Here is a 40,828-nt window from a genome sequence, read left to right as displayed (position 1 = left end):
AACCCGGAAGCTAAGCCCTCCAGCGCCGATGGTACTGCACTCGGGAGGGTGTGGGAGAGTAGGACACCGCCGGACAACCATTCAATCAGGGCCACCCCTTTCAAGGGGTGGCCCTGATTGGTATATCCACCCCCGGCAAGCTGTCGCTATTGGACATGAGTGCCGGCGGATATGATCTCCGCATGGCCACATTCGACACTGCTGACGGCACCCGGCTGGCGTACCACCGGGTCGGCGCGGGCGATCCGCTGATCTGTCTGCCCGGCGGTCCGATGCTGGCCTCGGCGTACCTCGGTGACCTGGGTGGACTGTCCGCGCACCGGTCGTTGGTCCGCCTCGACCTGCGGGGGACCGGGGAGTCGGTGGCGCCGGCGGACCCGGCGACCTACCGGTGCGACCGGTTGGTCGACGACGTCGAAGCGCTGCGCGTGCACCTGGGCCGGGACCGGATCGACCTGCTCGGGCACTCGGCCGGCGGCAGCCTCGCGGTGCTGTACGCCGCCCGCCACCCGGACCGGGTGGCCCGTCTCGCGCTGGTCAACCCGAGCCCCCGGCCGGTCGGTCTGGAGATCACCGACCTGGACCGCCGTGAAATCGCCGAGCTGCGCCGCGGAGAGCCCTGGTTCCCGGAGGCGTTCGCGGCCTTCGAGCGGATCTGGTCGGGTGAACCGACGGCTGAGGACTGGGCGGCGATCACCCCGTTCATGCACGGACGGTGGGATGCCGCCCGGCAGGCCCAGCTGGCCCGGGAGGAGGGCGGCAGGAACCCGGACGTGGCAGCCGGGTACTACGCCGCCGGCGGCCCCGATCCGGATGCCACCAGGTCCGCCCTGACCCGCCTCGAGGCGCCGGTCCTCCTCCTCACCGGCGAGTACGACGTGGCGCTCCCCCCGAAGCGCGCCGCCGAGTACGCCGGCCTGTTCCCGCAGGGCGAACCGGCTGTGCAACCCGGCGGCGGACACTACCCGTGGCTCGACGACCCCGAGTGGTTCGTGCGGGCCCTGACGGGATTCCTGCGCTGACGGATCAGCGAGGGCGAGCAGACCGACTCACCTGACCAGATCCGGCGGTGCGGCTGCCGCACAGAGCCCATCGTGGCGGCCGGCCTCGCCGAGGAGGATGACCAGGCCGAGCCACGCGCTGGTTCCCACCCACCGCGAGAGGTCCGGGCGCCGGGGTCAGCGGGGCGCGGGGACCTCCACGGCCAGCGGCTCGAGGTCGGCGCGGACCGCCTTCACCTCCCAGTAGAAGCCGTGCTCGGCCGGCGAACCGTCCACCGTGCGCACCCGGAACGCGCCGTCGCGTACCCGGGAGGCGGCCAGTGCCGAGACCGGCTCGTCGTCGTCGAAGACCGGGGTGAGCTGGACGGTCCGGTCGTCCGGCCGGGTCAGCGCCTCGAAGTAGTCGGGCAGCTCCACGGTGGCCGTCCCGCCGCGCAGCCGCCCCTCGCCGCGGTAGTACACGCCGTTCTCGGCACCCTCCAGGGCGGCGTGGATCAGCTGGCGGCGGTCGGTCGCGTCAGGGGCGTCCAGCGGGTGGTCGATGGCGAACTGCTTCGACTTGCCCTTGATGATGCCGCTGCCGGCGTCCAGGCTGATGGTGTACCCGGTGGACTCGTTGCCGCAGTAGATGGCGCCCCGGGCGAACAGGTCGAAGGTGCCGATGCCGCCCCCGCTCCACGACGGCAGGGAGTTCGGGCTGACCGCCACCCCGAGGCGGCCGTTGATTTGCACGTCACCGCCGAAGAAGCCGCGCTTCTCGACCCACACGCAGCCGGTCTCGGGGCCGGTGCCGCCGCCGTAGCCGATGTAGACGCCGTTGGTGTTGAGCAGGTACAGCCGCTCCGAGCCGTTGAGGTGCATCCGGCCGGCGGCGTTGAGCCAGGTGGCTGCGGGCAACGACACGTTCCCGCCGAGGGCGAGGTTGCCCTGCACCGCCAGGTCGCCGTTGCCGTTGGCGTCCTTGACGACGGTGACGCCGCCGGTGGCCCGTACGGCGAAGGCTCCCTCCGCGGTGAGCGACAGCCCACCGCGTCCGCGCAGGCTCGCCGCGCGCAGCTCCTTCACCGCGAGGTCGGCGTAGGGCTTGCTGCCCTCGGGGTAGCCGAGCGCCGGCCCGTCGGCGCTGCGGTCGACCAGCTCGAAGCCCTTGCCGGCGCGGAAGGAGAGCTGCGCGTGCTGCACGCCGGGGCCCCAGAAGCCCAGCGCGGTCACCACCTGGCCGGCGCTGACCGGGGCTCCCTCCATGCTGCCCAGGTGCAGCATGGAGCCGCCGATGCGCAGCCGGTCGGCGCCGCTCTGAGTGAAGGCGATCAGGTCATCGGGGTCGTTGTTGTTGGCGATGCGCAGGATGGTGTTCTCGCCGGCGTACGGCCAGTAGCGGATGTACGCCTCGTCGCCGAGGCCGCCGCCGGGATCGGCGGGGAAGGTGATGCCGGACTGGGAGCCGGCTCCCACCGACGGCACGATCGCCCCCACCGGTACCCGCAGTCCGGCGACCATCCGTCCGGAGGTCTGTGTGCTCACCGTGCCGCCGGCGCGGGTGACCTTGCCGAGCACCACGGCGTGCGTGGTGTCGGTGGGCGCGGTGGCGGTGAACTCGATGCGCCCCTCCTCGGTCCACCGGGTCTCGGCGACCACGCCGCCCTCGTCGCGCGGCTCGGCGAGGTACTCGTGGTAGCGGATCACCACGAACCAGGAGGTGCCGTCGGCGGGCAGCGGCCGGCGGGTGTTCTCCGGCAGCACGACCACCAGGCCGTCGCCGTCGACGGCCACGCCCTGGCTGACCGTCACGTCGCTGCCGGTGGCGGAGAGATCCAGGCCGTTGACCACGCCCATCGGGCGCAGCAGGCGGGCGGTGAGGTTCTGCCGGGCCAGCAGGTAGTCCAGGGCCTGGGTGAGGTCGCCCGCGCGCAGGTACTGGTAGTCGTAGTAGCGGGGCCGCGCCATCGGCAGGGGCAGGTCGTTCTTCCAGGTGATCGTCATCGGGTTCTCCGCGTTCGGTCGACGGGTGGTTCAGCGCGGCTGGACGGTGTCGTAGCGCAGGCCGCTGGAGAGTTCGCCGGTGCCGGCGCGGCGGGTGCTGGCCAGCCACAGGTGCACCGAGCCGTCGGTCCACCGGGCGAGCTGCCAGCGGCGCAGCACCCGGGCACCGGCGCGGGGCACCTCCTCCTCGGGGAAGGCCAGCTCGACCAGGTTGTCGTCGCGCCAGCGCCAGTCGAGCAGTCGGCTGTGGCCGGTCACCGCCACCGGCGGTCCCTCCCGGGAGGGTTGTTGCAGCGGCACCCGGCGTAGCCGGACCACGTCGGGGCGGCCGTCGGTGGGCCCGGGGATCAGCGGCACCCAGTTCTCCGGGACGGTGGTGGCGAAGGCGTACGACAGCGATGGCACGTCCGTGCTGGCCGGGGTGGGGCGGGGTGGCACGGCGGCGCGGGCGACCTGGGCGGTGCGGTCGACGGGGCGGCCGGTCGCCCCGGTGACGGTGCGCTCCACCGCCCAGGCCAGGTTGGCCATCTCGTCGCGGCCGAGGCGGACCTCCTCCACCGGGGCGGAGTCGAGGGTGGTGGCCGCGGTGGCGGGCAGCACCAGCACGTCGGCGGGGCCGGCGGGGCCGGAGGGGCGGAACAGCGCGGTCCGTTCGGGCGCGGCCGGCACCAGCGTCCGTACGCCGAAGGTGTCGGTGACGATCAGCGACCGGATCCGGGTGGCGGTGCCGACGGGCAGCTCCAGGGGCAGCACGAAATGGTCGTTGCCGTAGACCAGGCCGTACTCCAGGACGAACAGGCGGGCCAGGTCGCCGGCGCCGGCCCCGACGCCGGCCAGGTTGACCCGGGCGTCCTCCAGCTCCCAGAACCGGGTGGAGGGCATGCCCGCGTACGACACGGGAGCCGGCAGCAGGACCTTGACCAGGTCCTTTGTCGACTTGTGGGCGTCCAGGGTGGCGCCGGGATCGTGGTCGAAGTGGTACCAGTCCAGCCGGTCCCCGTCGTACTCGTGGGCGGTGAGTACCAGTTCGTCGTCGCCGTCGTGCGCGGCGACGGCCGCGTCGTACTCCATCCGCTCGCGCCGCCAGGCCGGGCCCTCCAGCCCGGGGGTGCTGAACAGCGGGGTGAAGTCGGCCGGCGGCCAGGGCGGCGCGGCCGGTCGGGACGCCCCGGGAGCCAGCACGGCCGGCAGTTGCAGCAGGTAGCCCGGCGGTGGGCCGGCCGGGCGGGGCGGCACCCCCAGCCAGGTCAGCCACTGGGTGACCGCGCCGGTGACCGCGCCGACCAGCGCGGCCGGGACCTGCGCCTCGGTGAGGAACCGGCCCTCGGCCCAGGCCCGCAGCGCCAGGTCGCCGTGCGGCACCCGGCCGGCGACGATCCGCAGGTACCCGACGGTCTCCGGGTCGGTGGCGGAGGCGGCGTCGGGCGGGCTGGCCGGCACCGGGTACGTGGTGCACAGCTGCCCGGCCAGCTCCCCGGCGCCGGCCGCAGCGAGCAGGCGTAGCAGCTGCTGGCCGCTGTCCACGGCGAAGCGCAGGTCGGTGGCGGTGGCCGCCGGTTCGCGTTCCACCACCGCCTCCAGCGGCGTGTGGGCGGGCAGCCGGACGGCGCCGGCGGTGGGGCCCGGCCGGTAGCGGGTGAACGCGGCGGTCCGGGCGTGCACCCGGGCGGCGACCGGCGAGCCGGTGTCCTCCCCGGTGAACTCGCCGAGCTGCCACTGGCGGGCCAACAGCCACAGCGGGTCGGCGGTGCGCGCCTGCACGGCGGGCGCCAGGTCGGCCCGCCGGGTACGCGGCTCCAGCCGGGTCCAGGTGGTCACCGACGGCAGGGTGGCCGGCGCGTCGGTGCTCGCCGGTGACGGTGCGCTGGTCGTCGGCTCGGTGCTGGTCACTGGCCCTCCTGTCCGCCCTGCGGCGTGAGCGTCGCGTCCGGGACGAAGTCCGTGGTGGTGGCGGTCTCGGTCACGTTGGTGGGGAAGTAGAGGGCGGGCAGGAACTGCCCGGCCGCGCCGAGGGAGTCCAGGTCGACCGCGCGGGCCACGGCGAGGTCGAGGGTCTCCTCCAGCACCTGGGCGAGGGTGGCCGGTTGCCAGTTCGCCGCGCCTTCGGGGGCGAGTCCGAGCAGCACCGCCTGCGGAGCGGCGGCGCCCGGGGCGTCGTACTCGAAGGTGAGGCCGGTCTGGACCTGCCCGGCGGGGACGACCTCGGTCCACTCGTCGACCAGCAGCCCGTGCACCGGTCGGGTCACGTCCAGCCCGCCGGGGGCGACCACCACCAGGGACACCGGCTCGGTGTCGGCCCGGGGTGGGGCCTCGCCGACCCACCGGTCGTCGGGGGCGTAGGGAAGCTGGGCCACCCGTACCGTGGCGGGCAGCCGTACCACGCCGCCGGCGCCGGCCGCGTCGGCGGTGGTCAGCACCTCCTGGAGGCGACCCACCGCCGGGCGGACCCGGGCGTACCGGGACAGCCAGCGGCGTACCGGATGGGGTGAGCCGCCCTGGAGGGCGTCGCTGGCGGCCAGCGCGGCGGCCAGCTCCGCCGGGGCGTCGGCGCGGGTGAGCACCGGCATGTCCGGGCCGAGCAGCGCCCGGATCCGGGCGATCTGGGCCTCGCGGCGGCGGTCCGGTGGCGCGTCCGGTCGGTCGAAGTCGGTCGCCGGGTCGCAGCGGCAGCTCGCGGGTGGGCAGGGCGCCCGGTCCCACAGCTCGCCGACGACCGCGCAGTGCGCGACCAGCCGGCGGGCCAGTTCGGCGCGGGCGACGAGCACCGCGTCGGCGACGGCGCGGGCACCCTCCGGCGCCGGCGGTGGGGGCACCGCGCCGATGACGCCGAACCCGGCGGCGGCGTCGAGCAGCTGCCGGGCGGCCGGTTCGTCCCAGCCCGGCGCGTCCGGCTCCGGGACCGCCCGCAGCGCGCTGCTGTGCTGCCGGGCGAGGTGCCACATCTCGTCGGCCTGCGCCTTGGTGACGGGGTCGACCTGCGGCGGGGCGTCCCGTTCGAGGCGCAGGTCGGCGGCGACGACCGGGCGGGCCCGGCCGATCAGGTCGCGCAGCACCGTCACGGCGTGCAGGAACTCGGCGAGGCTCAGCCGCTCCAGCGGCCAGGCGGGGTCGCGGTCGTAGTCCAGCTCCAGCCGCCAGTCCCGGGTCACCCCGGCGGGCAGCGGCGATCCCCAGGCGTCCAGGGCGATGCGCCGGTCCAGCTCGGCGTCGTCGGGGCGGCCGGGGTGCGGTGGCGCGGCGACCAGGTCGATCGCCGGGATCTGCAGCCGGTCAAGGGTGGCCTCCCGCCAGGTGGTGGCGGTGACCCCGTCCGGGGAGTGCCAGCGCAGCCGCCACCGGACCCGCCAGGACGGCGGCAGCAGCACGGAGACCAGCGCGTCGGTGGCCGCGGTCATGATCCGTGGGTGGTGGCCGCGGGCGGCGGGCCAGTCCTGGCGCAGCCGGCCGAACCGGTCGTCGACGTTGACCAGCAGCAGCACCCGGTGGGTGAGGGCGGCGCCGGTGACCGGGGTGCGGGTGACATGCAGCTCCGGCGGGTCGGCGGCCGCGCCGGAGGCGGCGTCGACGGCGGCGGCCGCCCGGTTCATGTCGCCGAGGGAGAGCTGGTGGACGCTCTCGGCGAGCAGCGCGTCGGCGACCGCGTCGGTGGCGTCGGCCAGGTCGGCGAGCACCTGCCGGACGGCGTCCCGGGCGGTCGGTGGCAGCGCCGCGAGCTGCCCGTCGACCGCCCCGGCCTGGTGCAGCCGGTGCAGCTCCAGGCCGTCCACACCGGCGGTCGACTCGACGGTGGCGGTGATCGTGGAGCCGCCGTCGTCGGTCGGGTCGACGCGGTGCGCGCGGGCCGGGGCGAGCCGGCGGAACTGCGGCAGCAGGTGGTCCAGCGGGCCGTCGGGGTGGTCGTGCAGGCCGCGTTCGAAGCGATAGCCGAGCAGCGCGCCGAGGCTCTGGCCGGCGCGGACGCCGTCGAGGAGCTGCGCGGCGAGGCGTACCCGGCGCGACGACAGGTCGACCGCCAGCGGGCTGTCCGCACCGCCGTGCGCGCGCCAGGCGCTGCGCAGCACCGCGGCGGTCACCGCCTGCGCCGGTGACGGGGCGAGTACGTGCCCGGCGCCGTCCGGCGCCGCCACCAGCGTCGGTGGGGCCGCCTCCGGGGGTACGTCGGCGGGTCGGGTGACCATCCGGGGCGGCAGGGCCGGGCGCAGGTCGACCAGCCAGCCGTACCCGCCGACGTGCACCCCGGGCGGCGGGCCGGCAGTGAGCGCGGCGAGTCGGCGGGTGGCCAGCGAGGTGATCCAGGCGTCCAGCCGGTGCGCGGCCAGGCCCAGCGTGCCGGCGACGTGGCGGTCCAGGTCGGTGGGGGACAGGCCGTCGTCGAGGGCGTCGCGCAGGTCGGTCAGCGCGGCCCGGAAGTCGCGCAGCCCGGCGGTGGCCCGGACCTGCCGTGGGTCGGCGACGGTGCCGGCGAGGTAGGCGCCGAGCTGCTGCCCGCCCGCGCCGGGGACGGGCACGGCGAGCCGGCGGCGCAGCACCGCGGTGGTCTCGTGCGGGCGGACGTCGACCAGTTCCGGTTCGGGGATCTCCGCCGCCCGGGGCAGAGCCGCCTCGGCGGCGAACGCGTCCGCGGCGGCGGAGTGCTCGGCGATCAGCGCGGCGCGTAGCAGCCGGTGGAACAGCGGCACCGGCCCGTCGCCGGGGCGCGCCGGCACCTCGTCGCCGCGCAGGCCGACCGTGGCCAGGGCGTCGAGATAGGAGCGGACCCGGTCAGCGCGCGGCTCACCGGGCCCGTCCAGCAGCGGTGTGCCGAGGGCGTACGCCTCCTTGGCGAACACGGCCAGCGACAGCCGCGGGTCGGTCGGACCGCCCAGCCCGAGCGCGGCGAGCAGGTCCCGGGCCGGTTCGACGACCTGTTCGCGCCAGCCGGGGCCGAGGCCGAGCCGGGCGAAACGCCACAGCCAGCTGACGTACTCGTTGCCGAGCATGCTGCGGGCGCGGACCTCCAGCACCCGGGCGTCCGTGGCGAGGATCTCCAGCAGGGTCGCCTCCGGGTCGGCCAGCCCGGGCGTGATCCGGGGGACCGGCGAGGTCAGCCACACCGTGCGCAGCAGGGCGTCGAGCAGCCCCACCGCCCGCGCCTCGGCCGGGTTCGCCGGGTGCCAGTGGCGCAGGCTGGTCACCGGCAGCAGCCCGTACGGCTGGCGGCCGACGCGCAGCGTGGGCAGCGGCCCCTCGGCGTGGACGTGGGCGACGAAGTGCTCGCGTACGGCGGCCTGCTCGGCGGGGGTGGCCACGGGCAGCAGGTGCCGCAGCAGGGCACCGACGCTGGCCGGCCAGAGCGCCCGGCGTACCTGTCGTCCGGTGGGCCGGTCCACGGTGGCGGCGCCGGTGCCCCGGGCGAGCGCGCTCGGCGCGCCGGCGCGGGCCGGGCGCCGGCGGGCGGCGGTGAGCGCGTCGTCGGCCGCGGCGGTCAGCGGCACCCCCAGCGCGGCGGCCACGAGGGCGGCGGCGGACTCGGGTGCAGTGTCGGCCTGGTCGTCGGCGGTGACCGGGCCGGCGGTCGGGGTCGCCGCCGGGGTGACGGTGGCGGTGTTGTTGGTCGGGGTGTCCGGGGGCAGGAACGCCAGCCCGTCGGTGGCGGCGTGCGCCTCCAGCAGGCGGGCCAGGGCGCGGGCGGAGCCGGCCGGGCCGGTGGCGGTGTCCAGCCCGAACACCAGCAGCCGCTCCACCGGTACGGGCCTGCCTGTGGCGTCGGTGGGGACGGTGACGGTCAGGGCCATGCCGGCGGCGAGGGCGGCGTCGAAGTCGACGGTCCAGCGCATCCCCGCGTCGACCGGTGGCGACTCGGCGGGCAGTTCGTCGATCGGGGTGCCGGTGGGGGGCCGGCCGGGCAGCACCGGGGTGGGGCCGACCGGTAGGTCGGGGGTGACCGGGCCGGAGACGCCGCTGAAGAGCCGGCCGTCGCTGGTACGGCCGACGGCGTACCAGAGGCTGGGCAGCAGCCGGGCCCGGGCCGGTTCGCACCACGGGGCGTCGCGGGGCAGCGGGTCCGGGAAGACCCCGGCGACGGGTTCGGTGACCCGGGCGATCCAGGCCGCCCGGGCCGCGCCGAAGCGGCGGGTCAGATCCGTCCAGGCGGCCTCCCCGGGTACCGGGTACGGCCCGTCGGGGCGGCCGTGGCCCCAGTACGCCCGCCCGGCGGTGAGCTCCTCGGCGGTCAGCCCCGGCTCGTGGTCGTCGACGTGGATCTGGTCCGGGTAGACCCGGATTTTCAGGGTGGCGCCGGTGAACCGGGTCTCCAGGCGTACCGGCAGCAGGACGGCGGGCACGGTCGCGGGCAGCGTCCACGGGGTGCCGGTGAGCACGCTGGCCAGCGGCGGTCGGTTCACGGTGCTCATCGGTTCTCCGGTAGCAGGTCGCTGGCGTGGCGGGCGAGCAGGACGGGGCGTTGCAGCAGGGCGGCGGCGTTGCCGGGCCGGTGGTCGGCGAAGACGACCGCGTCCGGGGGTGGGGGTTCGGCGTCGACGCCGAAGCGGGGTGCGGCCGGCTGCTCCCGCAGCAGGAAGAACCAGCCGGCCGGGCCGTCGAGCTTCCGGCTGGCGCCGCGGGCCACCTGCGCCGTGCGGGGAAAGCCGAAGAGCAGCAGGTCGGGGGAGAGCCAGGCGTTGAAGATGGGCAGCAGGTCGGGTCCGGTGGGACTGCGCTCCTCGTCGCCGGTCCAGGTGGCCTCCCGCATGGTGACCACGGTGGAGGGGTAGCGGCGCAGCAGCTCACCCCGAACGACCAGCACCAGGGACTCCTCGCCGGGCGCGCCGACGGCGGTGAGGTGGCTGCCCAGCGGGCCGCTGCGCCAGGCCGGGTCGGTCAGCGGCGGGAGGTCGGTGAGCGGGTCGCCGGCGGACATCGCCCCGCGCACGTCCCAGAACTGCCGGAACCAGGTCTGTCGCGGGTCGGCCGGGAACTCCCGCCAGAGCATCTCCCGGCTCATCTCGTGGTTGAGGCCGACCAGGTACGCCTCGATGAAGCGCGGGTTCGCCGCCAGCGCGGTCATCGTCTCCGGCGCGACCGCCGGCAGGTTCGGCACCACGTGCTCCTGGGAGAGCCCGCGCAGCAGCTCGTAGGCGGGCACGTCGAAGGTGACGCCGGCGAGCAGTCGGCGCAGGGGGTCGCCGGTGTCGGGCAGGGCGTCGACCAGGTCACCGTCGCCGAGGGTGAGCCCGGCGAGCACCTCCCCGGCGACGGCCGTCTCGGGGCGTACGGTCTCGCGGACGGCGGCCGCGGCGGTGGCCAGGTCGACGGGCGCCGGTTGGTGGTCGCGGGCCAGCGACTGCGCCGGGGCGAGCCGGTCCTGGTGGCGGGCGGCGGCGGCCATGAACGCGTCACCCATGGCGGCGCGGTCGGCGACCAGGTCGGCGCGCAGGTCCGCCAGCACGACGGCGCAGCCCCGGGCGGCGCCCGCGTCGGCGGCGCCGGTGAGGGTGAACGCGGGGCTCCACGTGACCGGCACTCCGTCCGGGTCCAGGTCGAACGCGGCGCGGTAGGTGACGGTGGCGCCGGTGCGGCGGGCCACGACCAGGTCGGGTCGGCGGGTGCCGGTCACGTCGGCCACGGTGATGCCCGCCCCGTCGGCGCCGGCGACGGCGGCCTCGTCGACGACCGCGCGCGGGGCGGTCCACCCGCCGACCACCCGGCCGCGCCGGTTGACGGCGCGTCCGGTGAGGTGGCGGGCGCACGGTGCGCCGCCGAGGGTGCCGGCCGCGAAGACCACCAGGTCGGGCGTCTGGTCGCCGGTCATGTCGACCACGTCGACGCCGACGGCGGTGATCCGGTCGAGCTGCTGCGGGGTGGGCAGCGAGTCGGTCCAGCCCCGGGTGACCACGCCGGACTCGTCGAGCCGCCAGCCGACCCGGTAGTACACCCGGTTGTCGGTGCCCCCGGAGCGGCTCACCCCGTATGCGACGAGGAGTTCGGGGCGGCCGTCGCCGTCGAGGTCGGCCAGGGCGACGTCCAGGCCGGCCGCGTCGCCGCTGACCGGGTCGGGCAGCTCGTACGGGCCGGTCCAGCCGCCGGCCGCCGCGCCCCCGGAGTCGGCTTCCCGGCCCACCCAGTACGCGATCCGGCAGGTGCCGGCGACGGTGCCGGGCAGCAGGGCGGCGGTGACCAGGGTCGGTCGGCCGGTCGGGGCGACCGTGCCGATCGTGGTGGCGGCGGCCCGGGCCGCCACCGGGATGGCGGGGGCGTCCACGGCGGGGGTGAGCGCCGGTTCGTGGACCGCCCCGTCGTCGCCGACGTGGTGGGCGGCCTGCATCCGGGCCCGGCTGCCGGTGCCCTGGGTGATGGTGTGGGTGAACAGCAGCGAGCCGAGCAGCCCGACCCGGGGCGCGTGGCGCAGGTGGGCCGGGGCGGCGTCGTCCAGCGGTCCGACGCCGCGCGAATCGAGCGGGGTGCCGTGGTCGATCCAGCCGGGCGACCCGTACGTCCAGCGGTAGGAGGTGAGCCGGCCGCCGCCGGTTACGGCGAAGAGTTCGCCGTCGCGGGAGTCGCCGAGCAGCGGGTGGGGGCGGTGCGCCCCGAGCCCGCCGGCGGGCACGGTGTCGGTGACCGGGCCCCACGCCCACAGGAACCGTTCCTGTCCGTCGTGGTACCACAGGTAGCGGCGCTTCAGCCGTACCTCGCCGGTGGTGGTGCTCGCGGCGAGCACCACGATCGCCAGTTCCTCCTCGTGGCCCACCGGGGCGGCCTCCTGGGCCAGGGACACCACCCGCCAGCCGTCCGGCGCGCCGTGCAGGATGGTGGCCCCGTCGGCGAACTGGGAGACCAGCCGCCCGTCCGGGGTGATCCACGAGTAGCCGGTGCGCCGGTCCCGGTCGGGGTAGACGTGCTGGGCGGCCGGCGACCCCCAGGTCGGCAGGGTGTCGGGGCCGACCTGTCGCCACTGTCCGTTGTGGCCGAACAGCCGGTTCTGGCTGGTGGCGACGAGCACCCCGGCCACGGACGGGCGGGGCGATCCCCACAGCCGCTCCCCGCTGCGCAGCGCGGGAGCGCCCAGTGACGTCCAGGCCCGGCCGGCGGGGTCGTAGCGGTGCAGGTTGCCGTCCCCGCCCAGCATGTGCAGCCGGGTGCCGTCGCTCACCGGCCGGCTGTGCACGCCGAGGGTGGGGGCGCCGCAGTCGGTCCACACCCACCGGTCGCCGTCCCAGCGCCGCTCGAACAGCCGGCTGTCGCGGGTGCGCACGTACACGCGGCCCGGGGGCACGGCGGCGCCGGAGGTCACCACGGCGGTGCCGGGCGGCGCGCCGTGGTCCCGCCACACCCACTGGCCGCTCAGGCGGCGGCGTTCGAACAGCCGCCCGTCGGCGGTGCCGACGAAGAACCGGTCGCCGCCGAGCAGGTCGCCGCCGTTGGTGGTGACCCGGGTGACCGGGTCGTCGGCGAGCGTCGCGGCGGTGGCGCGCAGGGTGGGGGTGGCCGGGCCGGTGTGCCACCACGGGTTCCGGGCGGCCTGCTCGATCACCTGGCGGGTCAGCGCGCCGAGGCCGCTCCCGTCGGCGACCAGGGTGTCCAGCACCGTGCCGCCGGTGGGTACGCGGGCGGCGGGCACCGCGCTGTCCCCGTCGGCGAGCCGGGTCAGCGCGGCGGGCGGGGTGTCCGGGTCCACCCGGCGGGCCAGCGGCCCGCGCGGGCGCAGCAGCCGGCGCATCGGGGCCGAGGCGGCGGCCCGCGCGCCCGGGTTCGCGGCGAGCCGTGCGTCCAGCGGGTCACCGTCCCCGGCGGCCAGGCCGGCCTCCGGCACCCGCACCAGGTCGTGCACCGGCTGGGTGAGCGCGACGAGTTGGTCGTCGGCGACCGCCGCGCCGGGGGTGTCGGGATCGAGCCGCCGGGTGAACAGGGCGGTGGCGGTGTCCCGGGCGGCCTGGCCCCGGCGTAGCCGGTCGTTGGTGTCGCGCAGCGCGGCGGCCCGGGCCCAGGCGGCGGCCGCCAGGTCCTCCTGGTGGCGCTGCACCACCTGGGTGCCGAGCGCGGCGGCGGCCCGCTGCCGGGGGTCGAGGTTGAGCCCCGCCAGCCATTGCGGTTCCGCGCCGGGGGCGGGCAGCCGCTGCTCCTGGCTGTGGATGTCGCCGTACAGCGGCGGGGTGAGCCGGTCGGCGGAGTGGCGCAGCAGCGCGGTGAGGGTGTCCCGCCAGGCGTCGCGGACGTCGGCGGCCCATTCGGTGGGGGTCATCGCGGGGGAGGCGAGGGCGCCCTCGAAGCCGAGCACCGAACGGCCCTCGACGCCCTCCTCGTCGGCGGTGGGCAGGCCGCCGCCGGGGGCGGCGATGTCGACCGGCTGCCGGCCGACACCGGCGGGCAGGACGCGGGGGCGCAGCCGGCGGGCCAGCGACTCGAAGTCGCCGTCGGGGCCGGTGCGGAAGGTCCAGTGGTGGTAGACGGGCAGCAGCAGCGGATCGTCGGCGCCGGGGTGCGGTGAGCCGGGTCCCCAGGCCGGAGCGAGCGGGCCGGTGTCGTCGACCGGTTCGCCGAGGCCGGCGCGGACGCCGGCGGCGAAGGCCGGGACGACGGCGGCCAGGTAGTCGGTGCCGCCGGCGAGCCGGCGGGGGCAGAGCAGCCTGGACAGGGCGCGCTCGGGGGCGACGGCGATCACCGTGGCGACGTCCTCGTCGTCGGCGGTCACCAGCACCTGGGCGTGCGCCCAGGCCCAGGACGCGGCCAGGTCGGGCAGGTGGCGCACGGTGGTGGTGAGGCGGGTCAGTGCCTGCCCGGCCTCGGTGCGCAGCCGGCCGCCCGTGCCGGCCGGCACCACGACCAGCACCAGCCACGGGCGCAGCGCGCCCCGGTCGTCGGGGCGCGCCGGGGTGTACAGCCAGGGCAGCTCGGGGCTGTCGAACTCGACCGCCGCGAGCATCGTCGTCTCGACGTTCTCCGCTCCGGGCGCCGGGAAGCTGCGGATGATCTCCTGCGGATCGACGCCGACGACGTCGCCGGGCCCGTGCAGGAGGGCGGTGGTGGTGCCGGCGATCTCCCGGGTGTCGCCGGTGGCGGTGTCCGTGCCCAGCGCGGTGACGTTCAGGTCCACCTGGGCGCGCGGGCGGGGCAGCGCGCCGCTGAGCGGGTCGGTGTCGGAGATGACCCGGGCCACCCCGTCGCGGACCCACGGCAGGAAACGCAGGCCACCCATGTCAGCGCACCTCCAGCTCGACGGCGGCGATCCGGGGCCGGGGCACCCGGACCCGGGGGCGGCGTGCCCCGCCGCCCCGGTGGTCGTGGTCGGCCCGCCGGGGCGTCGGCACGCCCGCTGCCCGCTCTCGGCCTCCGACCGCCGCGCGGCCTGCGGCCGTCGGGTCGTCGCCGGTGGCGGCGCCCGGCCTCGGGTCGTCGAGGGTCGCCGCGGCGGCGCTCGGCCCGTCGGCGGTCGCGGCGCCGGGTCTCGGACGGGTGGCGGCGAGGTCCAGCGCGGGCCCGGTGAAGCGGGCCGCGCCGGCTCGGCGGCTTTCCGCGAAGGCCGCCGGGGCGGTCGCCGCGAACCTGGCCAGCGGGTCGCCGCCCCCGGTGGCCACGCGCGCGGTGGGTCGCGGCGCGGGCAGCGGCCGGCCGGCCGCGTCGGGGTCGTCGATGACCACCCGGTCGTACGCCGCGTCGCCGCTCAGGTCGGCGAAGGTGGTCAGCGTGGCCGGCGGCAGCGAGGTGCCCTCCGGCAGCGCCACCGTGCGTCCGGCGGCCAGCGGTACGACGCCGGGCGTGGTGAGCTGCTCCTCGGGCGACAGGTCGCGGAACTGCCCGGGGGCGAAGTCGTCGACGATCGTGTCGCCGAGCCGACCGGCGAGGGCGTCCTCGCCGGTGCCGACGCGAACCCCGGTCAGGGTGAACCGGTTGGCCCCGGTGATCCGGGAGGTACCCATGCGTTGCAGGTCCGTGTCCAGCGGCAGCACGTTCTCCCGGACGCCCAGCAGCGCGCCGGGTTGCAGCAGCATCGGCCCGGTCCAGCCGGTCAGGTTCCGCAGCGTGACCGGTTCGCCGGCACCGATCGCCCGGATTTCCCAGGCGTCGGGGGTGGACAGGGCCGCCTGGAGGGTGTCCCCGGCGTTGACGTAGGTGGGTTCGTGGGGGTGGGTGGTGTCGCCGTCGGTCCAGGAGAAGCGGCCGGACACCTCCCAGCACAGGAACTTGATCCTGGCCTCACCCCAGGCCTTCCAGGGGCCCGGCCCGCTGACGCCGATGATCAAATTGATCGCGAGCAGCTCCGTGTCGCGGTACTTCAGCGACACGGTGGCGCCGATCTCGGCGGTGAACCAGAACGGCTTGAACTGGAACATCACGTCCAGCCACGCCCGGCCGTCGATGACGAAGCCACCGCCCTCGAAGTGCAGCTTCAGCTCCGCGCCGAACTGGGCGGTGTTGCTGGTGACGGCCAGGTACGCCTGCAGGTCGATGCCCTTGCCGGACTTCTGCAGCGCGATGGTGAACCGTTTGACGGTGGGGAAGCCGGGCGGGGCGGGGAAGCGGGGGTGGAAACCGCCGATGGACACGGCGAACGTGCCGCCGGAGCCCCATCGGGCGCGCAGCGCCATCTCCCCGGAGACCGGGCGGCCGAACAGCTTCGAGTCGATCAGGGCCGCGTCGACGCTGATCTCCCGGCGGGCCACGTCGACGATGCCGGCGGAGTCGAGGCGGAACTTCCCGGCGGCCTTGAAGTCGATGACCAGCCGGCCGAGCAGCAGGATGCGGACCGGGTCGGGGAACTCCACCAGCACGGCCAGGTCGGCGACGACCTGGCCGCCGAGGAAGTTCAACCGGACCATTGCGCCGAGCACGGTGCCGGTGGTGTCGACCGGGAAGATCCGACTCAGGGTGGCGATGACGGCGGGGGCGTTGCCGACCGGATCCTGGGGGAAGAGCAGCGCGTCGAGGGTGCCGGCGCGGGCGGCGGCGCGCACCTCCTCCGGGTTGGTGCGCCGGTTCCAGCCCACGATCAGGCCGAGGCCGGTGATGGAGATGCCCCAGAACAGCACCAGCCCGGGGAACCACTCGTAGGTGCCGGCGAGCAGCAGGGAGAAGGTGTGCCGGCCGTCGGCCTCGGCGAGCCGGCTGCCGTCCGGGTTGCGGGTGTTGAGGATCGCGGTGGCCTGGAGCCGGAACCCCTTCATCGGCGCGAGGGGCGTCGTGGAGGTCATGCCCAGTTGCAGGGCGCCGGCGTACATGCCGCGGGCCTCGTCGACGAAGAGATAGCCGCCACCGGAGACGATGCCGTTGTCCATCCGTAGCGCGACCCCGTCGGGCCCCTTGAACCGGGGGGTGAGGTCGACCGGCCCGAGGTTGCCGCTGCGGGCCTGCGTGCCGTCGCCGGCGGGCAGGGCGGGCGGGAAGGTCAGGTCGGCGCGGACGCCGATGTTCTGCACCACGGCGTGCAGCGGTCCGAGCGCCGCGCGGATGGTGGTGCTGATGACGACGCTGACCGCCCGGGTGGCGGTGGACGCCTCCAGGGCGATCCGCAGTCCCTCCACCCCGATGCCGTGCCAGGACAGGTGGACCGGGTACTCGGCGGCCAGCGCGGCGGCCCCGGCCAGGTGCGCGCCGGTCCGCATCGACCAGGCCACACCGAGGTCGAGCCCGACCCGGAGCCCGTCGGCGGGCAGCAGCTTGGCCAGCAACCCGTCGCCGTCGCCGGGGCGGACCACCAGCTCGGCGCGGCCGGCGCGGATGCCCAGTTCGACGTCGTCGCGGCCGGCGCCGAGGCTGGCCCGGCCGGTGACGACGACCTGTCCGATGGCGAGGTGGGTGCCGTCCGGGGCGCCGAGTACCCAGCCGGGCTGGCCGGCAGGGGCGATCCGGGCGATCTCCGCAACCCACTTCACGGCGGCGGCGCCGCCGCTGACGGTCACCCCGGCCGTGTTGACGGCGATGGCCGGTCCGGCGCCGGCGAGGTCGGTGGCCACGTTCCAGTCGCCGATCGCGCCCTCCAGGTGTGCCTCGCCGGTCGGGACCAGGATCACCGTGAGCAGTCCGTCCCAGCTGGCGAGGCCGAGGGTGGCCCCGATGCCGAAGGTCGGGGTCCAGGGGGCCAGACCGGCTCCGGGCGGCGGCTGCCCGCCGGGGGTGCGGAGCCCGCCGAAGCGCAGCCGCAGCAGGTTGTCGGCGAGCCGCCGGCCCACCTCGCCCTGGTTGGGCCCGACGTCGGGGCGGACGCCCTGGTCGGCGTCGAGGCCGAGCGCGCGCAGGGCCCGGGCGAGCCGGGGCAGCAGCCGGGCGGAGAGTTCGGCGACCGCCTCCGGGGTGGTCACGCCGTCCGGGACGTACAGCGTGCGCAGGTAGCCGCCGGGGTCGGCGACCAGGTCGACGACGCGTTCCAGGTGCAGTTCGTCGCGGCGGCGGGGGAGCCGGATCGGGGCGTCCCCGGGCGGCATCGGCGGGCTCGGCGGCGCCTCGGCGGCGGGGGTGACCAGGCCGAGCAGGTCCAGCAACGGGATCGACCAGGGCATCCGGCGCAGCAGGTAGGTCAGCACCAGCAGGTCGACCAGGTCGTCTGCGAGTTCCGCGGGCAGGCCGGGGGGCAGCCCCTCGGGCAGCCCCGGCGGCAGCGCGCCGATCTGGCCGAACGCCTTCCCGCCGGCCTCGCCGAGCGCGCGCAGCCCGTCCAGGCTGCTCAGCTTCAGGTCGTCGCGGGCCGCGGACAGGGTGTCCAGCGCGGCGCCGATGGTGCCCAGCCACTGCTCGAACCGGGCGGCGTCGAACCCGCTGGCCGCCTCCAGATCCCAGCCCAGCGCGCGCAGCAGCCGGGCCCGCCGCCACGGGTCGTACGCCGACAGCAGCGGCTCGGCCAGCAGCAGGACCTCGTCCCACAGCAGCGCGAGGGCGTTCTTCTGGTCGCTCATCGGTCCCCCTGTCCGTCCGCTCCGCCGGTCCCGCTGCCGGCCGCCGCTCCGGCGGGCCCGGCCGTCGGCCGCCGCGGCCCGGGTCATGCCACTGTCCTCGGCGGCTGCCGCAGCCCCGGTCACGCCGTCACCCGCGGCAGGTCAGCCAGGTCCAGTCGCAGCGAGCCGCGGGCCGCCGAGAGGCCCTGCTCGGCGGCGGGCAGCGCCGGCACCGGCAGCGTGTAGCGCCGCCCGGTCGGCCAGGACGGCCAGCCGATCACCGAGGCCAGCGCGGCGGCGACCTCGCCGTCGGCGGCGACGACCTGCCGGACCGCGGTGACCAGCGCCGTCTCGTGCGCGTCGGTCCAGCCGGTGGGCGCGCCGGCGAAGTCCGGCCCGAGCGTCTTCGCCCGCACCAGCACCTGGTGCAGCTCGGTGGCGGCGCGGGGGCGGGTCCGGAACTCGGGTTTCTCCGCCGCCGAGGCGGGTGGGCCGAGGGCGACCAGTTGGTGCGCCCGGTACTGCTGCCAGCAGGCCAGCACCGCCACCGACCGCTCGGAGGTGAACAGGTCGCCGATCCGCGCCCGGCGGGGGGTGCCGTCGGCGGCGGGCACGTCCGCCACCGTCGGGGTGACCGCCGGGTCGGGGGAGTCCCAGTCGGTGGCGAGCAGGTCGTGCAGCCGCTGCCGGGCGAACGTCCACAGCCCGCGCCGCACTCCGTCGTGCCCGCGCAGCGCGAGGGCGTACCGGTGCATCCAGTGCCAGGAGCGCAGGCCGAGCAGCTCCAGGGTGGTGCCGATGCCCTCGCGGGCCGCCCCGGTGGAGTCGGCCTGCGCGGCTCGGGCCCGCAGGACCCGCAGGTCGGTGAAGAGCAGTCCCGCGCCGTCTCGACCCCAGCCCGGCACGGCGGTCACGCCGCCCTGCCCGCCCAGGGCGTCGTACGCGTCGCGGTCGGTGGCGCGCAGGAACGCCAGGTACGCCCACAGCTCGCCGGGGTCGGCGGCGATGTCCAGCGCCGGCGGCAACGTGGTGGGGGCGACCAGCGGCCCGTGCGCGCGCCAGCCGAACGGGCCGAACCGGATCACCGCCGGGTCGCAGGCCTCCACCGAGTCGAGCCAGCCGCCGGCGGCGTCCGGCACCCGGTTCTCCGCCACTGCGCGCAGCACCTTGAAGGTGGAGAGTTGCCGCGCGGCGCGTACCCCCGGATCACCGCCCGCCGCGATGGCGGCGGCCAGGTCGCCCAGCGTGGGGCCGGCGGTGTGCCCCTGCGGGCGGGGCAGGATGGCCTCGGGCAGCAGCTCCGACTCGGCGGCGAGCACCGGGCCGGACCACTCGGGGGCGGTGACGTGCGGCCGGTGGGAGCCCAGCCGGATCAGCTCCGGGTGGCCCTCGGGGGCGCTGCCCGCGCCGGGCGGGCGGCCGGTCACCACCCGCGAGTACAGCCGCTGGTCGGCGGCGGTCACCTCGTCGAAGATCCACACGTTGGGCGCGGCCAACCGCTGCGGGCTGTCGCCGGCCACCTGCCAGGACTCCACCACCACCGGGCAGCGCCACCGCTTCTGCAGCCACCGCTTCATCGCCACCTGGGTGGCCAGGTCGGCCACCCCGCTGACCGGGCCGAGGTAGCGCTCGGCCTCCGGCACGTCCACCGGCTGCAGCCGGTCCGACCAGCGCGGCGCGGTCGACCCGGCCGCCTCGACGGCGGTACGGGCGGCGCGGGCGTACGTCTGGAACTCGCGCACCGCCCAGTAGGTGACCATGCCGTACCCCCCGTCGATCTCGCCCGGGGTGAGGAACCCCAGCGTGGCCAGGTCGTGCTGCAACCGGCTCACCCAGCGCTCGGTGACCAGCACGGCCGGGCGCTCCCCCCCGTCGTAGCGGGCCTTGGCGGTGGCGGTGGCGTCCCGGTCGTCGGGGCGCAGCAGCCAGCCGCCGTAGGGCGCGGTCTCGGTGAGCGAGCAGCCGTAGGAGAGGTCGACGGTGAACGTGCTCAGCGCGGCGGCGCGCTTCTCGCCCGGCAGGTGCCACCAGAGCCGCTGGGTGGCCGACTTGCACTCGCCGGCGGGCCAGTCGAACGTGATCTCGCCGAGGTTGTTGTAGCCGACGATCTCCTTGCCGCTCTCCCACGATCCCTTGTAACGGTCCAGGTTGCGGGCCGCCGCCAGGTACTGGGCCAGGGCCTGGTCGCGGGGCAGACCTGCCGGGTCCACCACCGACTCGGGGGTGCCGTCGCGGCGTACCGTCGGGTCGGCCTCGTCGTGGCGGACGAACTCGACGTGCACGTTCCAGTCCGGCTGCCGGATCAGTCGGCGCAGCGCGTCGATGTCGCTGACGGCGGGACGCCCCGACACCCACCAGCCGGTGACGTCGTCGGCGGCTACGGTCACCTGCAGGCCGGCCTGCATCCGCTGCCCCTCCTTGTCGGGCAGTTCGTTGGCCCACCCCACCAGGTCGATCCGCCCGGTGACGTCGAGCAGCGGCACGTAGCCGACGTTGTGCAGCGCCCGGGTCTTCCAGTCCTCGTTGCGCAGGGCGCTGGCGACGAAGCCGGCGATCACCCCCTCGGTGCGGTTGACCCCCTGGTACGGCTTCGCCCGGTCGGGTCCGCACCCGTACGGCAGGACGGCCGAGTAGCGGATCCGCTCGGCCGAGCCGAAGTGGATGTCGCCGCCGAGCAGCACCAGCCGGCGTCGGCGTACCCCGTCGGGGCCGGCCGGCGCGGCGGCGAACAACCGCCCGAGAATCTTGTGGACGGCCGCGTCGCTGGACACCCACGCGTCCTCGGCGTCCGCCGTCCACCGGCCGGCGGTCGCCCGGGCCAACGGCTGCGCCACCTGCTCCAGGATCGGCACCCCGAACAGCGCCACCGGTTGCGCGACCACGGTCACCGCGTCGTCGCCGAGCACCCCGCCACCGGTGATCATTTCGTCGAGGGGTGCGTCGTCCAGCAGCAGCCCGCCCGGGTGGCCGGCCCCGCCCGGGAACTGCCGCCAGGTGCGGGTGTCCAGCGCGACGAGCTGGTAGCGCGGCCAGGTGACCGTGTAGTGGTAGGTCAGCGCGCCCGCCGGCCGGACCAGTCGTCCCTCGGGCGTCACGCCCGTGGGCAGGCCGAGCCGGGTCCGCATCGCCTGGTCGTCGGCGTCGCCAGGGGTCGCCGACCAGCCGCGCAGCGCCGCCAGCGTTGCCCGCCCCGGCTCACCCGCCGCGCCCGCCTCCGCGAACCGGTCCGGGGTGTTGCCCCAGGCCTGGAACACCGCGAACGCGGCCATCGCGTTGCGCACGATCCGCCGGCCCAGCGGGGCGTTCACCACCGCGTCGGTCACCCAGGAGCGGGTCATGTTCCAGTCGTCGGTGACCTCGTGGTCGTCGGCGACCATCAGCGTGGGCACGTTCGCCAGTTGCCGGCGCACCGCCGCCAGCCCGGTCCGGAACGCCCGCAGGCCCAGCGCCTGCCGCTGCCACCGCTCGTACCGGCCGATGATCTCCTTCTGCTGGGCGCTCGGCGTGTACGCCCGGCCGGCGCGCATCAGGTCGTACACCGTTTCGCCCGGCCGGCGGTCCTGCGGGTCCTTCAGGATCCGGGTGTCGGCGGGCAGCACGTGCTCGAACGCCGGCCAGCTCTCCGGCCACAGCACGTCCGACCAGACCATCAGGTACATGCACAGGTACTCGCGCAGCGACATCAGGTGGCTGTCGGCTGCGCCGGAGGTGAACTTCGCGTCCCGCTCGATCGTGGTGGCCCGCTTCCCCGGTAGGTACGCCGCGTCGGTGGGCTGTGCGCTGGTCCCGATCGGCAGCGTCTCCGGCGCCAGGCCGAGCCGCGCCGCCACCCCGAGGTACGCGGGCACCTCCGGCTCGCTGCCGCTGGCGGGGACCGCGGGGTGGCCGTGGACCAGCGCGATCAGCGGGTCGGCCACGTCGTCGGCGTAGATCTGGTCGCCGCCGAGCACCAGCTGGTGCGGCCGGAGCAGCGGGTCACCGCCGGCCGTCGCGATGATCGGGTCGAGGGCGGGGAACGCGTCGTACCCCTCGCCGTGCGGCTTGCGGCACGACCCGTGGAAGATCCGCAGGCGGTTCGGGTCGGCCGGCGGGGTGGCGAAGGTGGGGAACGCCGGCACCGCGCCGGGCGCCTGCGGGTGCCCCTGGTACGTCATCGCCTTCCGGGCGGTGGCCGCGTCGGCCGCCACCACTTCGGCGTCGAAGAGGCTGCCGGCGCTCGCGCCGCCGGAGAAGGACAGGTCGTAGCCGTAGAGGGTGCCGGGCTGGAGGGTGACCCCGGCGACGGTCACCGCGACGACGTGCAGCCGGTCGGCGAGGCGTACGGTCGTGCGGCTGGCCGTACCCACGGTCGCGCCCCTGGCGAAACCCGGGCCCGGGCCCACCGCGAAGACGGTCAGCGTCACCGTGCAGTCCGCCTTCAGGGCGACGAAGACGGTGGCACTGGTCGGGTCGACCCGGCGCACGATGGGGCCGCAGAGCACCAGGGGCAGGCTGGACGGAACGGTCATGGTGGTCCCTTCGCCCTCGATGCCACCTGCGCGGCGGGTCGGCCGGTGGTGTGCCGAGGAGACTTTCTGCCCCTTGAATTCAAGTCATCGGGGGTCGGTTCGGACACCGGCGCATCAGGGGGAAGGTTTCGGCCGGCGGTCTGACAACCATCGGGCCGACGGTGCGGGGTGGGGCGCTGAGCGGACGGGCTGAGCGTCCACTCAGGTCCTTCTGCTGACGGGGACCCGACGCGCTACTTGCCGCGGGGTTGCGCGGCGCGCTAGGAACGGGCCCGGAATGGCGGCATCGGCAGCTTCCCGAATGGGCGAGGGCTACACACCGGCGCCGCCCGACGTGTCGGCCCCGCTCATATCCAGTGAGGTCTATGTCACGTTAGCGTCTGCGCACGCCGACACCACCGCCGGCGCTCCCGGACAGGAGAGCGTTGTGAAGACACCGCTGAAAGCCACCACCGTCCTCGCCGCCGTCCTGCTGCTGGTCCTGACCACCACCGCCCCCGCCCAGGCCGCCACCCCGTCCACCAAGGCCCCGGTCTCCGGGTCGCTGCGGGCGTACAACGTCTCCGGCGTCTACGTCGCCGGCGTCTCCTCCGGTGGCTACATGGCCACCCAGCTGCACGTCGCCTACTCGTCCCGGATCCGGGGCGCGGCGATCTTCGCCGCCGGGCCGTACTACTGCGCGCAGAACAACGTCTCCCAGGCGATCTACGGCTGCGGCGACAACCAGTACCCGACCGGGATGCGGGCCAGTGCCCCGCCCCTTTGAGGGCGGGGGTGAAGGCCCGCGCTGGGAGGGCCGCCAAGGCCCGAGCAGTGCCCCTAAACCGGGCGGTTGCGCTGTTCGATGTACCACCGGTACGGCACGAGAACGGCGCGTGGTTCGTCGTTCTTCGCCAGGATGGTGTGCTGCCCGGCGTAGTGGGCCGCGTCGATCAGCTTGCCGATTTCCTTGCGGGCGTCGCTCACCGCGACCTGGGGTGCATCGTCCATCCGGCGATAGTACATGTGGTACGTTTTGTACGTGCGGCTTCGTTACAACTACCGCGTCTACCCGACGCCGAGTCAGCAGGAAGCGCTGGCTCGAGCGTTCGGGTGCGCGCGGGTGGTGTTCAACGACGGACTGCGGGCGCGGCAGGAAGCCCGCGAGCAGGGTCTGCCGTACCTGTCGGACGCCGAACTGTCCAAGCGGGTCACCGCAGCCAAGGCGACCCCGGAGCGGGCGTGGCTTTCCGAGGTGTCCTCGGTTGTCCTGCAACAGGCCCTGGCCGATCTGAACGCGGCGTACCGCAACTTCTTCGCCTCGATCTCGGGCAAGCGCAAGGGCCGCAAGATCGCGCCGCCACGGTTCCGTTCCCGCAAGGACAACCGGCAGGCCATCCGCTTCACCGCCAACGCCCGGTTCAGGGTCCTCGACAACGGCCGACTCAGGTTGCCGAAGATCGGCGACCTGGAGGTGCGCTGGTCGCGGACGCTGCCCTCCGCACCGTCCAGTGTGACGATCATCAAGGATGCAGCGGGCCGGTACTTCGCGTCGTTCGTCGTGCAGACCACGCAGGACGAGACGCTGCCGCCAGCCGGGGCCGAGGTGGGCATCGACCTGGGGCTGACCCACTTCGCGGTCCTCTCCGACGGCACGAAGGTCGCCGCCCCGAAGTTCCTACGCCGCGCGGCCCGCAAGCTGCGCCGGTTGCAGCAAGACCTGTCCCGCAAGCAGCGGGGCAGCCAGAACCGCAAGAAGGCCGTCGTCAAGGTCGCCCGCGCCCACGCGCGGGTGGCCGACACCCGACGAGACTGGCAGCACAAACTCTCCACGACGATCATCCGCGACAACCAAGCGGTGTACGTCGAGGACATCTGCGTCGTCGGTCTCGGTCGGACCCGGCTCGCCAAGTCCGTGCACGACGCAGGATGGGCCAGCTTCACCGCCATGTTGGAGTACAAGGCCGCCCGGTACGGGCGCACCTTTGCCCGGGTGGATCGGTTCTTCCCGTCCACCCGGATGTGCTCGGACTGCGGCCGGATCAACGACAAAATGGCGCTCAACGTCCGAGCGTGGGACTGCCCCTGCGGCAGCACCCACGACCGGGACGTCAACGCGGCCATGAACGTGCTCGCGGCGGGACGCGCCGAGAGCCTAAACGCCTGTGGAGCGCAGGTAAGACCGGCACTCGTGCCGGCGCCGCGCGAGGAAGCAGGAATCCTCCCGGACGCCGCGTGTTCCACGCGCAGCGTGGAGGGAATCTCCGTCCTTCAGTGCGGAGAGATCGTCAATACCAGCACTTCGGCGCCTAGCCGCGGGCGCGCCGCCCGTCGAAGGGCGCCACCGGGTTGGCGACCTGGCCGAGTTCCGCCGGGAGCTGGGATACCACGTCGTCGTAGTCGCCGGGTGGGATGGTCTCGCGGAGGGTGTCGAACACCGCCCGCATGCCGATCTCGGCCAGCGCCGGCTCCACCTCGGCGCGTCCACTGACCCGTTGCACGAAGACATCGAGTCCGAACCGCTCGCCGGTCTCGCTGGAGGCGAACGCGTACGCCTTGAGGTCCTCGGGAAGCTGGGTGGCGAGGTCACGAGCCTCGCCCCCGTCTATCCGTTCCGCCAAGGTCCGCAGCGTGGCCTGGGTGAGAGCGGTCGCTCGCGCCGACGACGTGTTCGCGCGCTTCGCCACCATGCCGATGAAGTCGTTGCTGTCCACGGTCGGAGCCCTCCTCTTGGCCAATGGCGGCATCTACCCGTGCACCACCATGGCAAACGGCGGTGCGCGCCCGGACACCCCCGGCGGGCCCGCGCCGCCCGGTCGCGAGGTGAGCTTCGGGACTCAGGCCGGCATATCGGTGGTTACCGGATGGCGACCCGGTTTCCTGGCTACCGTAGGTGCGGAGCCGGTCAGCGGCGAGCGGCCCGGTCGATCGGCCGGACGGCCCGGCACCGAGGGCTGGCCGAAGGGCCGATCGCTGGAGGCGATACCGGTGACGATGGAAGCAGAGCGGACTCTCGACGAGGAGCAGCTCACCCAGCTGGGTGAGCTCGCCGCCCAGCTGCGGGTGGACGCGATCCGGTGCAGCACCAGGGCCGCGTCCGGGCATCCGACGTCGAGCCTCTCCGCCGCCGACCTGCTGGCGGTGCTGATCTCCCGGCACGTGCGCTACGACTGGGCGGAGCCGGGCAACCGCGCCAACGACCACCTGATCTTCTCCAAGGGCCACGCCTCGCCGCTGCTGTACGCGGTCTTCAAGGCGGTGGGTGCGATCAGCGACCAGGAGCTGGTCGACACCTACCGCCGGTTCGGGTCGCGTCTGCAGGGGCATCCCACCCCGGCGTTGCCCTGGGTCGACGTCGCCACCGGTTCGCTCGGTCAGGGACTGCCGGTCGGGGTCGGTATCGCGCTGGCCGGCCGGTACCTCGATCAGCTGCCGTACCACGTGTGGGTGCTCTGCGGCGACAGCGAGACGGCCGAGGGCTCCGTCTGGGAGGCGCTGGACAAGGCCGGCCACTACGGGCTGCGCAACCTCACCGTGCTGGTCGACGTGAACCGGTTGGGGCAGCGGGGGCCGACCGAGCTGGAGTGGGATCTGGACACCTACCGGCGGCGGGTCGAGGCGTTCGGCTGCCAGGCGATCGTCGTCGACGGTCACGACCTGGCCGCGATCGACGACGCGTTCGGCCGGGCCCGGCAGGCGACCGGTCCCACCGTCGTGCTGGCCCGCACGGTCAAGGGCAAGGGCGTACCCGAGATCGAGAACAAGCCGGACTGGCACGGCAAGCCGCTGAAGCCCGATCTCGCCGAGCGGGCCGTCGACGCTCTCGGCGGGGTACGCCAGATCCGCGTCACCGGGCCGCAGCCCGAGCCCGCCCCGCCCACCGGCGCCCCCGCAGCTCAGCCCATCCAGTTGCCGCGCTACGACCGGGGCGCGAAGGTCGCCACCCGCAACGCGTACGGTGACGCGCTGCGCGCGGTGGGCGTCCGGCCGGAGGTGGTCGTCCTCGACGGTGAGGTCAGCGACTCCACTCGCGCCGACCGGTTCACCGACGCCTATCCCGACCGCTACTTCGAGATGTTCATCTCGGAGCAGCAGATGGTCGCCGCGGCGGTCGGGTTGCAGGTGCGCGGGTACCGCCCCTTCGCTTCGACGTTCGCGGCGTTCTTCTCCCGCGCCTACGACTTCGTCCGGATGGCCGCCGTCTCCCGGGCCGACATCGCCCTGTCCGGGTCCCACGCGGGCGTGGAGATCGGGGCGGACGGTCCCTCCCAGATGGGGCTGGAGGACCTGGCCGCCATGCGCGCCGTCCAGGGGTCCACGGTGCTCTATCCCAGCGACGCCGTCTCCTGCGCCGCTCTCGTCGCCCAGATGGTCGACCGCAAGGGCGTCAACTACCTGCGCACCACCCGGGGCGGGCACCCCGTGCTCTACGACAACGACGAACCCTTCCCGGTGGGCGGCAGCAAGCTGCTGCGCGGCGGCGACGACGACCGGGTGGCGCTGATCGGGGCCGGGGTGACGGTGCACAACTGCCTGGCCGCCGCCGACGAGCTGGCCGCCGCCGGGATCAACGCCCGGGTCATCGACCTCTACTCGGTCAAGCCGCTGGACCGGGAGCGGTTGCTCGCCGCCGTCCGGGACACCGGCGGCCGGCTGGTGGTCGTCGAGGACCACTACCCCGAGGGTGGCCTGGGCTCGGCCGTCCTCGAATCACTGGCCGACCTCGCCGAGCCGTTCCGGCTGACCCACCTGGCGGTACGCGGGCTGCCCACCTCCGGGACGCCGACGGAGCTGATGGACCAGGCGGGGATCGGGGTCAGCGCCATCGTCGCGGCGGCGCGCGCCGCGGTCTGAGGGGATTCCGGACCCGCGATGCAGCACTGGTGGGAAGCGGCCCCGCGCCGGGACCGACCCGTTTCGGCCATCCGCTCGCGGGTACCCGCACGGTCCGGTGCGAGAGGAGGTCCGAGGTGAACCACGCGGAGTTCATCCAGGCGGTGGCGTCACGACCTGGGGTGTTGCCGTCGCAGGCCGAGCCCGTCACCCGTGCCACGCTGGAGGCGTTGGCGGAACGGATCAGTGGTGGCCAGGCCCGGGACCTCGCCGCGCAGCTTCCCCAGGAGCTGCGGGTCCACCTGTCCGCAGCCGACGAAGGTTCCGTACCGTTCGGGCTCGCCGAATTCTTCGAGCGGATCCAGGCACGGGCTGCGGTAAATCTTCAGACGGCGACCGATGGTGCGCGCGCGGTGCTGGACACGCTGCGTGCGGCGGTCAGCGAGAAGGAGTACGGGGACTTCGTCGCCCAACTGCCGAAGGAGTTCTGGCAGTTCACCGGGCCGGCGGCCACCCGGCTCGAACCACGCCGGATCGGCACGTAGGCGCGGGTTCCGCCCCGCCTGCATCGCCTGGGCGGACGCCAGTCCGCCGCGATCCGGGAAGGACGCATGGGTGGGTGGCCCCGGGGGCACAGTGACCCGGTGGACGACGTACTGGACGAGACACTGCCCAGGCCGGCCCGGCCGGCGGACGTCAGGGAGCGGGCGACGGTCCGGGTCGTGGTGGTCGGGGAGCCGGGGCTGCTGCGTACCGCCGTGGCCGCGGTCCTGGCCGGCGCACCCGGTTTCGAGGTGGCGGGGGAGTGCGACCCGGCCGAGGGCGTCGCGGAGGCGGTCGCCGCCACGCGGCCCGACCTCGCCCTGGTCGACCTCGACGCGGTGCGCGATCCGTCGGCCCTGACCGGACGCCTGCACGCTCGGATGCCGGAATGTGCCGTGGTCGTGCTGACCGCCCGGCGCACCGCGCGGGTGCTGCGCCGGGCGCTCGGTGCCCGGGTGCGCGGGGTCATCGCCAAGGACGTGCCGCCGGAGGAGCTGATCGACCAGCTCCGCGCGATCGCCGACGGGCAGCTGATGATCGATCCGTTGACCGCGCTGGCCGCGCTCGACGCGGCGGTGAACCCGCTCAGCGAGCGGGAACGGGAGGTCGCTGCTGCCGCCGCCCGGGGACTGCGCACGAAGGAGATCGCCGCCCGGCTCCACCTGGCCCCGGGCACCGTCCGGAACCACGTGTCGACCCTGTTGCGCAAGACGGGCGGGCGGAGCCGGTGGGACGCGATCCAGCGCGCCCAGGACGCCGGCTGGATCTGACACGCGGACCGGGGTGTCGCGCCGGAGCCGATTTCAATAGGATTCCTGACCGTGCGTCATCGTTCGCGCACGTGACGTCAACAACGGGGGTTGATGACGGGGAGTCTGCATGGTCCGCACTCTGCTCGCGCTCAAGGGTGCGCTCGTCCGCGGCGCGCTCGCCCAGCTGCTCGACGCCGAGGACGACATCGACGTCGTCGGCGAGGCGGACACGCCGGACGAGCTGCGGTCCGCCCTGCGAGCCGAGCGTCCCGACGTCGCCGTCGTCGACGGCGACCTGGTCACGGCGGACCAACTCGGCGATCTGGCGTCCGAACGGCCCGCCGGCCGTCCGGACGGCGGCCCGCCCGGGCGGCTGCTGGTCCTGGTCCAGCAGCGCCGCGCCGCCCGGCTCGGTCCGGTACTCGCCGAACACTGTCGACGGATCGGCTTCCTCAGCCACGACGTGGCCCCCGGGCGGATCGTCGAGGGGGTCCGGCGGCTCGCCGACGGTCAGATCGTGCTCGACCCCGACCTGGTGGTCGCGGCGCTGGCGGTCGCCGACAGCCCGTTGACCCCGCGCGAGCGGGAGGTGCTCGACGTGGTGGCCGAGGGCCATCCGGTGCGGGACATCGCGGAGCGCCTGGTCCTGTCCGCCGGGACGGTGCGCAACCACCTGTCCCGGATCATGGCGAAGACCGGCGCGCGTACCCGGCTGGAAGCGGTGCGGATCGCCCGGGAGTCGGGCTGGATCTGAGCAGGTCCGCCTCCCCGTAGCCGACCAGTTCCCGGTACGCGGCCGAGCGGTGCAGCAGGCCCCGGTGGCTGTCGAGCAGCGCGGCCCGCCCGTCGAGCAGCAGCACCCGGCGGGCGCGCAGCGCCGAGCTGACCCGGTGCGCGATCACCACCAGCGTGCCGGGCCGGTCGGCGAAGGCCTCCTCCAGCCGCGCCTCGGTCGCCGGGTCCAGGTGGCAGGTCGCCTCGTCGAGGATCATCAGGGGCGCGGGGGAGAGCCAGGCCCGCAGCAGGGCCAGCTGCTGACGTTCCCCGGCGGAGAGGTCCGCCGGGCGCAGCGTCGCGTCGTAGCCGCCGAGGCGGTCCACCAACCCGGTCAGCCCCAGCCGGGTCGCCGCCCGGGTGATCGCCGGATCCGGCAGGTCGGGCCGGAGGTACGTCAGGTTCTCCCGGACGGTGCCGGTGAAGACGTACGCCTCCTGCGGGATCAGGACACGCCGGTCGGCCAGTTCCGCCGGCGTGGCGCCGGCCACCGGCACCCCACCGACGCGCACCGTGCCGGCCTGCGGCGACAGCACCCCGGCCATCAGCCCGGCCAGGGTGGACTTGCCGATCCCGCTCGCGCCCACGATCACCAGGTGGTCCCCGGCCGGCACGTCGAGGTCGAGTCCGTCGAGCACCGGGTCGGCCTGCGGGCCGTACCGGAAGGTCACCCCGCGCAGGGACAGCGCCGGCGCGGTCTGCCGCGGGACCCGGGCGGTGGCCGGCGCCGGGGTGCGTACCGGGACGTCCCCGCGCAGCAGCCGGTCGAGGGTGACGGCGAAGCGCAGCCCGCCGGCGGCCACGCCCTGGACGAGGGTGTGCAGGGCGGGTTGCACGCCACGCACGACGTAGACCAGGGCGCCGAGCACCGCGCCCGGCCCGAGCCCCTGCCGGACCAGCCACGGGGTGGCCAGGAGCACCACCGGCACGGGCACCCACCCGCCCACGGCCAGGGTCAACCCCCGGGTCGCGGCCATGGTGGCCAACCGTCGCTCCACCCGCGCCTGGTCGTCGACGTACCCGCCGACCCACCGGGTGGTCCGGTCCCGCGCGCCGCTCACCGTGACGTCGCGGTGGCCGGCCACGGCGGTGACCGCGACCCGGCCCAGCCGCTCGTCGGCCAGCACGTACTGCCGTTGCCGGGCGATCATCGCCGGCAGGGCCGCCGCGAACAGCCCCAGGCCGGCCAGCACCGGCACCGTCACCAGCAACGCGACCGGCGCTGACAGGGAGAACAGGCCGACGACGGCGGCGCCGGCGGCGAACAGGAAGCCGCGCACCACCATCAACAGGCCCGCGTAGGTGTCCCGCACCATCTCCACCTGGTGGGTCAGCCGGGCCACCGCCGCGTCGTCGCCGCGACCACCCGTCGCCCCTTCCAGCGCGCCGGCGACCACCCGGCGCAGCAGGTCGTCGCGGAACGGCTCCACCACGTCCCCGAGCAGCGCGTACGCCCGGTTGGTGCCGACCGCGCCGATGAGCACGGCGGCCGCGAGCAGGCCCAACCAGAGCAGCCCGGTCGCCGGGCGCCCGGCCAGGAAGCCGTCGTCGACGGCCCGTGCGGTGAGCAGTCCGGCCAGCCCCGCCGGCAACGCCTCGGCCACCGACCAGCCCGCCAACCGGCACAGCTCGGCGCGGCGCGCCCGCAGCGCCGCCCGGGTCACCTCGCCGACCGTGCTCACGCCCGGAACACCGCCTGGTAGTCCGGGTCGTCCCACAGCACCCGGTGCGGGCCGACCGCGCGGAGCCGCCCACCGTCCACCCAGGCCACCAGGTCCGCCCGCGCGGCCATGCCGACCCGGTGGCTGACCACCATCCGGGTACGCCGGTCGCCCGGCCCGGTCAGCGTCCGGGTCACCCGGTACTCGGTGACGGTGTCCAGGCTGGACGTGGCGTCGTCGAGGACCAGCAGCCGTCCGGCGCGCAGCGCGCGGGCCAGCCCGAGCCGCTGCCGTTCCCCGCCCGACATGGCGACCTCGGCCAGCGGCGTGCGGTACCGCTCGGGCAGCCGCTCGACGAAGTCGTGGATGGCCGCCGCCCTGCTCACCGGCACCGGGTCGGCACCGCACCCGACCGCCTCGCCGACCGTGTCACCGACCAGCACCGGCCGCTCGAACCCGTAACCCACCGCCGCGTGCAGCGCCGCCGGGGCCAGCTCGGGCAGCGGCACGCCGTCCAGGCGTACCTCACCGGAGTCCGGGTCGCGCAGCCGTCCGGCGACGGCGGCGAGCAACGACTTGCCCGCCCCGGACGGCCCGACGACGACGAGCAGCGTCCCGCCGGGGACCCGCAGGTCGACCCGGTCGAGCAGCGGACGCCCGTCGTCGCCCCGCACGCTCACCTCCCGCAGCTCCAGCTCGCCCGGTCCGGGGGGCAGCGTCCGGGTGCCGTACCGGCGGACCGGCTCGCCCAGCACGTCGGCCGCGCGCCGGCAGCCGGCCCGGACCCGGACCGCCTTGTTCAGGGCGCCGACCACGGTGCCCAGGCCGGCGCCGAGCGCCGCGTACTGGAGGGCGGCCAGCAGCTCGCCGGGGGTCATCCGCCCGGCGGCCAGCGACAGCCCGCCGACGGCGACGACGGCCAGTTGCAGCAGCGGGTTGACCACCGCGCCGCGGGTCGCCGCGCCGGCCAGCACGGTCCACGTCCGCGCGCCGTGCGCGCGCAGCGCGGCGACCGGCGTCAGCACCCGCGCGACCTCCCGTTCGGCGGTGCCGGCGGCGGCGATGGTCCGCGCCCCGGCGAGCGCCTCCACCATCCGGCCGGCGAGTTCCCCCTGGGCCTGCTGGTAGCCGGCGACCGCGGTCGAGGCGTCGGCGACGAAGTTGCGCAGCAGCACGCCGAGCAGCAGGAGCCCCACCACGAAGGTGAGGCCGAGCCACGGGTCGATCAGGGTGAGCGCCACCAGACTGCCCAGCGGCGGCAGCAGCACCGTGCCGGCCAGTACGACGGTCGGGGCGGCCTGCCCGGCGTCGGCCACCTGGCCCACCAGCCGGCCCACCAGGTCGCCCACCGGACGGCGGGCCGCGATCCGTGGATCGAGGGCGAAGACGTGTCGGGCCAGCGTGTGCCGCAGCCCGGCCACCGAACGGGCGGTGGCCGCGCCCGTGCCGTAGTCCCGTACCGCGTCGGTGGCGACCAGCACGGCGATCAGCCCGACCACCGCGGCGAGCCAGTGGCCGGACGAGGCGCCCGGCGCCGTACCGACGGCGGCGTCGACGGCGCGGCCCAGGGTCGCGGGCAGCGCCAGCTCGGCCGCCACGCCGACCACCGCGACCACGGCCAGCACCGGGGTCCACCAGCCGGCGGACCCGACGGCGCGCAGCAGGAGCCGGTCGGCCGGGGTCATCACACCTCTTTCACGCCGCGGCCCCGGACCGGCGTGAACCGGCCCGGGGCCAGGCGAACTGATCGTCAGTGGCAGGTGGTGACGCTCAGCGAGCTGTCGCCACAGAGCAGCAGGCTGGCCTGGCTGCCGCCACCGGTGCGCTCGGCGGCCGGCAGTTCCATTCCCTGGAGGTCGAGCAGAGCCATGTCGGTTCCTCTTTCTCTCGTGGTGCGGAGTTGGGCTTCTCGGGTGGTCGTCGGGTCGACGACCGCCACCTCAGTTGCAGGTGGTGACGCTCAGCGAGCTGTCGCCGCAGAGCAGCAGGCTGGCGCGGCTGCCGCCACCGGTACGCTCGGCGGCCGGCAGTTCCATCCCCTGGAGGTCGAGCAGGGCCATGTCGTTGCACCTCCTTCCACATGAGTCGGGTCGGTCGGCCCCGGGGTGACCCGGGGAGCTTCGGTGGCCGGTCAGCCGGCCGATCCCGCCGGCGTCGCGGCCGGCAGCGGCCCCGCCTCCGACGGCGGCCTCGCCTCGGGCAACGGCGTCAGGAACGGCAGCCGGGTGGCCGCCGCCGGGCGGGTCGCCGCGAGGGCGGTGAGCACGCCGGCGGTGCCGGTGGCCAGGTCCATGGAGAGCCGCAGCAACTGGTCGCCGGGGAAGGCGGTCAGCCCCCGGTACGGCAGGGCGTGCCAGCTCAGCAACCGGGCTTGCTGCCGTGCCGGGTCGTACTCGCCCCGCCCGGCCAGGTAGGTGACGATCCCCGCCCGGCCGGCGAAGAGGCCGGACTGGGCGTAGAACGGGGAGTCGGCGCAGCGCCGGATCGCCGCCGCCGCGGTCTCGAACCGCTGGTCCGGGCGGTGGCGCAGGTACTGGTCGAGCACCAGGCCGATGCCGACACTGCCCTCGGCGAGGTACGGCATGGTCCGCCAGCCCTCGTTGACCTCCAGGTGGCCGGCGTCGCGCTGCACGCATCGGCGCAGGTCCTGGCGCAGCGCGGTGGCGGCGTGGTCGAGCAGCACCGGGTCGTGGTCGAGCTCGTACCTGCGCAGCAGCATCAGCGCCACCCCGGCCCCGCCGCGGGTCAGTCCCGCGTACGGGTGCCGGCCGCCGCTGACCTCGGCCACCGAGTCGACGTCGCCCAGCCGCTCGACGACCAGGTCGACCGCCTGCCGGGCGGCGTCGGCGTACCGCCGCTCGCCGGTGACCCCGGCGAAGTGGGTCAGGTTCAGCGCGACGCCCGAGAGGCCGCCCATCAGGTCGTTGCCCAGGTCCGTCCACGGCTGGTCCAGGCAGAGGTCCAGCAGCCGCAGCGCCCCGTCGCGGTGCCCGAGCCGGTCCAGCACGTACGCGATGCCGTGCAGCCCGTCGTAGAAGCCGAGCCGGCTGCCGGAGGCGGGTTCGCGTACCCGGTCGATCAGCCACCGCTCGTGCTCCGCTTCGGTGGGCGCGCCGCTCGTGTGCAACGCCCAGAGCACCCCGGCCGCACCGTGGGCGAGGTTCAGCCCGCCGTCGCTGCCCGCGAACTGCCGGATGTCGCCGGGGAAGAGCCGGTCGTCGCGGTGCGGGGTGGCGCTGGCGACGATCGCGGCGGCGAGGCGGTCGCGCAGTCCCGGCCAGTCGTCCGGGTCGATCCGGACGGCGCCACTGGTGCCCGCCGGCACCGCGACGCGTTCGTCCGGCGTCCCGGCGTGGCCGTCCGGCGCCTCGGCCCGGCCGCCGATGATCACGGCGACCGTCTCGTCGAGCAGGTCCCGGGGCACGGGGAAGTTCTCGGCCACCACGTCGGCCAGGTGCGCCGCCTTCTCCGGGGCGAGCCGCAGCATGGCCGTCAGCGGCAGGAAGAGCGCCAGCCGCAGGCAGGCCAGGGCGTAGCGGTCGACGTCGAAGCCGGTGCGGTCGCGCGGGGCGGCGAAGGCCTGGTTGCGCAGCGCCGGCCGGCCCGTCGCGTCGGCGGGCGCGGCGACCTCGAAGTCGACCAGCGTGGCGGTCCCGTCGTCGCCGACCATGATGTTGAACATGTGCAGGTCGCCGTAGACGATCCCGTGGGCGTGGATGGCGTCCACCGCCTCGGTCACCTGCCGGTGCACGTCCAACGCCCAGCCGGTGTACGCGGCCCGGTCGGCGTCGGGGTGGACCAGCGGGTAGCGCTCCACCACGAGCTGGTTGAGCGGGCGGCCCTCGACGAACGCCAGGGCCAGGAACTCGTGCCCGCCGAAGCTGAACTCGTCGTGCACCCGCACCAGGTGCGGCACGTCCGTGAGCTGCCGCAGCACCTCGGCCTCCCGCCGTAGCCGGGTCACCGCGTCCGCGCCGGTGGCGTCCAGTCCCGCGTACGGCCGGGCCTCCTTCAACACGACCCGGTCCCCGGTGCGGGTGTCCCGCGCCTCGTACAGGCCGCCGCCGTTGGAGAAGTGGATCACCTTCTCGATCCGGTACGGCAGCTCGGTGGTGCTCGCCGCGTTGCGGGCGGCCAGGTGCGGGGCGAGGAAGTCGGGCAGGGTGACCCACTCCGGCACGTGGAAGACCGGGTCGCGGCGGTCCGGCACCAGGCTGCCGCTCGCGTCCTCGATGGCCGGCACCACCTGCCCGTCCGGGGAGAGGCAGTACCGGGCGGCGAAGCCGCCGTAGCGCAGGTAGACCGGGCCGTCGCCGTAGCGCAGGTCGCTGAGGATGTACGGCCCCTGCTCGCCGTCGAGCAGCGCCGCCAGTTCCTTGGCGGTCAGCTCCAGCTCGGCGTCGTCGCGGGGGTAGACCGTGATGAACTTGCCGCTGGCGGCACGGCGGGCGTACTTGCTGTTGCGCATGAGCAGCATCCGCGGCCCGCGCAGGTGCTTGAACGGGATGCCGCGCGGCTGGCAGTAGTCCATCACCCGGGTCAGCACCCGTTCGGCGTTGTCCAACCGGGCCGACACGTGGATCTTCCAACCCTGCTGGGGGAGCGAGCCGTCGACCGGGCCGTGGATCAGCCAGTCGTCCTTGACCTCGCACTCCCAGCCGTCCGGCACCGGGCGGTCCGTCGCGTAGCCGGCGACCACGGTGCTCGCGCTGGCCAACGAGTCGTAGAAGAGCGGATCGACCGCGCAGTACGAGTCGTACCGTTCATCCATGTCGCCTGCCTCCGCCGCCTGGTCGGTTGAGGTCCATCCTGCGGACGGCCGAGAGGCGTGCGAAGTGCGATGAGTCATCGATCGGCGGTGAGTTTCCCACCCCGAAGTCGTGACAACAGCGGAGTTTGAACTCGCGAATACCGCGTGACCAGTGCGGAGGCCGGCCGGCACCGATGGGCGGCCGGACCGCCGGCGGACATGGAACGGGGGCGGGTCGACCGGCCCGCCCCCGTCACCGTGGTACCGCTCAGTGCACCGGCACCTGCGCGGCCGCCTCCTCCTGGGCGCGGCGCTCGTCGCCGCTGAGGGTGTGCAGCGGCTTCTCCTTGATGAACAGCACGACGACCAGCGCGAGCGCCGCGATGGGCGCGCCGACCAGGAACAGGTCGGCGGTGGCGATGCCGTACACGTCCTGCACGATGCGCAGCACCGGCTCGGGCAGGGTGGACAGGTCGGGCACCTCCGCGGAGCCGCCGCCGGTCGCCGCGGCCGGGCCGAGCTTCTCGGTCATCAGCGAGGTCACCCGGTTGGCCAGGACGGCGCCGAGCGCGCTGACCCCGATGGCCCCGCCCATGCTGCGGAAGAAGGTCAGCACGGAGGTGGCGGCGCCGAGCTCGTGGGCCGGCACGTCGTTCTGCGCGGCGAGCACGAGGTTCTGCATGAGCATGCCGACGCCGATGCCCAGCACGGCCATGTAGATCGACAGGACGACCACGCTGGTGCGGGCGTCGATGGTGCCCAGGAGCAGCATCCCGACGGTCATCACCGCCGCGCCGGCCACCAGGTAGGCCTTCCACCGGCCGAACTTCGTGATGAGCTGGCCGGCGATCGTGGACGAGACGAGCAGACCGAAGATCATCGGGAGGCTCATCAGGCCCGCGACGGTCGGCGACTTGCCCAGCGAGATCTGGAAGTACTGGGACAGGAAGACGGTGCCGCCGAACATCGCGACGCCGACCAGCACGCTGGCGACGGTGGCCAGCGAGACCGTGCGGTTGCGGAAGATGTCCAGCGGGACGATCGGCTCCGCCGCCCGCGACTCGACGAGGACCGCCAGCGCCAGCAGGACCACACCGCCGGTGACCATCGCAGCCGTCCAGCCCGAGGTCCAGGCGAACTTGTTGCCCGCCAGCGAAGACCAGATCAGCAGCGTGGAGACGCCCGAGGTGATCAGCACCGCGCCCAACCAGTCGATCTTCACCGTGCGGCGGACGACGGGCAGGTGCAGGGTGCGCTGCAGCAGGACGATGGACAGGATGGAGAACGGCACCCCGATCAGGAAGCACCACCGCCAGCCCAGCCACGACGTGTCGACGAGGAGGCCGCCGATCAGCGGACCGGCGATGGTGCCGACACCGAAGACCGCGCCGAAGATGCCGGCGTAGCGGCCCAGCTCACGCGGCGGGATCATCGCCGCCATGACGATCGTGGCCAGCGCCGTCATGCCACCGGCGCCGATGCCCTGCACGACCCGGCTGACCAGCAGCACCTCCACGTTCGGCGTGAAGCCCGCGATCAGCGAACCCACCACGAACAGCCCCAGCGAGAGCTGGATCAGCAGCTTCTTGCTGTACAGGTCGGCCATCTTGCCCCACAGTGGCACGGTCGCCGTCATGGCGAGCAGTTCGCTGGTGACGATCCAGGTGTAGACGGTCTGGCTGCCCTGCAGATCGGCGATGATCCGCGGCAGCGCGTTCGCCACCACCGTGGAGGCGAGGATGGACACGAACATGCCCACCATCAGGCCGGAGAGGGCCTGGAGAACCTCCCGACGCGACATGCGCGTGCCGACGACCTCGGCCGGGTCGGCGGGCGGGGCGGTTGCGGTCATTGACGCTCCCTTTCGGGGTGGATCCGGATTGGCTGGCCCCGGAACGGATGCGCCGGGGCGGGGGACTGGTGGGTCAGGAGGTGGGCGACGGATCCGGCAGGCCGGCGACGACCGCGGCGAACGCCTCGTCGACGAAGTCGCGCAGTGGCCGGCCGTCGGTGTCGGCGGCCCAGCGCAGCATCGCGGTGCGGAAGGCGGCGCCGGCCACCGCGGTGACCAGCGCCGGGTGGCCGTGGTCGGGATCGACACCGAGGCGCGCGGCGATCGCTTGGATCATGGCCCGCTCGGTCTCGATGTTGCCGGCCATCAGGCGGGGCAGCAGCGCGGGATTCTGGGCGATGACCGCCAGGCGCAGCCGCCACAGCTCGCGCTCGGACTCCATCGTGTCGATCGCCTCGTCGAGGGCGAGCCGGACGGTCCGCAGCGCCGGCACCTCCGGCGCGGCGGCGACCAGCCGGGCCACGACGCGGTCGCGGTCGACCGCCAGGTCGGCGATGAGCGCCTCGTCCTTGGAGGTGAAGTAGTTGAAGAAGGTGCGCGAGGAGACGTCCGCCGCCTCGCTGATCTCCTCCACCGTCACGTGCTCCAGGCCGCGTTCGGCGACCAGCCGCAGCGCGGCGGCGGTCAGCGCTGCCCGCGTCAGCCGCTTCTTGCGGTCCCGGCGCCCGCCGGCGGCCTGTTCGGTTACGGTCACTCCGGCGACGCTACGAGGAAACTTGCGGAGCCTGCAAGTTTTTATTCTGTGAAGTGATGTTCCCGACCGGCGCCCTATGCGCCCGAGATCGGAGCGAGGCGTGGCAGTGATCGTCGGCCGCCGACGGGTCGTCGTCCCGTGACCGCCGTCGACGTGCTCGTGGTCGGGGCCGGGCCCACCGGGCTGGCCATGGCGGCGCAACTGGCCGCCTTCGGGGTGCGGGCCCGCGTGGTCGACCGCGCGGTCGACCGGGCCCACGAGTCGCGGGCGTTGGCGATTCAACCGCGCACCCTGGAGGTCCTCGCCGGCTCAGGGGTGACGGACGAGCTGCTGGCCGGCGGCAACCCCGCGGTCCGGCTGTGCCTGCACGCCCACGGCCGGGTGCGGGCGGTGCCGCTGTTCGACCTGGGCCTGGGGGACACGGCGTACCCCCATCTGCTGTTCCTGTCCCAGGCGGAGACCGAGCGCATCCTGGGCGAGCACCTGGCGGCGGCCGGGCTCGCCGTCGAGCGGGGCGTCGAGCTGGTGGGGATGAACCAGACCGGGGACGGCGTGGCGGCGACCCTGCGGCACGCCGACGGCCGCGAGGAACCGGTCTCGGCACGGTACGTGGTGGGCTGCGACGGCGCGCACAGCACCGTGCGTCACCTCGCCGGGATCGGATTCGAGGGTGGCGCGTACCCGCAGACGTTCGTCCTGGCCGACCTGGAGGCCGACGGCGTCGCCGGCGGCGCGGCGCACGCGTTCGTCTCCGGACGGGGGACGTTGTTCCTCTTCCCGCTGCGGCACCCGGCCAGCTGGCGGCTGCTGGTGATGCGTCCACCCGCCGACGCGCCTCCGCCCGAGTCGCCGGTCACCCTCGACGAGGTGCAGGTGCTCGCCGACACCTACACCGGCGCGACGGTGCGGCTGCACGACCCGGTCTGGATGACCAACTTCCGGTTGCACCACCGCGCCGCCACCCGCTACCGCTCCGGACGGGTCTTCCTGGCCGGCGACGCGGCGCACATCCACAGCCCGGCCGGCGCGCAGGGCATGAACACCGGCATCCAGGACGCGGTCAACCTCGGTTGGAAACTCGCCCACGCACTGCGCGGCGGCGCCGACCCGAGCCTGCTGGACACCTACCAGGCCGAGCGGGCGCCGGTCGGCCGGATGGTGCTGCGCTTCACCGACCGGGCCTTCACCGCGGCCACCTCCACCAACCCGGTCGTCCGCTTCGTCCGTGGCCGCCTCGCCCCCGCGCTGATCCCCGCCGTGCTCGCCCCCCGGTTCGTGCGGGCCACCGCCTTCCGCACGGTGTCGCAGCTGGGCATCGGTTACCGGCGGAGCCCGCTGTCCACCGACGGCCCTCGCCCGCCGCGCAAGGGCCCCCGGGCCGGGGACCGGCTACCCGACGCGCCGGTTCCCGGCGTCGACGGTGGCACGCTGCACCGGCTCACCGCGGCGCCCGGGTGGCATCTGCTGCTCTGCGGGCCACCGGCCGCCTGGTCGACGGGCGAGACGGCCGGACCGGCGCAGCGGTACCCCGGCCGGCTCACCGTGCACCGGCTAACCGAATCCGATACCACCGGGGGAGCGGTCCCCGCCGCCCGCGCGCTGCGCCGGCTCGGCCTCGCCCCCGGCGCCAGCGCTGCGTACCTGGTCCGCCCCGACGGCCACGTCGGCTACCGGTCGGGCGGCACGGACCTGGCGGGGTTGACGGCCTACCTGGACCGCTGGCTTCCCTCGTGACGCCGCCGCGACGCCGGTGCCCGCTGGAAGGCCTGGCGCAGCCCAACCGCCACGCCACTACGGACGCGGACCCGCTCCGGCCAGCAGCTCCGCCAGTTGGCCCAGGTCATCGAGGCGAAGGTCGCCGTCCAGCCCCTTCAGCGCGGCGGTCATCGCGCCGGCGGCCCGTCCGGCCCGCAGGCCGACGTCGGCATCCTCCACGACCAGGCACCGCGCCGGCGGGACGTCGAGCAGCTCGGCGGCGCGCAGGTAGCCCTGCGGGTCCGGCTTTCCCACCGTGACGTCCTCGACCGTGACCAGCACCGGTGCGTCGATTCCCGCCGCGCCGAGCCGGGCCTTCGCCAGCCGGCTGTCGGCGCTGGTCACCACCGCCCACGGCAGCCCGAGCCGCGCCAGCGTCTCCAGCAGCGCCGGCGCACCACGGGTGGCGGTCACGTCGGACAGGTCGTCGTACTGCAACGCCAGCTGCCAGTCCGCTGCCGCGGCCACCGCGGCGTCGTCCAGGCCCGGCAGCAGTCGCCGCACCGTGCGGTCGGCGGGACTGCCATGCGCGATTGCCAGCACCGCCTCCGGGTCGACGTCGTACTCTGCCGCCCACACCCGCCACGCCCGCTCCACCGCGGCGTCGGAGTCCACCAGAGTGCCGTCCATGTCCAACAGCACCGCACCGACCGACGACACGTCCATGCTCACCTCCCGTAATATACTCGCACGGCGAGGATAAGGTGGTGAGACCCGCTCATGGCAAGTCCTTCCCGGCACCGCGCCGAGACGGCGCGCTGGCTCACCGCGTCGCAGGTGCTGGCCACGCTGCACCGGCGTCCGGGCATCACCCGTGCCGCCATGGCCGCCGAGTTGCAGCTGACCAGCGGTTTTGCCACCGAGATCACCGCCCGGCTGCGGGACCTGCGCCTGCTCACCGAG

Annotated in this window: 24 protein-coding genes, 1 rRNA gene and 1 pseudogene (1 of these 26 only partly in view); 10 read left to right on the top strand and 16 right to left on the bottom strand. The window is 74.9% G+C overall.

Going from position 1 to position 40,828, the window contains the following annotated elements; all coding sequences use genetic code 11:
- Positions 1-75: ribosomal RNA gene (gene rrf / locus ACTMTB_RS24495) — 5S ribosomal RNA — on the top strand; the annotation flags it as partial.
- A gap of 107 nt (positions 76-182) precedes the next feature.
- Positions 183-1,022 carry an alpha/beta fold hydrolase gene (locus ACTMTB_RS24490; protein ID WP_441148566.1) on the top strand — a complete coding sequence of 280 codons (840 nt, stop codon included), beginning with the start codon at positions 183-185 and terminating at the stop codon, positions 1,020-1,022.
- Positions 1,023-1,178: 156 nt separating this feature from the next.
- Here the strand turns inward: ACTMTB_RS24490 and ACTMTB_RS24485 are convergent, their stop codons facing one another.
- The 6 genes from ACTMTB_RS24485 to ACTMTB_RS24460 form a co-directional block, all read right to left on the bottom strand.
- Positions 1,179-2,984 (bottom strand): hypothetical protein, encoded by a 1,806-nt coding sequence (locus tag ACTMTB_RS24485; protein ID WP_441148565.1) that lies wholly within the window; start codon positions 2,982-2,984, stop codon positions 1,179-1,181.
- A 30-nt stretch (positions 2,985-3,014) separates the two neighbouring features.
- Positions 3,015-4,874 carry a hypothetical protein gene (locus ACTMTB_RS24480; protein WP_441148564.1) on the bottom strand — a complete coding sequence of 620 codons (1,860 nt, stop codon included), beginning with the start codon at positions 4,872-4,874 and terminating at the stop codon, positions 3,015-3,017.
- Entirely contained in the window at positions 4,871-9,376 is a 4,506-nt protein-coding gene (locus ACTMTB_RS24475; protein WP_441148563.1) for a hypothetical protein, read from the bottom strand. The genes ACTMTB_RS24480 and ACTMTB_RS24475 overlap by 4 nt, the downstream gene beginning before the upstream one ends.
- Entirely contained in the window at positions 9,373-14,154 is a 4,782-nt protein-coding gene (locus tag ACTMTB_RS24470; protein WP_441148562.1) for a hypothetical protein, read from the bottom strand. The genes ACTMTB_RS24475 and ACTMTB_RS24470 overlap by 4 nt, the downstream gene beginning before the upstream one ends.
- A gap of 1 nt (position 14,155) precedes the next feature.
- Complete coding sequence (locus ACTMTB_RS24465) at positions 14,156-17,845, bottom strand: DUF6603 domain-containing protein (RefSeq protein ID WP_441148561.1); 3,690 nt, start codon at positions 17,843-17,845, stop codon at positions 14,156-14,158.
- 119 nt (positions 17,846-17,964) lie between these two features.
- Entirely contained in the window at positions 17,965-22,332 is a 4,368-nt protein-coding gene (locus ACTMTB_RS24460; protein ID WP_441148560.1) for a peptidoglycan-binding protein, read from the bottom strand.
- 427 nt (positions 22,333-22,759) lie between these two features.
- On the opposite strand from ACTMTB_RS24460, the gene ACTMTB_RS24455 reads away from it, so the two are divergent.
- A complete protein-coding gene (locus ACTMTB_RS24455) occupies positions 22,760-23,098 on the top strand; it encodes a hypothetical protein (RefSeq protein WP_441148559.1) in 339 nt (112 codons plus the stop codon).
- A gap of 53 nt (positions 23,099-23,151) precedes the next feature.
- Here ACTMTB_RS24455 and ACTMTB_RS24450 read toward each other — a convergent pair whose 3' ends face one another.
- Positions 23,152-23,322 (bottom strand): type II toxin-antitoxin system Phd/YefM family antitoxin, encoded by a 171-nt coding sequence (locus tag ACTMTB_RS24450; protein WP_357919788.1) that lies wholly within the window; start codon positions 23,320-23,322, stop codon positions 23,152-23,154.
- Positions 23,323-23,335: 13 nt separating this feature from the next.
- Between ACTMTB_RS24450 and ACTMTB_RS24445 the strand changes: the two are divergent.
- A pseudogene (locus tag ACTMTB_RS24445) lies at positions 23,336-24,388 on the top strand (RNA-guided endonuclease InsQ/TnpB family protein); the annotation flags it as partial.
- A gap of 232 nt (positions 24,389-24,620) precedes the next feature.
- On the opposite strand, the gene ACTMTB_RS24440 reads toward ACTMTB_RS24445, so the two are convergent.
- A complete protein-coding gene (locus tag ACTMTB_RS24440) occupies positions 24,621-25,001 on the bottom strand; it encodes a DUF2267 domain-containing protein (protein ID WP_441148575.1) in 381 nt (126 codons plus the stop codon).
- A 304-nt stretch (positions 25,002-25,305) separates the two neighbouring features.
- Here ACTMTB_RS24440 and ACTMTB_RS24435 point away from each other — a divergent pair, with 304 nt between their 5' ends.
- From ACTMTB_RS24435 to ACTMTB_RS24420, 4 genes are all read left to right on the top strand, one after another.
- Positions 25,306-27,165, top strand: a complete 1,860-nt coding sequence (locus ACTMTB_RS24435) for a transketolase (protein ID WP_441148574.1) — start codon at positions 25,306-25,308, stop codon at positions 27,163-27,165.
- Positions 27,166-27,281: 116 nt separating this feature from the next.
- Positions 27,282-27,689: a DUF2267 domain-containing protein gene (locus ACTMTB_RS24430; RefSeq protein ID WP_441148558.1), complete on the top strand. Its 408-nt coding sequence runs from the start codon at positions 27,282-27,284 to the stop codon at positions 27,687-27,689.
- A gap of 99 nt (positions 27,690-27,788) precedes the next feature.
- A complete protein-coding gene (locus ACTMTB_RS24425; protein WP_441148557.1) occupies positions 27,789-28,457 on the top strand; it encodes a LuxR C-terminal-related transcriptional regulator in 669 nt (222 codons plus the stop codon).
- A gap of 109 nt (positions 28,458-28,566) precedes the next feature.
- Complete coding sequence (locus ACTMTB_RS24420) at positions 28,567-29,193, top strand: response regulator transcription factor (RefSeq protein WP_441148556.1); 627 nt, start codon at positions 28,567-28,569, stop codon at positions 29,191-29,193.
- On the opposite strand, the gene ACTMTB_RS24415 is transcribed toward ACTMTB_RS24420, so the two are convergent.
- From ACTMTB_RS24415 to ACTMTB_RS24385, 7 genes are all read right to left on the bottom strand, one after another.
- Entirely contained in the window at positions 29,123-30,895 is a 1,773-nt protein-coding gene (locus tag ACTMTB_RS24415; RefSeq protein WP_441148555.1) for an ATP-binding cassette domain-containing protein, read from the bottom strand. The genes ACTMTB_RS24420 and ACTMTB_RS24415 overlap by 71 nt on opposite strands.
- Positions 30,892-32,559, bottom strand: a complete 1,668-nt coding sequence (locus ACTMTB_RS24410) for an ABC transporter ATP-binding protein (protein ID WP_441148554.1) — start codon at positions 32,557-32,559, stop codon at positions 30,892-30,894. The genes ACTMTB_RS24415 and ACTMTB_RS24410 overlap by 4 nt, the downstream gene beginning before the upstream one ends.
- A gap of 65 nt (positions 32,560-32,624) precedes the next feature.
- Entirely contained in the window at positions 32,625-32,744 is a 120-nt protein-coding gene (locus tag ACTMTB_RS24405) for a SapB/AmfS family lanthipeptide (RefSeq protein WP_091302793.1), read from the bottom strand.
- Positions 32,745-32,814: 70 nt separating this feature from the next.
- Entirely contained in the window at positions 32,815-32,934 is a 120-nt protein-coding gene (locus ACTMTB_RS24400) for a SapB/AmfS family lanthipeptide (RefSeq protein WP_088647629.1), read from the bottom strand.
- 71 nt (positions 32,935-33,005) lie between these two features.
- Complete coding sequence (gene lanKC, locus ACTMTB_RS24395) at positions 33,006-35,645, bottom strand: class III lanthionine synthetase LanKC (RefSeq protein ID WP_441148553.1); 2,640 nt, start codon at positions 35,643-35,645, stop codon at positions 33,006-33,008.
- A gap of 247 nt (positions 35,646-35,892) precedes the next feature.
- Entirely contained in the window at positions 35,893-37,476 is a 1,584-nt protein-coding gene (locus ACTMTB_RS24390) for an MDR family MFS transporter (protein WP_441148552.1), read from the bottom strand.
- A gap of 73 nt (positions 37,477-37,549) precedes the next feature.
- Positions 37,550-38,170 (bottom strand): acyl-CoA-like ligand-binding transcription factor, encoded by a 621-nt coding sequence (locus ACTMTB_RS24385; protein WP_441148551.1) that lies wholly within the window; start codon positions 38,168-38,170, stop codon positions 37,550-37,552.
- Between the two features lie 138 nt (positions 38,171-38,308).
- On the opposite strand from ACTMTB_RS24385, the gene ACTMTB_RS24380 reads away from it, so the two are divergent.
- Positions 38,309-39,904, top strand: coding sequence for an FAD-dependent monooxygenase (locus ACTMTB_RS24380; protein WP_441148550.1), 1,596 nt, complete (start codon positions 38,309-38,311; stop codon positions 39,902-39,904).
- A gap of 57 nt (positions 39,905-39,961) precedes the next feature.
- Here ACTMTB_RS24380 and ACTMTB_RS24375 read toward each other — a convergent pair whose 3' ends face one another.
- Positions 39,962-40,591, bottom strand: a complete 630-nt coding sequence (locus tag ACTMTB_RS24375; protein ID WP_210774707.1) for an HAD-IA family hydrolase — start codon at positions 40,589-40,591, stop codon at positions 39,962-39,964.
- 54 nt (positions 40,592-40,645) lie between these two features.
- Here ACTMTB_RS24375 and ACTMTB_RS24370 point away from each other — a divergent pair, with 54 nt between their 5' ends.
- Positions 40,646-40,828, top strand: the beginning of a protein-coding gene (locus tag ACTMTB_RS24370) for an ROK family transcriptional regulator (protein WP_441148549.1). The gene runs 1,035 nt beyond the window's last position; the window shows 183 of its 1,218 coding nt (coding positions 1-183); its start codon is at positions 40,646-40,648; the stop codon falls past the right edge of the window.

The organism is Micromonospora sp. L32, from assembly GCF_052068055.1.
In the GTDB taxonomy this organism is placed as follows: Bacteria; Actinomycetota; Actinomycetes; order Mycobacteriales; family Micromonosporaceae; genus Micromonospora; species Micromonospora purpureochromogenes.
Note: the sequence above shows the minus strand (reverse complement) of the source record. Positions and strands in the feature narration are given on the sequence as shown.

Bases quoted from the DNA above. Each gene is read 5' to 3' on its own strand.
- ACTMTB_RS24410 (WP_441148554.1), bottom strand. From the start codon at position 32,559: ATGACCCCGGCCGACCGGCTCCTGCTGCGCGCCGTCGGGTCCGCCGGC.
- ACTMTB_RS24475 (WP_441148563.1), bottom strand. From the start codon at position 9,376: ATGAGCACCGTGAACCGACCGCCGCTGGCCAGCGTGCTCACCGGCACC.
- ACTMTB_RS24450 (WP_357919788.1), bottom strand. From the start codon at position 23,322: ATGGACGATGCACCCCAGGTCGCGGTGAGCGACGCCCGCAAGGAAATC.
- ACTMTB_RS24405 (WP_091302793.1), bottom strand. From the start codon at position 32,744: ATGGCTCTGCTCGACCTCCAGGGAATGGAACTGCCGGCCGCCGAGCGC.
- ACTMTB_RS24490 (WP_441148566.1), top strand. From the start codon at position 183: ATGGCCACATTCGACACTGCTGACGGCACCCGGCTGGCGTACCACCGG.
- ACTMTB_RS24465 (WP_441148561.1), bottom strand. From the start codon at position 17,845: ATGAGCGACCAGAAGAACGCCCTCGCGCTGCTGTGGGACGAGGTCCTG.
- ACTMTB_RS24435 (WP_441148574.1), top strand. From the start codon at position 25,306: ATGGAAGCAGAGCGGACTCTCGACGAGGAGCAGCTCACCCAGCTGGGT.
- ACTMTB_RS24390 (WP_441148552.1), bottom strand. From the start codon at position 37,476: ATGACCGCAACCGCCCCGCCCGCCGACCCGGCCGAGGTCGTCGGCACG.
- ACTMTB_RS24420 (WP_441148556.1), top strand. From the start codon at position 28,567: ATGGTCCGCACTCTGCTCGCGCTCAAGGGTGCGCTCGTCCGCGGCGCG.
- ACTMTB_RS24460 (WP_441148560.1), bottom strand. From the start codon at position 22,332: ATGACCGTTCCGTCCAGCCTGCCCCTGGTGCTCTGCGGCCCCATCGTG.
- ACTMTB_RS24400 (WP_088647629.1), bottom strand. From the start codon at position 32,934: ATGGCCCTGCTCGACCTCCAGGGGATGGAACTGCCGGCCGCCGAGCGT.
- ACTMTB_RS24440 (WP_441148575.1), bottom strand. From the start codon at position 25,001: ATGGTGGCGAAGCGCGCGAACACGTCGTCGGCGCGAGCGACCGCTCTC.
- ACTMTB_RS24485 (WP_441148565.1), bottom strand. From the start codon at position 2,984: ATGACGATCACCTGGAAGAACGACCTGCCCCTGCCGATGGCGCGGCCC.
- ACTMTB_RS24470 (WP_441148562.1), bottom strand. From the start codon at position 14,154: ATGGGTGGCCTGCGTTTCCTGCCGTGGGTCCGCGACGGGGTGGCCCGG.
- lanKC (WP_441148553.1), bottom strand. From the start codon at position 35,645: ATGGATGAACGGTACGACTCGTACTGCGCGGTCGATCCGCTCTTCTAC.
- ACTMTB_RS24375 (WP_210774707.1), bottom strand. From the start codon at position 40,591: ATGGACGTGTCGTCGGTCGGTGCGGTGCTGTTGGACATGGACGGCACT.